The sequence below is a fragment of the Kitasatospora sp. NPDC043950 genome, assembly GCF_056435345.1.
This window is the reverse complement of record NZ_JBWKER010000003.1, coordinates 169,280-225,636: the sequence shown is the minus strand read 5'-3', so window position 1 is coordinate 225,636 and position 56,357 is coordinate 169,280. Positions and strand designations below refer to the sequence as shown.

General features: G+C 71.3%; 52 protein-coding genes and 4 pseudogenes (2 of these 56 running past the window's edge). 25 read left to right on the top strand and 31 right to left on the bottom strand.

Annotated features, from left to right (window positions below; translation table 11 throughout):
• Positions 1-397 (bottom strand): annotated as a pseudogene (locus AC07BF_RS03205) (alpha/beta hydrolase fold domain-containing protein); its annotated part reaches 50 nt to the left of the window's first position; the annotation flags it as partial.
• Between AC07BF_RS03205 and AC07BF_RS03200 the strand changes: the two are divergent.
• On the top strand, positions 308-1,396 hold the full coding sequence (locus tag AC07BF_RS03200; RefSeq protein WP_478332871.1) for a ribosome-inactivating family protein: 1,089 nt from the start codon (positions 308-310) through the stop codon (positions 1,394-1,396). The pseudogene AC07BF_RS03205 and the gene AC07BF_RS03200 overlap by 90 nt on opposite strands.
• Positions 1,397-1,428: 32 nt before the next feature.
• On the opposite strand, the gene AC07BF_RS03195 is transcribed toward AC07BF_RS03200, so the two are convergent.
• Positions 1,429-4,206: an AAA family ATPase gene (locus AC07BF_RS03195; RefSeq protein ID WP_478332870.1), complete on the bottom strand. Its 2,778-nt coding sequence runs from the start codon at positions 4,204-4,206 to the stop codon at positions 1,429-1,431.
• A 165-nt stretch (positions 4,207-4,371) separates the two neighbouring features.
• On the opposite strand from AC07BF_RS03195, the gene AC07BF_RS03190 reads away from it, so the two are divergent.
• From AC07BF_RS03190 to AC07BF_RS03175, 4 genes and pseudogenes are all read left to right on the top strand, one after another.
• Positions 4,372-5,352 carry an AraC-like ligand-binding domain-containing protein gene (locus AC07BF_RS03190; protein ID WP_363588221.1) on the top strand — a complete coding sequence of 327 codons (981 nt, stop codon included), beginning with the start codon at positions 4,372-4,374 and terminating at the stop codon, positions 5,350-5,352.
• A gap of 142 nt (positions 5,353-5,494) precedes the next feature.
• Positions 5,495-6,087, top strand: a pseudogene (locus AC07BF_RS03185) (Dps family protein).
• A gap of 143 nt (positions 6,088-6,230) precedes the next feature.
• Positions 6,231-7,004, top strand: coding sequence for an FAD-dependent oxidoreductase (locus AC07BF_RS03180; RefSeq protein WP_478332869.1), 774 nt, complete (start codon positions 6,231-6,233; stop codon positions 7,002-7,004).
• 127 nt (positions 7,005-7,131) lie between these two features.
• Complete coding sequence (locus AC07BF_RS03175; protein ID WP_478319315.1) at positions 7,132-7,902, top strand: pirin family protein; 771 nt, start codon at positions 7,132-7,134, stop codon at positions 7,900-7,902.
• 77 nt (positions 7,903-7,979) lie between these two features.
• Here AC07BF_RS03175 and AC07BF_RS03170 read toward each other — a convergent pair.
• The 4 genes and pseudogenes from AC07BF_RS03170 to AC07BF_RS03155 all read right to left on the bottom strand — a co-directional run.
• A pseudogene (locus AC07BF_RS03170) lies at positions 7,980-8,252 on the bottom strand (ubiquinone-dependent pyruvate dehydrogenase); the annotation flags it as partial.
• Positions 8,253-8,305: 53 nt separating this feature from the next.
• On the bottom strand, positions 8,306-8,803 hold the full coding sequence (locus AC07BF_RS03165; protein WP_363588227.1) for a (2Fe-2S)-binding protein: 498 nt from the start codon (positions 8,801-8,803) through the stop codon (positions 8,306-8,308).
• The gene (locus tag AC07BF_RS03160; protein WP_363633276.1) at positions 8,800-9,732 is read right to left on the bottom strand and encodes an FAD binding domain-containing protein; all 933 of its coding nucleotides are present in this window, start codon (positions 9,730-9,732) and stop codon (positions 8,800-8,802) included. The genes AC07BF_RS03165 and AC07BF_RS03160 overlap by 4 nt, the downstream gene beginning before the upstream one ends.
• Positions 9,729-12,005: a xanthine dehydrogenase family protein molybdopterin-binding subunit gene (locus AC07BF_RS03155; protein WP_400812275.1), complete on the bottom strand. Its 2,277-nt coding sequence runs from the start codon at positions 12,003-12,005 to the stop codon at positions 9,729-9,731. The genes AC07BF_RS03160 and AC07BF_RS03155 overlap by 4 nt, the downstream gene beginning before the upstream one ends.
• Positions 12,006-12,456: 451 nt before the next feature.
• Between AC07BF_RS03155 and AC07BF_RS03150 the strand changes: the two are divergent.
• Both AC07BF_RS03150 and AC07BF_RS03145 read left to right on the top strand, forming a co-directional pair.
• Positions 12,457-12,690, top strand: a pseudogene (locus AC07BF_RS03150) (response regulator transcription factor); the annotation flags it as partial.
• 74 nt (positions 12,691-12,764) lie between these two features.
• The gene (locus tag AC07BF_RS03145) at positions 12,765-13,820 is read left to right on the top strand and encodes an AraC-like ligand-binding domain-containing protein (RefSeq protein WP_363588233.1); all 1,056 of its coding nucleotides are present in this window, start codon (positions 12,765-12,767) and stop codon (positions 13,818-13,820) included.
• A gap of 31 nt (positions 13,821-13,851) precedes the next feature.
• On the opposite strand, the gene AC07BF_RS03140 is transcribed toward AC07BF_RS03145, so the two are convergent.
• The 4 genes from AC07BF_RS03140 to AC07BF_RS03125 form a co-directional block, all read right to left on the bottom strand.
• The gene (locus AC07BF_RS03140; protein WP_363589756.1) at positions 13,852-15,165 is read right to left on the bottom strand and encodes an IS630 family transposase; all 1,314 of its coding nucleotides are present in this window, start codon (positions 15,163-15,165) and stop codon (positions 13,852-13,854) included.
• Positions 15,166-15,234: 69 nt separating this feature from the next.
• The gene (locus AC07BF_RS03135; RefSeq protein WP_478332868.1) at positions 15,235-15,594 is read right to left on the bottom strand and encodes a hypothetical protein; all 360 of its coding nucleotides are present in this window, start codon (positions 15,592-15,594) and stop codon (positions 15,235-15,237) included.
• Positions 15,591-16,337, bottom strand: a complete 747-nt coding sequence (locus AC07BF_RS03130; RefSeq protein ID WP_400989901.1) for an NUDIX domain-containing protein — start codon at positions 16,335-16,337, stop codon at positions 15,591-15,593. Before AC07BF_RS03130 ends, AC07BF_RS03135 begins: the two co-directional genes overlap by 4 nt.
• 94 nt (positions 16,338-16,431) lie before the next feature.
• Complete coding sequence (locus AC07BF_RS03125) at positions 16,432-16,767, bottom strand: hypothetical protein (protein ID WP_400989898.1); 336 nt, start codon at positions 16,765-16,767, stop codon at positions 16,432-16,434.
• Positions 16,768-17,307: 540 nt separating this feature from the next.
• Between AC07BF_RS03125 and AC07BF_RS03120 the strand changes: the two genes are divergently transcribed.
• On the top strand, positions 17,308-18,036 hold the full coding sequence (locus AC07BF_RS03120; protein WP_478332867.1) for a GntR family transcriptional regulator: 729 nt from the start codon (positions 17,308-17,310) through the stop codon (positions 18,034-18,036).
• 187 nt (positions 18,037-18,223) lie between these two features.
• On the opposite strand, the gene AC07BF_RS03115 is transcribed toward AC07BF_RS03120, so the two are convergent.
• A complete protein-coding gene (locus AC07BF_RS03115; RefSeq protein ID WP_363633774.1) occupies positions 18,224-19,159 on the bottom strand; it encodes a major capsid protein in 936 nt (311 codons plus the stop codon).
• 676 nt (positions 19,160-19,835) lie between these two features.
• Here AC07BF_RS03115 and AC07BF_RS03110 point away from each other — a divergent pair.
• Entirely contained in the window at positions 19,836-20,492 is a 657-nt protein-coding gene (locus tag AC07BF_RS03110; RefSeq protein ID WP_400987405.1) for an EF-hand domain-containing protein, read from the top strand.
• A gap of 74 nt (positions 20,493-20,566) precedes the next feature.
• Here AC07BF_RS03110 and AC07BF_RS03105 read toward each other — a convergent pair whose 3' ends face one another.
• Positions 20,567-21,076, bottom strand: a complete 510-nt coding sequence (locus tag AC07BF_RS03105) for a transposase (RefSeq protein WP_478332866.1) — start codon at positions 21,074-21,076, stop codon at positions 20,567-20,569.
• Positions 21,073-21,411: a hypothetical protein gene (locus AC07BF_RS03100; protein ID WP_478332865.1), complete on the bottom strand. Its 339-nt coding sequence runs from the start codon at positions 21,409-21,411 to the stop codon at positions 21,073-21,075. The genes AC07BF_RS03105 and AC07BF_RS03100 overlap by 4 nt, the downstream gene beginning before the upstream one ends.
• Before the next feature lie 96 nt (positions 21,412-21,507).
• On the opposite strand from AC07BF_RS03100, the gene AC07BF_RS03095 reads away from it, so the two are divergent.
• Positions 21,508-21,882 (top strand): hypothetical protein, encoded by a 375-nt coding sequence (locus AC07BF_RS03095; protein WP_478332864.1) that lies wholly within the window; start codon positions 21,508-21,510, stop codon positions 21,880-21,882.
• A gap of 78 nt (positions 21,883-21,960) precedes the next feature.
• Here AC07BF_RS03095 and AC07BF_RS03090 read toward each other — a convergent pair whose 3' ends face one another.
• Both AC07BF_RS03090 and AC07BF_RS03085 read right to left on the bottom strand, forming a co-directional pair.
• Positions 21,961-22,539 (bottom strand): hypothetical protein, encoded by a 579-nt coding sequence (locus AC07BF_RS03090; RefSeq protein ID WP_363586223.1) that lies wholly within the window; start codon positions 22,537-22,539, stop codon positions 21,961-21,963.
• Between the two features lie 282 nt (positions 22,540-22,821).
• Entirely contained in the window at positions 22,822-23,685 is an 864-nt protein-coding gene (locus AC07BF_RS03085; protein WP_478332863.1) for a helix-turn-helix transcriptional regulator, read from the bottom strand.
• 175 nt (positions 23,686-23,860) lie between these two features.
• On the opposite strand from AC07BF_RS03085, the gene AC07BF_RS03080 reads away from it, so the two are divergent.
• Entirely contained in the window at positions 23,861-24,862 is a 1,002-nt protein-coding gene (locus AC07BF_RS03080) for an alpha/beta hydrolase (protein ID WP_478319460.1), read from the top strand.
• A 73-nt stretch (positions 24,863-24,935) separates the two neighbouring features.
• On the opposite strand, the gene AC07BF_RS03075 is transcribed toward AC07BF_RS03080, so the two are convergent.
• Together AC07BF_RS03075 and AC07BF_RS03070 are read right to left on the bottom strand one after the other, a co-directional pair.
• A complete protein-coding gene (locus tag AC07BF_RS03075) occupies positions 24,936-25,181 on the bottom strand; it encodes a hypothetical protein (protein ID WP_363631817.1) in 246 nt (81 codons plus the stop codon).
• Positions 25,178-26,338 (bottom strand): inorganic phosphate transporter, encoded by a 1,161-nt coding sequence (locus AC07BF_RS03070; RefSeq protein ID WP_400987397.1) that lies wholly within the window; start codon positions 26,336-26,338, stop codon positions 25,178-25,180. Before AC07BF_RS03070 ends, AC07BF_RS03075 begins: the two co-directional genes overlap by 4 nt.
• Before the next feature lie 253 nt (positions 26,339-26,591).
• Here AC07BF_RS03070 and mdlC point away from each other — a divergent pair, with 253 nt between their 5' ends.
• The 4 genes from mdlC (at position 26,592) to AC07BF_RS03050 (ending at position 30,580) form a co-directional block, all read left to right on the top strand.
• Positions 26,592-28,202 (top strand): benzoylformate decarboxylase, encoded by a 1,611-nt coding sequence (mdlC, locus tag AC07BF_RS03065; protein WP_478332862.1) that lies wholly within the window; start codon positions 26,592-26,594, stop codon positions 28,200-28,202.
• A 798-nt stretch (positions 28,203-29,000) separates the two neighbouring features.
• Positions 29,001-29,558, top strand: coding sequence for a hypothetical protein (locus AC07BF_RS03060; protein ID WP_363586218.1), 558 nt, complete (start codon positions 29,001-29,003; stop codon positions 29,556-29,558).
• Positions 29,559-29,638: 80 nt separating this feature from the next.
• Complete coding sequence (locus tag AC07BF_RS03055; protein WP_478332861.1) at positions 29,639-30,199, top strand: hypothetical protein; 561 nt, start codon at positions 29,639-29,641, stop codon at positions 30,197-30,199.
• Positions 30,200-30,316: 117 nt separating this feature from the next.
• Entirely contained in the window at positions 30,317-30,580 is a 264-nt protein-coding gene (locus AC07BF_RS03050) for a hypothetical protein (protein WP_478332885.1), read from the top strand.
• 97 nt (positions 30,581-30,677) lie between these two features.
• Here AC07BF_RS03050 and AC07BF_RS03045 read toward each other — a convergent pair whose 3' ends face one another.
• Together AC07BF_RS03045 and AC07BF_RS03040 are read right to left on the bottom strand one after the other, a co-directional pair.
• On the bottom strand, positions 30,678-31,043 hold the full coding sequence (locus AC07BF_RS03045) for a darcynin family protein (protein WP_363631821.1): 366 nt from the start codon (positions 31,041-31,043) through the stop codon (positions 30,678-30,680).
• Positions 31,044-31,124: 81 nt separating this feature from the next.
• On the bottom strand, positions 31,125-32,018 hold the full coding sequence (locus tag AC07BF_RS03040; protein WP_478332860.1) for an NAD(P)H-binding protein: 894 nt from the start codon (positions 32,016-32,018) through the stop codon (positions 31,125-31,127).
• Positions 32,019-32,122: 104 nt separating this feature from the next.
• Here AC07BF_RS03040 and AC07BF_RS03035 point away from each other — a divergent pair, with 104 nt between their 5' ends.
• Entirely contained in the window at positions 32,123-33,106 is a 984-nt protein-coding gene (locus tag AC07BF_RS03035; RefSeq protein WP_400808170.1) for a LysR family transcriptional regulator, read from the top strand.
• Positions 33,107-33,277: 171 nt separating this feature from the next.
• Positions 33,278-33,730 (top strand): hypothetical protein, encoded by a 453-nt coding sequence (locus AC07BF_RS03030; protein ID WP_478332859.1) that lies wholly within the window; start codon positions 33,278-33,280, stop codon positions 33,728-33,730.
• A gap of 7 nt (positions 33,731-33,737) precedes the next feature.
• On the opposite strand, the gene AC07BF_RS03025 is transcribed toward AC07BF_RS03030, so the two are convergent.
• Positions 33,738-33,938, bottom strand: coding sequence for a hypothetical protein (locus AC07BF_RS03025; protein ID WP_363586212.1), 201 nt, complete (start codon positions 33,936-33,938; stop codon positions 33,738-33,740).
• Here AC07BF_RS03025 and AC07BF_RS03020 point away from each other — a divergent pair.
• The gene (locus tag AC07BF_RS03020) at positions 33,928-34,293 is read left to right on the top strand and encodes a hypothetical protein (protein ID WP_363586211.1); all 366 of its coding nucleotides are present in this window, start codon (positions 33,928-33,930) and stop codon (positions 34,291-34,293) included. The two genes, AC07BF_RS03025 and AC07BF_RS03020, sit on opposite strands and share 11 nt — an antisense overlap.
• Before the next feature lie 165 nt (positions 34,294-34,458).
• Here the strand turns inward: AC07BF_RS03020 and AC07BF_RS03015 are convergent, their stop codons facing one another.
• Positions 34,459-34,662, bottom strand: coding sequence for a hypothetical protein (locus tag AC07BF_RS03015; RefSeq protein WP_478319464.1), 204 nt, complete (start codon positions 34,660-34,662; stop codon positions 34,459-34,461).
• Between the two features lie 7 nt (positions 34,663-34,669).
• Positions 34,670-35,164 carry a discoidin domain-containing protein gene (locus AC07BF_RS03010; RefSeq protein ID WP_478332858.1) on the bottom strand — a complete coding sequence of 165 codons (495 nt, stop codon included), beginning with the start codon at positions 35,162-35,164 and terminating at the stop codon, positions 34,670-34,672.
• Between the two features lie 417 nt (positions 35,165-35,581).
• Here AC07BF_RS03010 and AC07BF_RS03005 point away from each other — a divergent pair, with 417 nt between their 5' ends.
• Entirely contained in the window at positions 35,582-36,106 is a 525-nt protein-coding gene (locus tag AC07BF_RS03005; RefSeq protein ID WP_478332857.1) for a universal stress protein, read from the top strand.
• Positions 36,107-36,286: 180 nt separating this feature from the next.
• Here AC07BF_RS03005 and AC07BF_RS03000 read toward each other — a convergent pair whose 3' ends face one another.
• From AC07BF_RS03000 to AC07BF_RS02985, 4 genes are all read right to left on the bottom strand, one after another.
• Positions 36,287-37,483: a cytochrome P450 gene (locus tag AC07BF_RS03000; protein ID WP_478332856.1), complete on the bottom strand. Its 1,197-nt coding sequence runs from the start codon at positions 37,481-37,483 to the stop codon at positions 36,287-36,289.
• A 31-nt stretch (positions 37,484-37,514) separates the two neighbouring features.
• Complete coding sequence (locus AC07BF_RS02995; protein ID WP_363586206.1) at positions 37,515-38,888, bottom strand: NAD(P)/FAD-dependent oxidoreductase; 1,374 nt, start codon at positions 38,886-38,888, stop codon at positions 37,515-37,517.
• The gene (locus AC07BF_RS02990; RefSeq protein WP_363586205.1) at positions 38,878-39,087 is read right to left on the bottom strand and encodes a ferredoxin; all 210 of its coding nucleotides are present in this window, start codon (positions 39,085-39,087) and stop codon (positions 38,878-38,880) included. The genes AC07BF_RS02995 and AC07BF_RS02990 overlap by 11 nt, the downstream gene beginning before the upstream one ends.
• A gap of 234 nt (positions 39,088-39,321) precedes the next feature.
• The gene (locus AC07BF_RS02985) at positions 39,322-39,846 is read right to left on the bottom strand and encodes a MarR family winged helix-turn-helix transcriptional regulator (protein WP_363586204.1); all 525 of its coding nucleotides are present in this window, start codon (positions 39,844-39,846) and stop codon (positions 39,322-39,324) included.
• A 98-nt stretch (positions 39,847-39,944) separates the two neighbouring features.
• On the opposite strand from AC07BF_RS02985, the gene AC07BF_RS02980 reads away from it, so the two are divergent.
• The gene (locus tag AC07BF_RS02980) at positions 39,945-41,450 is read left to right on the top strand and encodes an MFS transporter (protein ID WP_363586203.1); all 1,506 of its coding nucleotides are present in this window, start codon (positions 39,945-39,947) and stop codon (positions 41,448-41,450) included.
• A 71-nt stretch (positions 41,451-41,521) separates the two neighbouring features.
• On the opposite strand, the gene AC07BF_RS02975 is transcribed toward AC07BF_RS02980, so the two are convergent.
• A complete protein-coding gene (locus AC07BF_RS02975) occupies positions 41,522-42,289 on the bottom strand; it encodes a GntR family transcriptional regulator (protein WP_063352162.1) in 768 nt (255 codons plus the stop codon).
• 202 nt (positions 42,290-42,491) lie between these two features.
• Between AC07BF_RS02975 and AC07BF_RS02970 the strand changes: the two genes are divergently transcribed.
• Positions 42,492-44,024 (top strand): alkaline phosphatase family protein, encoded by a 1,533-nt coding sequence (locus AC07BF_RS02970; RefSeq protein ID WP_400808183.1) that lies wholly within the window; start codon positions 42,492-42,494, stop codon positions 44,022-44,024.
• Between the two features lie 94 nt (positions 44,025-44,118).
• Here AC07BF_RS02970 and AC07BF_RS02965 read toward each other — a convergent pair whose 3' ends face one another.
• Entirely contained in the window at positions 44,119-44,556 is a 438-nt protein-coding gene (locus AC07BF_RS02965; RefSeq protein ID WP_363586200.1) for a VOC family protein, read from the bottom strand.
• Between the two features lie 144 nt (positions 44,557-44,700).
• On the opposite strand from AC07BF_RS02965, the gene AC07BF_RS02960 reads away from it, so the two are divergent.
• From AC07BF_RS02960 to AC07BF_RS02950, 3 genes are all read left to right on the top strand, one after another.
• The gene (locus AC07BF_RS02960; RefSeq protein ID WP_363586199.1) at positions 44,701-45,231 is read left to right on the top strand and encodes an AAA family ATPase; all 531 of its coding nucleotides are present in this window, start codon (positions 44,701-44,703) and stop codon (positions 45,229-45,231) included.
• 300 nt (positions 45,232-45,531) lie between these two features.
• Positions 45,532-51,750 (top strand): DNRLRE domain-containing protein, encoded by a 6,219-nt coding sequence (locus AC07BF_RS02955; protein WP_478332855.1) that lies wholly within the window; start codon positions 45,532-45,534, stop codon positions 51,748-51,750.
• The gene (locus AC07BF_RS02950; protein ID WP_363586197.1) at positions 51,747-52,004 is read left to right on the top strand and encodes a hypothetical protein; all 258 of its coding nucleotides are present in this window, start codon (positions 51,747-51,749) and stop codon (positions 52,002-52,004) included. Before AC07BF_RS02955 ends, AC07BF_RS02950 begins: the two co-directional genes overlap by 4 nt.
• A 196-nt stretch (positions 52,005-52,200) precedes the next feature.
• Here AC07BF_RS02950 and AC07BF_RS02945 read toward each other — a convergent pair whose 3' ends face one another.
• From AC07BF_RS02945 to AC07BF_RS02935, 3 genes are all read right to left on the bottom strand, one after another.
• Positions 52,201-53,118 (bottom strand): phosphatase PAP2 family protein, encoded by a 918-nt coding sequence (locus tag AC07BF_RS02945; protein WP_400808193.1) that lies wholly within the window; start codon positions 53,116-53,118, stop codon positions 52,201-52,203.
• 203 nt (positions 53,119-53,321) lie between these two features.
• Complete coding sequence (locus AC07BF_RS02940) at positions 53,322-53,984, bottom strand: response regulator transcription factor (RefSeq protein WP_363586194.1); 663 nt, start codon at positions 53,982-53,984, stop codon at positions 53,322-53,324.
• Positions 53,981-55,102, bottom strand: a complete 1,122-nt coding sequence (locus AC07BF_RS02935) for a sensor histidine kinase (RefSeq protein WP_478317255.1) — start codon at positions 55,100-55,102, stop codon at positions 53,981-53,983. The genes AC07BF_RS02940 and AC07BF_RS02935 overlap by 4 nt, the downstream gene beginning before the upstream one ends.
• A 516-nt stretch (positions 55,103-55,618) precedes the next feature.
• Between AC07BF_RS02935 and AC07BF_RS02930 the strand changes: the two genes are divergently transcribed.
• Positions 55,619-56,357, top strand: partial view of an alpha/beta hydrolase family protein gene (locus AC07BF_RS02930; protein WP_478317257.1) — the start only. The gene runs 761 nt beyond the window's last position; the window shows 739 of its 1,500 coding nt (coding positions 1-739); the start codon lies at positions 55,619-55,621; its stop codon lies beyond the right edge, outside the window.

The following is a 56,357-nucleotide window of genomic DNA, read 5'->3' as shown; positions in this document are numbered from 1 at the left end:
CGGCCTGGGCCGCGTGCGTCTCGCGCAGGGCGTTGAGCATCACGAAGTCGTGGATGATGCCCTGGTAGCGCACGGCGGTGACCGGGACGCCGGCCGCCCGGAGCTTGTTCGCGTATGCCTCGCCCTCGTCGCGCAGCACGTCGGCCTCGCCGGTGATCACCAGCGCGGCGGGCAGACCGGTCAGCTGCTCGGTGGTGGCGCGCAGCGGGGAGGCGGTGATCTCGGCGCGCTGGGCAGGGTCGGTCGTGTACTGGTCCCAGAACCACTCCATGCCGTCGCGGCGCAGGAAGTAGCCGGTCGCGAACTGGTGGTACGAGTTGGTGTCGAAGGCGGCGTCGGTCACCGGGTAGAAGAGCACCTGGTGCCGGAGCGGCACGTCGCCGCGGTCCTTGGCCATATTTCCGTCTCCTCATGGTGCGGGGTGGTCCGCCCGGCAGGTGCCGGCCGCGGCGTCGCCCGGCCGGCGCCCGAGTCCCGAGGCGTGGCCGCTACCGTAGAACCGCCCGGCCAGGCCGCGTTGTCCGACGGCGCCCGACCTCTGGTCTCTGCGCGCAGTCCCCAGCCGACCCGGGTGCCACTGCCGGCCGGCCCGTCAGGCAGGCAGGCAGGCAGGCAGTTGGGCAGTTGGGCACGCAATCAGGCAGCGCTTGTACGCCCTGGGGCAAGGCCGGGACACAGCTCGTCAACTCGTCCGATCTACTGTCAACCATGGCTGCGAACAGCGCAGTTGACGTTGACAAAGCACGACGAGGGCGTCGTCAGGGTCTCGCTGACGGCCGACGACGACGGCGGCACCGGCCGGGGGGTGGACCTCTGGATCAATCCCGACAATCTCTACGTGGTGGGGTTCTCCCCCCAGGCCGCCCCGGGCGTCTCGTACGTCTTCAACGACATCTTCGCCAGTGCCCCGATTCCGGGAGTCCGCAGGCTCCCGTTCGGCGGCAACTACGTCTCCCTCGCCCGCACCGCCCAGCGGGACCGGTCCACCACGCCGGTCTCCTTCGACAGCGTGCGGCGAGCCGTCGTCGACCTGGCCAACCAGCGCTCCGCCGATCAGGATCCGCGCACGACCGCCCGCGCGCTGATGCTGCTCCTCCAGTTCACCTCCGAGGCCGTCCGGTTCAACGACGTCGAGGGCGTCTTCCGTAATGTCCTGAACGACAGGGGAAGCTCGGGCAGCGGCATTCCCTCCTGGGTGCAGCAGCTGGAGAACAACTGGGACGCACTGTCCAACTTCTACTGGAACGAGATGGGGGTCGGCCCCAATCCGCGCCCCGCGCCCCTGCGCATCGGTGGCACCACCGTCAACAACGCCCATGACGTCCTGCGCTACGCGCGCACCCTGCTGCCGCCGGTCGTGGGTACCTCGTTCAAGCCCGGCCACGACGAGCTGTAGCGGCCGGCCGGCGTCGCCATGCGGACCGGCGGTCAGCCCGCACGCTGCGCGTCCCCCAGCGCGTCGTGCAGTTGGGTCCGGGTGGTGATGCCGAGCTTGGGAAATATCTTGTGCAGGTGGAAGCCGACGGTGCGCGGGGAGAGCAGGAGCTTGGCGCCGATCTCCCGGTTGGTCAGACCGGCGGCGGCCGCGCGGGCGATCTCCAGCTGTTGCGGAGTCAGGTCGGCCGTGCGGCCGGCGGTCTCCGTACGGGTGGTCGGCACACCGGCGGCCCGCAGCTCCGAGGCGGCCCGCTCGGTCCAGGGACGGGCGTCGAGCCGTTCGAAGACGCCGAGGGCGGCGCTCAGCTCGGTGCGCGCCTCGGTGACCCGGCGGTGGCGACGCAGCCACTCCCCGAACTCCAGCCGCACCAGCGCCCGTTCGAAGGGCCACAGGTCACCGGCCGGGTCCGCGAGGGCGGCGCGGAAGTGCTGCTCCGCCTGGTCCAGCCCGCTCAGCAGCGCGCAGGCCCGGTTCACCACCACCTCCAGGCGCGCGGAGCGCAGCCAGCCGAGCGAGCGCACGGCAACCTCCAGCACGGCCCGCGCGTCGTCCTCGTGACCGGCGCGGACAGCCGCGGCGGCGAGGTCGCCGAGGTAGTAGTACGACGCGTGGTAGTGCACCGGGGCGGGGTGGAAGTCGCGGGAGAAGACGGCTCGCAGCTGCCGGTACGCCGCGAGGTGGTCACCCTCGGCGAGGGCTGCCAGAGCGAGCGCGTGGCAGGACCGTACGAACAGGCTGGGCGAGCAGGACAGGTCCACCCCGGCGACGGCCGTCCCGATGAGCTCGCGCGCCCCGCTCGCGTCGCCGTGCAGCGCGAGCAGGGTGCCCTGGAGGATGGGCGATCCCACCGCGGCGTTGTCCGAGCCGACCTCGACGGCCACCCGGTACGCCTCCTGCGCGGTGGACCGCGCCGCGGACCAGGCGCCGCTGTCGAAGAGTGCGAGCGCGAGCGCCTGCGCGACGACCGCGTTGCCGCCGGCCGTCGGAGCCCGGTGCAGATGGTCCATCGCCTGGCCGAGCAGCCGAACGGCCAGCTGCGTCTCGTCGAGAATCCAGGCGGCGGCGCCGAGTTCGGCCAGATGCGCGAGTGAGTCCTCGGGCGCCTCGGCCACGCAGCGGCGGAGCTCGGGCAGCGCCCACTCGCGGTCCGTGAAGGGTTCGGTGCCGGCCCGCAGCCAGATCCGGTCCACCTCGTCCGGCTGTTCCGGCACCAGCTCGGCGATCCGGCGCAGCTCCGCGCGGTAGAAGAGGGAGCCCGCGTTGTACGCCGGGGTGGCTGCCGTGCCCAACGCGCCCAGGGCGAGCTGGGGTGCCCGCTCGACCATGGACTGCGCGACGGGCACCAGAAATCCCAGCGATTCCTCGTGCCGGGTGGTCACCGCCAGGGACCAGCCGGCGCGCATGGACGCCTCGGCGAGCAGTTCCGGGTCCTCCGCGATCGCACAGACCCTGACCGCCAGCTCGCCCACCCACTGGGGGCAGCCGCCGAGCATCGCCATGGTGGCGGCTTCGAGCAGCCGCCTCGCCCGCAGGTTCGCGTCCGGGGTCAGTGCGGCCGCACGTTCGAGGGTGGCCGCGGCGGCGGCGTATCCGCCGCGTCGGCGTGCCCGCTCCGCGCCGGCGGCCAGTGCCCCGGCCACCTCCTCGTCCGGTCCGAGCGTGGCTGCGGCAAGGTGCCACGCGTGCCGGTCGGGGTCGTCCACCAGTGCCTCGGCCAGCGCCTGGTGGGCGGCGCGCCGCTCCTCGAAGGAGGCCGCCTGATAGACGGCGGAGCGCACCAGCGGATGGCGCAGCCGGGCCTGCCCGGACTCCAGTCGCACCAGGCCCGCCCGCTCGGCGGGTAGCCACACCTGCGGGTCCCCCGCGTCCGGGGTGGCCCGCAGCACCTCGGAGAACTGCGCGGGGCCGGCCGCGGCGGCCAGCAGCAGCACCTGCCGGGTCCGCTGCGGGAGGCCGGCGAGATCCGCCGCGAAGATGCGTTCCAGACGGGCGGTGAGCGGAAGCGATTCGGCGGCGTCCGCCCCCTTCGCTCCGCCGGGCTCCCGGGCGACGGCTCGGGCCAGCTCGGTCAGCGCCAGCGGGTTGCCGCTAGCCTGCTCGAAGATCCGCAGCCGGGCCCGGCCGCGCGGCGGCTGCGGCTGGCGGTCGAGAAGCAGGCCCGCGGCCGCGCGGTCCAGCGGTGTGACGGCCAGGACGGCGAACTCCCGGTCGAATTGCCCGGGAAGGCCTTCCTCCCGCGCGGCCAGCAGGACGCCTATCGCCTCGCCGTCCAGCCGACGGGCGAGGAAGGCGAGCACCTCCACGCTGCCCTGGTCCAGCCACTGGGCGTCGTCGACGAGCAGGAGCAGTCGCCGGCCGGTGGCCGCGTCGGACAGCAGACTCAGGACCGCGTAACGGATCAGCAGCGGATCGGGCTGCCGGTCGCCGACAGCCGCCTGCTGACCGAAGGCGACCAGCAGCGCTTCCCGCTGCGGAGCGGACAACCGGTCGGCCTCCCCCAGCAGCGGCCGCAGCAGCTGGTGCAACCCGGCGAATCCGAAACCTTCCTCACCCTCACCGGCGCGAGCCCGCAGCACCTGGAAGCCGCGGCCCGCCGCCCGGGCCGCGGCCCAGTCGACCAGCGTGCTCTTGCCCGCGCCGGGTTCGGCGGTCAGCACGAGCACCTGGGCGCGGACGCCGGCACGGCTGTCCACCGCGTCGAGCACCCCCGCGATCCGCGCCAGCTCACGCTCCCTGCCGACGATCTCCGAGCCGCCGAAGCTCTCCATGCCCACCCCTGCTGTTGGTCCTTGCCCGCGGCTGCTCCATGCGTTCCACCGCCGAGACCGGTCATCTGGCAGAAGCGCCGCCCTGTGCGACGCCTGCAAGATAGTGCCAGGTCAGCGGTGGTGACTCCATGCCCAACGCCCACGGCTGACGACGAGGGGAGCCCTGTGCCAACCACCGTATCCACCGAATCCCTGTCCCCCGGCGAGCGTGCCGAGTTCTGGCACGAGGCCGTCGCGCGGGCGTTCATTCCGCTGGAGCTCCGGCTCCTCGAACGGGAGCCCTCCCCCGGGACCCTCAGCAGTGACCGGCTGGGAGTCGTGCAGATCTCCGGAGTGGCAGCCGGACCGCAGGTGGTCACCCGCAGCCGCCGAACGATCGAGGCCGGCGGCGAGGGCTGGGTCGCGTTCACGATTCAACACCAGGGCCACGCGAGGATCTCCCAGGACGGCCGGGAAATCATCTGCGGCCCGGGCGGGTTGGCGCTCTGCGACTCCAGTCGCCCGTTCGCCAAGGAGTTCCCGGGCGCCTTCGGGTTCACCGCGTTCCGGCTGCCTCGGCACGTCCTGCACGTGTCCGACCGAGACCTCGGGGCGGCCACCGCCGCGCCGTTCGCATCCGCGTCCGGATCCGTCGGGCTGGTCACCACGTACCTGCGGAAGCTGGCCTCCGAGGCGGCGAAGCTCGACCCCTGCGCAGGGATCCGGCTCGCCGACACGGCCGTCGATCTGCTGGCCCTGCTCATCCAGGAGCACAGCGGCCATCTGGACCCGACGGCACCGGAGATGGCGCCGGCCATGCTCGCGCGGATCAAGGACTACATGATGTGCCGTCTCGGCGACCCGTCACTCTCGCCCGAGCGGATCGCCACCGCACACCACGTCTCGGTCCGCTACCTCCACAAGCTCTTCCAGGGCGAGGAGACCACGGTGACCCGCTGGATCCAACGCCGCCGGCTCGACATGTGCGCACACGACCTGTCCCGGCGCGCCTTCGCCACACCGACCGTCTCAGCCGTGGCCCGGCGCTGGGGATTCGTCAGCCCGACCCATTTCAGCCGCGTCTTCCGCGCCGCCTACGGCGTCACGCCCCGCGAATGGCGCGCCCGGGCAGGGGGCGACGATCACCCGCTCACCCCGGCTCGGTGACGGCGTGCGCCCGAGCCGGGCGCGCAGGGGCAATGATCGGTGCGCTTCGGAACAATCCCGCACTTCGCGCGCCCATAGCTTTGCCCGAGTCACTGGACCGCGACCGGGGGGTCACCGGACCGCGACGGCCGAGGGAGTTCCCATGAGCAGTTCCGACCACCCCACCATCGGCGGCAGCAGCCAGCCACTGCTGCACCAGAAGGGCCAGGAGATCCAGGAGTTCGGAACCGTCACCCAGGTTCCGCTCGGCCTCTCCCACGATGCGCGCCTGTACGCCTGTACGCCTGCCAGCGGCTCAACCGGGTACTCGCGGACACCCGGATCCTCTACACGCTCCACAAGAAGCACCACTGGCTGATGCGGGGGGCGACCTTCTACCAGTTGCACCTGCTGCTGGACAAGCACGCGGACGAGCAACTGGCGCTGGTGGACGTGCTCGCCGAGCGGGTCCAGTCCCTCGGCGGAGTGGCGGTCGGCGACCCGCGGCACGTCGCGGAGATCACCTCGATCCCGCGTCCGCCGGACGGCGTCGAGGAGGTGCCGGCGATGCTGTCGCGGCTGCTGGCGGCGCACGAGGCGATCCTCGTCGACGCCCGTGATGCCGCTGGCCGGGTCGCGGCGCTCGGCGACGACGGCACCAACGACCTGCTGGTCTCCCAGGTCGCGCGGACCGGCGAGGCGCAGGTGTGGTTCCTGGCCGAGCACCTGGTGGACACCCCACTGGTGCGGCTGTGACCCACCCGCTCCACCCGCACCCCGCCTCGCAGCGCTGACAGGAGTCACCATGGCGTCGTCCGCGACGGTGGAACTGTCCCGCCGGCAGTTCGCCATGGTGCGCGGCGAGGGGGCTGCTGCCCGCCTGGGGGCCGTTCGCCGCGGTGCGGGTCGCCGACGGGCTGCGCGGCGAGGGCGTCGGGATACGCACCGGGGCCGAGGTCGAGCGCCTGACCCGGGACGGCTCGACCGGCGTGGTCACGCCGTACCTGGCCGACGGCTCCACGGTGGAGTCCGAGGAGTTCCTGGTGGCCACCGGCCGCAGTCCGCGTACCGCCGGGCTCGGCCTGGAGACGGTCGGCCTGGCGCCCGGCGGCCGGCTGCTCGTGGACGGCAGCTGCCGGGTCACGGAGGTCGCCGCCGGCTGGCTCTACGCGGCCGGCGACATCAACCAACGCTCGCCGCTCACCCACATGGGCAAGTACCAGGCCCGGGCCTGCGCGGCGGCGATCGCGGCACGCGCCGCCGGACGCCACGCGAACCCCACCCCCTGGGCCGCCTGGGCGGCCACCGCCGACCACCACGCCGTACCGCAGGTGGTCTTCACCAGGCCGGAGGCCGCCGCCGTCGGCCTGACCGAGGAGCAGGCCCGCCGGGCCGGGCTCCCGGTCCGGGCGGTGGAGTACCCGATCGGCGACGTCGCCGGAGCCTCGCTGCTCGCCGACGGCTACCGCGGGCACGCCAAGCTGGTCGCGGACGAGCAGCGATCCGTCGTGGTCGGCTGCACCCTGGTCGGCCCCGGTGTCGGCGAACTGATCCACGCGGCGACCGTCGCCATCGTCGGCGAGGTCCCGCTGGAGCGTCTGTGGCACGCCGTCCCGGCGTTCCCCGCCATGAGTGAGATCTGGCTGCGCCTGCTGGAGCAGTACGGGCCCTGACACCGCCCCCGCGAGGCGCCCCCGGACGGAATAGTTGAACAATGAACTATGTTCTCTTGTGCAGGGTGCCACAAAGGCGCCACCGGGCCCTCGCGAGAGCTCCCGGACCGCCCGAAAGGAGAACACGGTGAACACCACCGCGAACCACCCCCGCGTCGACGTCCGCCGCGCCGGCGAGCGCCTCGCCACGAAGATCGACTGGCTGGACTCCAAGCACTCCTTCTCCTTCGGCGGACACTACGACGCCGCCAACACCCACCACGGGCTGCTGCTCGTCAACAACGACGACACCGTCCGCCCGGGAAGCGGCTTCGAGACCCACCCGCACCGCGACATGGAGATCGTCACCTGGGTCCTACAGGGCTCGCTGGTCCACCAGGACTCCACCGGCCACTCCGGCGTGATCTACCCCGGACTCGCCCAGCGCATGAGCGCCGGCACCGGCATCCTGCACTCGGAGAAGAACGACTCCTGGCGCCTCAGCGGCGCCAACGCCCACACCGATCCCGTCCACTTCGTGCAGATGTGGGTCGTCCCCGACGAGGGTGGCATCACACCCGGCTATGAGCAGCTCGAAATCGACGACGCGCTGCTGTCCGGCGGCCTGATCCCGGTCGCCTCCGGGATGGACAAGCACGACGGCGCCGCCGCCATCCGCATCAGGAACCGCTACGCGGCGCTGCACGTGGCCCGGCTGCAACCCGGCCAGAGCGCCGAACTGCCCGACGCCCCCTTCGTGCACCTCTTCGTCCCGCGCGGCAATGTCGCCCTGGAAGGCATCGGCCCACTGGCCGCCGGCGACGCCGTACGCTTCACCGCGATCGGCGGGCAGAGGGTCACCGCGGTCGAACCCGCGGAGATCCTGGCCTGGGAGATGCACGCCACCATCGCCAACTGACCCGCCAAGACAGCGCACAGGTAAGGCGGCGGGCGGCAGACCCCATCCGCCGTCCGCCGCCCTTGCATGACGCTGCATCAAATTCCGGGAATGTTGCGCAGGTTGGCGCGGGCCGGCTGCACCATGCGTCCGACGCCGCCGTTCACGACGGTGCGGCCGGCGGACAGGGCGAACCCGATGAGCTGCTCGGAGGTGATCCTGGGCGGGATGGAGAGCGCGTTGGGGTCGGTGACGACGTCGACGAGGGCCGGGCCCGGGTGCCGGAGGGCCTCGCGCACCTCCGCCGGCTGCTCCACCCGGATGCCCCGCGCACCCGCGGCCCTGGCGATCGCCGCGTGGTCGGTGTGCGAGCAGGTCGCGTGGCAGCCAGTGCGCGTGGCCGTCGATGATCCCCGCGGGGATGTCACCGGTTACCGGCGTCCCGCTCTCCTCCGGTCTGCTCGCGCGCGGCCCGCAGGATCGCGCGGCGGATGGGTTCGTAGCCGGTGCACCGGCAGATGTTGGAACCGACCAGGCCGTCGACGCGCTCCGGGGAGTCGCCGATGGCGGGATCGGCCTCCAGCGCCCCGGCGGCCACCATCAGGAATCCCGGGGTGCAGAAGCCGCACTGCAGGGCGTGTTCGGCGGAGAACGCACGCTGGAGCGGGTGGGGCTCACCCTCGGGCCCGGCGAGCCCTTCCACGGTGCGCACCGAACTGCCGTCGCACTGCACCGCGAACATCAGGCACGACCGGACGGCCTCGCCGTCCACCAGCACCGTGCACGCCCCGCAGATCCCGTGCTCGCAGCCCAGGTGAGTGCCGGTGAGCCGGCAGTCCTCCCGCAGCACGTCGGCGAGGATGCGGCGCGGCTCCACGTCGAGCGGATACGCCTCCCCGTTCACCGTAAGAGTGATCTTCACGTGTGGTCTCCCTTGGGCTGGGCGAGGCGCGACCGCTGGTCGTTCGCCGCCTGGCACAGTGTCCTGCCGACCAGGACCGCGATGGCGTGCCGCTTGTACTCGACATCGGCGAACGGCTCGGGCAGGGGTGCGGCGTCCTGGGTCGCCGCGATCCGGCCCGCGTGGGTGAACGGATGGCCGTCGGGCAGCCGGTAGCCGTCCACGGGCGCGCCGACCTCGGTGCCGATCAGCGACTGCTCGGCTGCGTGGGCCCGCAGCGGCCGGTCGGCGCAGTTGACCAGGCCGATCCGCGCCTCGCTGATCACCCCGTCGCACACGGTCAGCGCGGCGGCGACGGCCACCTGGGCGAAGCAGAAGTGCGTGCGCCGGTGCTCGACGAAGCCGACCCCTGTGTCGTCGCCGAGCAGCGGGAACCGCACGGCGGTGATGAGTTCCTGCGGTCGGCGCGCGGTCCGGTGCGGACCGTGGAACCAGTCGCGGGCCGCGACCGTGCGTCTGCCCTCCAGGCCGCGCACCTCGATGTCGGCGCCCAGGGCGGTGCCGATGGCGCACCACTCCGAGGCGGGGTGCGCCCAGGCGAAGCTGCCCACCATCGTGCCGCGGGAGCGGATCGGCGGATGCGCGATGTTCACCGCGGCATGCGCGAACAGCGCGCCGAGCGGGCCCGGCACGGCCTGCGCCGACTCGAAGGCGCCGTGGCGGACCAGGGCGCCCACCCGCAGCGTGTCGCCGTCCACGCTCAACCGGTCGAGCCCGGCGATGCGGTTGATGTCGACCACCAGCTCGGGGCGGATGCGCTGCAGGTGCATGTCGAGAATCAGGCTCTGCCCGCCGGCGAGCACCTGGGCCTTCCGCCCGAGGTCACCGAGTGCCTCCACGGCTTCGGGTACCGTGCGCGGCACGACGTAGTCGAAAGCGGCGGGCTTCACCGGACCTCCTCCTCGTGTTTCGGGGCGCGGGCCGCTCGCCAGACCACGTCCGGGGTGAGCGGCATCTGCAACAGGTCCGGGTCGGCGATCCGCAGCGCGTCGGCCACCGCGTTGACGATCGCGGCCGGAGTACCGATGCACCCCGACTCGCCCGCGCCCTTCGCGCCCAGCGGCGTCGCCGGGCTCGGGGTGCAGGTGTCCTTGACCTCGATCGGCGGGACCTCGGTGAACGTCGGCAGCAGATAGTCCAGCAGACCCGAGGCCAGCACCGGCACGCCGTCGTCGTCGTAGGTCATTCCCTCGTACAGCGCCTGGCCGATGCCCTGGACGGCCGACCCGAAGGCCTGCCCGCGCACGATCATGGGATCGAGCACCACTCCGCAGTCGTCCACGGTCACCACCCGCAGCAGCCGGACGGTGCCCAGCTCCGGATCGACCTCGGCCACCACCGCGTGGGAGCCGAACGGAAAGGCCATCCCCGACTCGAACCGGTCGTCCACCCGCAACGGCCCGGTGACCTTCACCAGGTCCGCCACGCCGATGGCCGCCGGGCCGTCCTTAGCGGCATGCACGATGCCGTTGGACCACTCCACCTCGTCAACCGGCAGATCCCACAACCGCGCTGCCCGCTCCCTGGCCTTCTCGATCAGCGACCGCGAGACATGCTGAAGCAACGCGCCCACCACCTGCGCGGAACGGCTGGCGAACGAGCCCAGGCCCTCGGGCTGCTCGTCGGTGTCCCCCTCGACCAACCGGACCCGCTCCTCGGCCACCCCCAGCGTCCCGGCGACCAGCGCGGCGAAGACCGTCTCGTGTCCCTGACCGCTGGGCGCCGCACCGCACCGAGCGGTGACCGTGCCGTCCTCGCCGACCTCGACACTGCCGAACTCGTGCAGCCCGCCCGCCTCGCCACCGGAACGCTCCACGTAACAGGACAGGCCGATGCCCAGCGGCAGGGCGCCCGGATCCGTGCGGCGCCGGGCCTGCTCGGCCCGCCACTCGTCGTACCCCAGGGTTCCCAGCGCCAGGTCCAGCGCGGCGGCGTAGTTCCCGCTGTCATAGCACCGCCCGGTGGGCGTCAGGTACGGGAAGCTCCCGGGCGGGACGAAGTTGCGCCGCCGCAGCTCCGCCGGATCCAGACCCAGCCGACGCGCCATCACGTCCATCGCCCGCTCCAGCGCGATCGTCGCCTCCGGCCGGCCGGCACCGCGGTAGGGATACGTCAGCATCGTGTTCGTCAGCACCGAGCGAACACTCGCATGCACCTGGGGAGTGGTGTACGGGCCCGTCGCCAGCCAGGCGGTCTGCATCGGCAGCCCCACCCCGAGGTGCGGATAGGCGCCCACGTCGGCCTCGATCTCCAACTCGTAGCCGAGCAACCGCCCATCGGCGTCAGCCGCGAGCCGCACCCGCTGGTCCTGCCCCCGACCCCGGGTCGCGACCAGCATGGACTCCAGCCGGTCCTCGATCCACCGCACGGGCCGACCCAGCCTCACCGCCAGGAAGGCGACCACGACGAACTCCGGGAACGCCGCGCTCTTCGACCCGAACGCCCCACCGGTATCCGGCACCACCACCCGCACCCGGTCCACCGACCACCCCAGCAACGCCGCCAGTTCACGACGCAGCCGATGCGGCATCTGGTGCCCCGACCACACCGTCAGCCGGTCCCCCTCGGGCACGGCGAGGATCGTGCGGCACTCCATCGGCGTGGGCATCAGCAGTTGCTGGCGGTACCGGCCCTCCACCACGGCCGCCGCCTCCCGCCACACCGACTCCTCGACCGGCTTCCCGGCCTCGCCTCGGAACGCGATGTTGCTCAGCCCGTCGAAGAGCCGCACCGAATCGTCCGCCGCGGCGGACGGCGTCACCATCGCGGGCAGCGGATCGACCCGGCAGGAGACCTCCGCCGCCCCGTCCTCGGCCCGGTAACGGTCCTCCCCCAGGACCACCGCGACCGCCTCGCCCGCGTACCGCACCCGGTCCTTCACCAGCGCCGGCCACTCCCGACCGGCCACCGACTCCTCGTGGGACAGCCCGGCCAGCACCGTGTACGGCACCGCGGGCAACTCCGACAGCTCCGCGGCAGACCAGGCACCCACCACACCGGGCACCGCACGGGCGGCGGCACAGTCCACCTCGCGCAAAGTGCCGTGGCCCACCCTGCTTCTGACGAAGACCGCGTCCAGACAACCCGGCACCGCGATATCGGCGACGTAGCGGCCTTGGCCGGTGAGCAGCCGCCCGTCCTCGCGCCTGGTCCATCGCTCCACGAATACACACCTCTGCGCCTCGTCATTGTTGCGGGGAGTGACCGTTCACGAGCGTAGGCGTCGCCCGTGACAGGCAACCCGCGACATCCCGGCCCGTGCGCCCTGGGACAGGCTCTGTGCACTGCGCGGCAGGCGGCTGCTTCCTCGTCAGGGCGCCGCCAGGGCTCTGTGTTCCGACTACGGCCCGGCTTCCGTCCAGTTGTTGCAGCCCGTCAGTCGGTCGGCTCGGTGGCCTGTCAGTCGGCGCGGTGGCAGCGGATTCTGCGGGGAGATGCCCTTCAGGGCGCCCGCTGCTCGGCTTCGCCGTCCTGCGGGCGGTCGGCGTCGAAGCGGAGACGGAGTTCGCCTTCGGCGCCCTGCACCAGGCCACCTGGCCGCTGCTGCAGCCTCGGCCACCTCGGCCACCTCGGCCACCCCGGCCGCCCCGGCCGCCCCGGCCGCCCCGGCAGCGGAGCTGACCGGCCAGGAGCTGCGCGTCGCCCGGCTCGCCGCGACCGGCCTGAGCAACAAGGAGATCGGCCACGCGCTCCGCCTGTCGCCCCGGACCGTCGCGGCGCACCTCTACAAGATCTTTCCCAAGCTCGGCATCACCTCTCGGGCCGCTTCCTGTTCTGCCCGTGCACTGCGCCTGTGCCGAGAGCGCACGATCGCCCCCGCCCCGCGAACCGGCAGTCAAATGACTTAGCGCCGCCGCCGACCCGCGGACCAGGCTGACTGCGCAGGGCGTCGGCCGAGAGGGGCAGTCAGGTGAATGTGACGGTGACCACCGCCTCCATCCAGGAGGACAAGAAGGCGGAGTTCTGGGGAGAGGCGGTGTCGCGGACACTGGTGCCGGTGGAGGTGGTGCCGCTGGCCGACCGGCCGTTCGAGGGCCGCCTGGTGTCGCACCGGCTGGGATACCTGCGGGTGTCCACGATGGAGGCGGACGCGACGCGGGTGTCGCGCACGGCCGGCCTGATCGCCCGGTCCCCGCAGGCGGAGCCGCAGGTGGGGGTGGGTGTACAGGCGTCCGGCCGCGCCGTGTTGCGGCAGGACGGGCGTCGGGCGGAGGTGGCGGAGGGCGGCCTCGTGCTGTACGACACCGCGCGGCCGTACTCCTTCGACTACCCGGAGCGCTTCCGCTCCCACGTCTTCCAGGTGCCGCGCAGGCTGCTTGGGCTACCGGAGTGCGACATCCGGCAGGCGGCGGGGACGGCCATCACCTCCACCGAGGGGTTCGGGGCCGTCCTGCTCCCCTTCCTGGACACACTGGCGGCCTCCGCGCACTCCTACCCCGCCTCCGTGGGCGACCGGTTGGCCGGCAGTGTCGCCGATCTGCTCATCATGCTCGTCGGCCAGCTCACCGAACCGGCGGCCACCGACTCCCGCACCTGGAGCGGCCATCTCGTCCAGCGGGTGCGGGAGCACATCAACCGCCACCTGGGCGATCCGGAGCTGTCGCCGGAGAGCATCGCCCAGGCGCACCACATCTCGGTGCGCTACCTGCACCGGGTCTTCGAAGGCGAAGGGGTCACGGTGGGCCGGCTCGTCCAGCGGTGCCGACTGGAGGCGTGCGCCCGGGAGTTGGCCCGGCGCGGCGGTACCGTGCCGACGGTCTCGGCGGTCGCCCAGCGGTGGGGGTTCGTCAACCCGGCACACTTCAGCCGGGCCTTCCGCGCCGCCTACGGGGTGTCCCCGCGCGAGTGGCGCGCGTCCCGTACCTCCGGAGCGACCGACAGCGCGCCGAGCCGTGTGGTGCCTGCGGAACAACAACAGTACGCGGTGGAGCAAGTCTCGATGCCTCCTCGGCAACACGGCCGACCGATCGGTGACTAGTGTGATGCGCCACAAATCATGGGGGTAGTAATTACCGTGATGCCTGGACGACTGGGTTGATCTTGGCGAGGTAGTCGGCGAGGGACTTGAGGATCTCGTCGGCGGTCTTGGTCCAGGTGAACGGTCTCGGGTCCTGGTTCCAGGTGTCGATCCAGACCTTGATGTCGTCTTCGAGGGCTTTGACGGAGGTGTGGACGCCGCGACGGATGAGCTTGTCGGTCAGCAGTCCGAACCAGCGCTCGACCTGGTTGATCCAGGACGAGCCGGTCGGGGTGAAGTGGACGTGGAAGCGCGGATGCCGGCCGAGCCAGGTCCGGATCTCGGCGGTGTTGTGCGTGGCGTAGTTATCGCACACCAGGTGCACGTCGAGTTCAGCGGGGACCGCTTTGTCTATCGTGACCAGGAACTTCTTGAACTCCAGGGCCCGGTGGCGCCGGTGCAGTTCGCTGATGACGGTGCCGTCGGCGATGTTGAAGGCGGCGAACAGGCTGGTGATGCCGTGCCGCAGGTAGTCATGGGTGCGCCGTTCGGGCATGCCCGGCATCATCGGCAGGACCGGCTGGGACCGGTCCAGCGCCTGAATCTGGCTCTTCTCGTCGACGCAGAGCACGACGGCCTTCTCGGGCGGGTCGTGGTAGAGCCCGACGACGTCCACGACCTTGTCCACGAACTGCGGGTCGGTGGACAGCTTGAAGCTGTCCTGCAGGTGCGGCTTGAGGTCGAACTTCCTCCAGATCCGCCCGACGGTCGACTTCGACAGGCCCGACCGGGCGGCCATCGAGGACCGCGACCAGTGCGTGTCCCGCCCGGGAGTGGACTCCAGGGTCGCCACCAGCACGTCCTCGACCTGGTCGAGCAGGATCGAGGGCGGCCTGCCCGGACGCGGCTCGTCCTGCAGGCCGTCCAGCCGCTTGTCGATGAACCGCGCCCGCCAGCGCTCCACGGTCGACTCGTCGACGCCCAGATCCATCGCGGCCTGCCGGTTCGTCCCGCCCTCAGCGCACCGCAGCACGATCCTGGCCCGCAGCGCGAGAAACTGCGCGGTCTTCGCCCGCCTCGCCCAACGCGTCAACTGGTCCCACTCGGCCTCACTGAGGACCAGGTCGGCCTTCGGCCTGCCGATGCGGCCCGCATCCTGCAGGCCGGCCAGCCCCTCGGCCGCGAACTTGCCGCGCCACTTGCGCACCGTCTTGTCTTGAACGCCAACGAGCTTTGCAGCAGCGGAATTCGACATACCGTCAGCACACGCCAGAATGATCCGGGCCCGTTCAGCGGCTCTTCGGTCCCAGGACCCCGCCCGACGCAGCAACTCGGCACGCTCGTCCTCAGACAGCGAGATCACCACGGCAGAAGGCCCAGGATGCGACACCATAAAAGGGTATCAACTTACCCTCATGATTTGTGGCGCATCACACTAGGCCGGTTCAATCCGGCCAACCGGCGCGTACGTCACGGTGACGTCCGCCCACTCCTGCCGACCGTTGGGCTCGTACGTCCACCTGCCGTGCGCTTCGGCAACCTGCTTCGCGTGGCGGAGCAGGATCTCGCCGAAGTCCGCCATGGCGGGCGGGACATCCAGCGTCCACCACCGTCGAGCGGCTTCTGAAATCAGGTGCGCGGCAAGCCGTTCGAAACAGTGCACGGCAGCGAACCCGTGGACGTCTAAGCCGCCGGAGGTGACTCCGGGGACACCGGGCTGACCCCGAAACCAGTACTCCGCCTGCCATGCCTTGCCTTCGGGGTTGAAGCCGCCCCCGGACGTCTCCCCCATCATGCGTCACGACGTTCGGCCGCCGGCTGCCCGATGAACAAGAGGGGCTGACGAAGTCCACTTTCGAGGATGCCGACGGATACCCGGATTCGCGTCAACATGTAGGGGGCGACGAGTTCATGCAGCTCTTCGAGCCCCGCCCACCGGTGCCCACTGAACGCCCGGAAGGTTCCTACCGGGACACCCCGTTCGGCCAACAGCTTCATCTCCAGACGGGAGGCCTCCCCGCCGTCGCAGACCACGGTGAACCCTTCGACGGCCCCCGTGCTGGGGTTGGCCGGGATCTGGTCAACCCCCAGGTGATGCGTGATGACCCGGCGCATGCCGGTCTGCTCGACAAGCTCACGCGCAGCGCCGTCCGCCACTTGCTCGCCCGGACGAACGTAGCCCCCCGGCAGCCGCAGACCCGGCCGATCCGTGGGCTCCATCAGCAGGATCCGCTGATCCGCGTTCATGATCAGAATCTCGGCACTGAGCCGACGCTCAGGCCGTCGAATGTCCGTGTCATTCAAGGGGGTTACCGTCCAAGGGTGGGCATAGTGGGCCCGCCCCGGGGGAGAACGGAGAGAGATTTCCCGGGGCGGGAGTCGATGGGGCCGGTCCCCCGGTTGTATGTCAGAACGCCCAGGGGGACCGGCGTGCAACCCGGGGAGCAACCCCGGGCGTTCAGGGGTGGCCCCGCCCGCCCACGACGGGGGACGCGCGGACAGGCGGGACCGTTTTCCCGTACCGGTGTCTCCGCCCACTTACCGACTTCCCCGGTGCGGGGTACGGGAGTTGGAACCCATCCCCAGCAGGCGTCTGCCATGACAGCGCGCTCGGGACGGGGGTCTGAAGGGGTTACCTGGAGGGCGGCTGCTCGACACGGCGGAGTTCCCCGTCGGGGTCCGTGATGACGAGTACGAGCGGCACGTCGTCGGGGATGAACAGTTCCGCGCGGACACACTCCGCAACGACGGCATCATGGTGCTTGTCGACGTCTTCCGACGAGACGAACGGGATGGACAGTGCCCCCTCGATCTCCAGCTCGTAGCCGTCGGCGGGCACGATCTCCACGTTCACTTCACGCGGCGTCGGGGTCACCATCTGCGTTCGTTCCTCAGGGGTCTTCGTAGTGGTCGGGAGTCGACGGCAGTCCCAGCCGGCGCCGGTCAAGCTCCGCTCGAAGCTCCACATGCCAGGGCTTCAGCGGCTGTGCGCGTTCGTCGCGGATGATCTGTCGTCGCCTCGGGCTGAACATCGTTACGGGCCAAGCGAATTGAAGGCTCAAGCCCCAGAGTATCTGAGCCGTGACCACCGGATGTATGGCCCGGTGGAGCCACAGTCGCCCCTGGGAACGAGTCTTCATACGGCGACCGTCGGAACGGGCGTGGTCCGCTGAAACCGCTTCCGGCCGCAGACCTGAACACGCGCGTCGTCCGGGTGCGTCGCCACGTAGTCCGGCGGCAGCAGGTAGCCAAACCTGCGGCAGACACACGCCCAGGTGGTGAAGCCCTCCGGATCCGGCGGCTCAGGGGCGAATCAGCTCACCGCACGGGCACCTCTCCTCCGCGTCTTGCATGTGTGCTCCCTCGGAACAGGGCTGGTCACCGATCAACCGACGGCCAGTCAGCGAACTAGTCCAGCATGAAGAGTGGCCTAGTTCAGCCGCTACGGTTCCGAGTGAACTAGTCTGCTCAAGCGGGGGGATCGTCCGCCGAGTGGAAGCGAGCGAACGTGCCGAGCAAGACACCGAAGACGTGGTCTGTGATCGCGGATCACTACCGCCAGCGAATCCTCTCGGGAGAGCTGGAACCGGGCGCAAAACTGCCCAGCAACAAAGAGATCGCTGGCCGCTGGAACGTTGCCGTGGCCACGGTCAGCCGTGCACTCCAGCACCTCCAAGTAGAGGGCTATCTGCGCACGTCACCACGTGGAACGTTCGTCGCGGACGACCCACGCGTGAGTGCCAGCAGCCGGGATCGTCTTGCCCGGGTGCAGAGGGTGAAGTCCAGTCTCATGGACGGCGAAACCAGCCGTGTGACGGCTGCCGAACTCGTCATCCCGCCGCTCTACGTAGCAGATCTCTTCGACCTGGAACACGGCGCACAACTTGTACGTCGCGAGTACATCGCTGGACGCGGCAAGTCACGCACCCTCTTTGCGGTGTCCTGGTATCCCGCGCACTTCGCTGCACTAGTGCCAGACCTGCTCAACACGGCGCCGGGGCGCAACGATGGGATCACGGCGCGGGTCCTCGAAGCCACGGGCCGAACCATCACGGCGGCACGCGACGACATGCACGCGCGAACGGCTGACCAGCGCGAAGCCGCCGCCCTGGCGGTGTCGGTCGGCAGTGCCATCCTGGCGCTCGTCCACCGTTGGTCGGATGACGAAGGGTTGATCGAGTACACGGAGGCTTGCCTGCCCGCCCAGTTCACCATCGGCTACGAGTACACGCCGTAGATCGACTCAGAAGACAGAAGGGTTCCCACGGCCCGGAGTTGGAGTTCAGCCCTGCCGGGTGGGCGGGCTTCGTCGCCGGGGTCTGCTCCGGTGCGTTCGGCACGACCTGACCCGCCAACGCAAAAGAGGCCCCCGTCCCCACAACCCGATAGGGAAGTAGGGCGGGGGCCTTCACCATTCCAGCGGATCAGCCAGCGAGAACGTTCATCAGACGCGCTGAGGCCTTACCGCCGAAAAGTGCGATACCGCAATAGAACTCGATGCGAGTTCGATAAACCGGCTTGTCGTGCGCTTCGCCCAAGTCGGTCACCTGGATTCCACCATTGGTCAGACCCGTGACACCGGCGTCCGCCTCGGTGGAGCCGAACCGAACCGCGTAAATGTCGCCAGTCTCCTTACCGCCGGTACCGGCCGTGAGCGGGAGAATGTCCGTACCATCGAGCTTCTGGCCGGGGTCGAGCATCGGAATGCCGTTCCACATGGTGGCCTTCTTGCCGTTGATCTCGGACGTCAGTAGCTCCGCGCCACCGAGCCGGCGGAACCCGGAACGGATCTTCGCCAGGATCGCCGCATTCATGTACAGCGCGCCGTTCTGCCCGCTGATACCGCGAACCTGCCCGGTCAGCGCGTCAAGTGCATCGAAGAAGTCGTATCCGTTGGCAACCGGGCCGGCTCCCTTTGCATCGAGCACCTGTCGGCCGATCAGCCGCTTCCGAAGACCGTCAAGCCCCTTCGGATTCACAGCGGTGTCACCATTGAAGAACTGATCCGAAAAATGCAGCGAAGCGGCCTTGATCTTCAGCGTCTCCTGAATTGCCCGCTGATCGTTGATATTGCCGCGCGTCTGCACGAGAAACTTGTCCACATCGGAGTCGCCGCCGAGAATGGCAAGGGTTTCGATGCGTGAACTCACCGCACCCACACTCTCGGGGTACGCCTCGTTCACGGCACGGAAGGAAACTCCGGGAAGCTCGAATTCCTCGTTGTACCGGTACGCCGTACCCTCGGTCGAGATGAGAGGGAGGCGGTCCAGAATGGGCGACTCCTGGACGAACGTTTCGATCACGCCACGCTGAAGGTCTTCCGTGGAGAGCTTCGCGGATTCGGCGAGGGTAAGGGCCATAATTAAAATCTCCTAGTTTTGCAGGAATTGCTGTTACTTGATTCTGGGAAGGTCATTCCCAGATGTCCGAGTCACCCTCGGACTCCGGCGCCGCGATATTCGGTCACTAAAAGCAGCCCACTCGGGCATATTCTCGCCCCGCCAAAAACGATCAAATTAGCCATCAGAGAAAGACACCTCCCTGCCGGTCAGGGTGGGAACGGGAGGGGGTCACCCCCCTGGGTAAACCCGCAGGTCAGAGCCCTGTCACCGGCTTGACCCGCTCGGCAGCCCATCCGCCCGGTTGGTGGGCGGCCGTCTCCCGGCCGTGACACTGCGTGCACAACGGCCGAAGCCTGTGCCACACGTCCGGGTCTGCGACGCCGCGGGCAACCAGCGAGCGACGCGACTCGGGGAAGTGGTCGACCACCACAGCGGCGCGAGCGCAAAGCACGCACCAGGGATGCGCGTACAGGTAGGCCCGTCGGATCCAGGCCCAGCGCCGGGAGTCGTAGCCGCGCTCTGCCGCACTACCTCTCTGCTGTTCCGCCTCGCGCTGGTGCTGCGGACAACGACCACCACGGTCGGTCAGCTCGGGGCACCCGGGAACGCTGCACGGGGGGCGGGGTCTGCGGGGCATGGGATACCTCGGATCTACTCGACCAGCAGGAGGGGTAGTTCTAGTTCACTCGTTCGAGTGATTGAGGTGTTCCGGACGATCACGGTGGGCAGTGCTCCGGGCGACAAGAAGCCGCAGAGAGATGAGATAACCATGGATGTAAGTACTGTCACGCTGAAGCAGTTCGAACGGTGGCTTCTCATGGCCGACTCGCCCGAGGACGGCCTCCCGTTCGCGGACGGCAGGGTCAGCAAGGAGGAGTGGCTCGCCTACGCCCGGAGTGACCAGGGCAGGTTCCGCGACGGACTGTGGAACGAGCAGGAAGCCGCCAAGCTCTTCGATGACCTCGACTCGGACAACTCCGGCTTCCTCGACCGGGAGGACGCCATGGCCGTGGCGGAGCGCGAGTGGGCCGCACGGGAGGCTTCCACCCTCAGGGTCAACAAGCTCAAGGAGCCCTATCCCACCGGAGAGGTGCGGATCATCAACACCAAGCTGGAACAGTCCACTGGCGGTCAGTATCAAGACGGAGTCATCAAGAAGGTTTGGCGGGGTGATGGTGGCGATGACGACTACGGGGTCACGCTGTACCGGCCGACATACGGCAGCGAGGTAACCGTCTACCCCAGGGGCTCAGATCTGGTCGTCGAGGCTACGCGGAACGCCGGCTACGCCAGCGAGGCCAAGGACAACCAGCGTGAAAAGGAACGCAACTCCTGGACAAGCGGGCAGTAGCCTCCCGATCTGACGCATTCCACCAGGGCCCTACCGCCCCGGCACGGACCTCTCAGAGGGTGTTCGATACCGATTTAGGCTGCCGCGAGAGGTTTCGGGCGGAGGTATTGCCCGATTTTGTCGGGGCTGGCGGTCAGGCGGTTGGTCATGGAGTTGACCATGGCCCAGTGGATCATCGAGCGTGACCGGTCCGGCAGTTCCTCGTAGTCGCGGTGGAGCCGCCGGTACCGGGACATGATCCCGAATGCCTGCTCGACCCGCCAGCGGATCGGCTGGACGACGAAGCCCTTCTGCTCCTTGTCGCGGGCGACCACCTCGACGTCGATGGACAGGTCGGCACCGTGCCTGACGACGGCGTTGTTGTAGCCGGCGTCCACCCACACTTTGGTCACGGTGGGCCACTGGGCGGCGAGGGCGTCCAGGACCTGCTTACCGCCCGCGGAGTCCTGTACGCCCGCGGCGGTGACGATCAGGACCAGGATCAGGCCAAGGGTGTCGGTGGCGATGTGGCGCTTGCGGCCCTTGACCCGTTTCCCGCCGTCGTAGCCCTGGCTGTCGGCCGGGGCGTTCGGTGAGGCCTTCACGGACTGGGAGTCGATGACCGCGGCGCTCGGCAGGATCCGCCGGCCAGCTCGGTCAGGCCGTGCACCGCAGCGTCCATCCTGTCGGGGCTGTCCATCCCGGCGACCCAGGTCACCATCTGTCCTTCCAGCTCCGGGTAGTGCCCGACGTGGTGGACCCGGCCCGGCTCGTACAGCTGCGTCACCGGCTCCGCGTGCAGCCGCTTGCCGACCTTGGCGTTGACCTCGACGATCAGCGGCATCAGCTGGCCGTGTGTCTCCCCTTCGCGGGCGAGTTGGTCCCACGCCTGGGTGAGGATCTGCCGGGCCATGTTGCCGCCGTAGTTCGCCTCGACCACGATCGCGTCCGCGCGCAGCTGCAGCGCGAGCCGGCAGGCGGTGAGGCCCCAGTCGTTGGCGCCGAGGGTGTCGGACTCGTCGGCGACGACGTACAGGTGGTCCTGGTAGTCGAGGCCGAGGCCGACGACGCCGGTCTCGTCGTTGAGGGAGCTGTCGCCGCCGGACGGGTCGACGCCCGGCTGCGTGGCGTCCTGCGCGGCTACACCACCGAGCGGACCACCGCCGACGAGGTCCGGGCGAGTGGTATGGGCCCCTACCTCACCGAGCAGTACCGCACCGTGTCCGCACGGCTGGAGTACCCGCGTACCGCGAACGTCGGCATCATCCGGCTCCTCGCCTCGGGCACCCTCGACCTCGCCCCCGAACGGGTCCGATCCTTCGGCATCAGTGCCGTCAACGACGCCGTCACGTACGCCACCTCACACGGTGGCCCGTTCGACCGCGCAGTCCTCACCCCACCGGCTCGCTGACAAGGGCCGACTGATCTCCACAACCCGGCGCCACGGCCCACCGCCCGTCAGGAGAGCCGAGCCGACGCGTTCAGGTGGCTACTGGGCCAGCACCACGGTGAAGGCGAAGAGGACGACGGCGAGGACGACGGTACACAGCACCGCGGTTCTCACGGGCGTCAGCCGGTCCCGGAACTTCTTCTCCGGCAGGACGCGCAGGCTCGGACTGGTGCTGTGCTTCCACCAGTCGACGACCCGCCGGAAGTCGGCGTCGAAGTCCTCCGACGGGTGGAGGTCGCTGGCCATCACGGTGGACATCCAGTGGCGCCGACCGTCGGTGGTGTGGATCCGGGCCACGCGTGTGGGCGCGCCGCGGCCTTGGATCTCCGACACGTCGATCCAGGAGATCTGTTGCCAGGAGTAGGTGCGGCCACGGCCGAACCCCCAGCAGATGGTGACTCCGTCGGTACCGACCCTGCTCCAGTACCGCATGGAGAGGAGGCGGCTCGCGGCGGCCAGCACCACGGTCCCGCCGACGAGGAGGACCATGGGGCCGAGGCCGAGGTGGAACTTCAGGTGGCCGGCGACGAGTTCGACCGTGACGACGATGAGCACCGGCCCGAGATCGGACCAGTCCGGGCGGAATCTGTCTTTCCCCCGGAAGATCAGTTCTTTCACACCGCGCACACTACGCCTCCCTCGGCCCGGCCTCGCAGGGGGATGGGTGGACGGCCGTGCGGCTCCCGTCAGAGCAGGTCGAATACCGACAAGTCGGCCGGTACCGCACCTGGTTGTGCCGGCTCGCACTGAACCTCGCGCTGAACGAGGACGCTGCTCGGCTTCCCGGCCTCTCCGAGAATCCGCCCCAGGCCCGATCCGCCGCCGCGGGCGGGCGCGGGTGCAGCTGTAGGACTGCACCCGCGCCCAACGACGGTTCCGCGCGGGCTCCGCGCGCGAGCGTCATCCGCGCGGAGCAGGTGCCCACTGGAGGAGGAATCGCAGCCCCTCGTGGGCCGGGGAGCCGGGAGGGGCGGTGTAGGCGATGAGTTGCTGGTCGGGCCGGGTGTCGACGGTGAACTGCTGGACGTCGAGGGTCAGGGGGCCAGCCAGCGGGTGGACGTAGGTCTTGGTGAGCTGCCGGGGGCCGCGCACCCGGTGGTCGGCCCACCAGGCCCGGAAGTTCGCGTCTCGGGCAGTCAACTCCGCGATCAGGGAGGCAAGTTCACGGTCCTCCGGATGGCGCCCGGCTTCCATGCGCAGCGTGGCGACGCAGTCGCGCGCGGCGCGGGGCCAGTCCGCGTACAGCGCGCGGTAGGCGTCGTCGAGGAAGGTGAGGCGGATCAGGTTGCGCTCCCCGGGGGCGAGTGCGCCGAAGTCGGTGAGCAGGGCAGTGGCCGCGTGGTTCCAGGCCAGGACGTCCAGGCGCCGGTTGAGGACCATGGCGGGGACGTCGTGCATGGTCGCCAGGAGCTGCCGCAGTTGCGGGTCCACGGGTGGGCGGCCGGACGGTGGGGCAGCGGGTGCCGGGGCCGCGTCGGCCAGCGCGAACAGGTAGGCGCGTTCGTCCGGCGCCAGGCGCAGCGCGTCGGCGAGCGCGTCGAGGACCGACCGGGAGACCGTTCGGGTGCGTCCCTGCTCCAGGCGGACGACGTAGTCGACGCTCACGTGGGCGAGCTGCGCCAGTTCCTCGCGGCGCAGGCCCGGCACCCGCCGCAGCCGTCCGTCGTCGGGGAATCCGGCCCCGTGGGGGTCGAGGGCGGCGCGGCGGGCACGCAGGAAGTCCCCCAGCTCGTTGTCGCGGGAGGGCCGGTCGCGGACGGTCATGGTTCCAGTGTCCGGCACGGGAGCGGCCTCGTGCCTGGTACCGGCGTGCATAGGCAGCTTCCTCCCTGGCACCCCCGCACGCTCCGGCGCCACGGTGGAGGAACGGCCACCGAAGAGAGCCGCCGGAGTCGGCCCCGCGCCGACCCGCCCGTCGCACGACGACCGGAGCAGCACCGTGATCACCGATGTGACCTTCCCCAGCGCCGGCCTGAACCTCGCCGGCCACCTGTACACCCCCGACGACGGCGGCACGGGCGGCCCCCGCCCGGCGATCGTCGTCGGCCACCCCGGCGGCGGGGTGAAGGAGCAGGCCGCCGGCCTGTACGCCCGGCGCCTGGCCGAGCGCGGCTTCGTCACCCTCGCCTTCGACTCCGCATTCCAAGGCGCGAGCGAGGGCGAGCCGCGCGGCCTGGAGGACCCGGCGCACCGGATCGAGGACCTCAAGGCCGCCGTCTCGTTCCTCACCACCCGCGCCGAGGCCGACCCGGGCCGGACCGGGGCGCTGGGCATCTGCGCCTCCGGCGGCTACGCCCTGGCCGCCGGCTCGACCGACCACCGGATCAGGGCCGTCGCCACCGTCAGCGCCACCGACATGGCCCGTCAGTTCCGCGACGGCGCCGACGGCACCCAGGACCCGGCCGTCTTCCGGGCCATGCTCGAAGGCGCCGCCGCGGCCCGCACCGCCGAGGGCCGGGGCGAGGGCGTCCGGACCTTCCCGATCTTCCCCGCGACCGAGGAGGAGGCCCGCCGCGGCGGCCCGCACGTCCACGACGGCTGGGAGTACTACTGCACGCCCCGCGCCGAACACCCCCGGGCGGCCAAGGCCCTGACCTGGTCCAGCATCGACCGCATCGCGACCTCCGACGCCTTCGCCTCCCTGCCCCTGCTCGCCCCGCGCCCGCTGCTCATGGTCGTCGGGCGCGAGGCGGTGACCGCCTGGATGAGCGTGCGGGCCTTCCAGCGCTCGACCGGGCCGAAGGAACTGCACTGGATCGACGGCGCCGCGCACGTCGACCTCTACGACAAGGACGAGTACGTCACCCCCGCCGTCGCGAGGCTGACCGACTTCTTCGGCACCCACCTCGCCGCGACCACTGACACCCGCTCAGGACCGGATACGGCACCCGAGGCCTTGCACGGCCGGGGCGGAGCCGACGCCGTGGGCGATCGGTCATGAAGGCTCGGGTTCTCGGGTTCTCGGGTGCTCGGGTGCTCGGGTGCCGGGTTCTCGGGTGCCGGGCGCCGGGCGGTCAGTGGTGGCTGACGATGACGGAGATGCCCCAGCCGATCGCCGCGAGCACCACCGCGAAGATCAGTCCCGCCAGGGTGGAGCCGACCGGCCCGGCGGCGGGCCGGAGCGCGGCCGGCTCGCCGGCCGCGCCGGACGGGTTGAGCAGGCGCAGGCCGAGGGCGAACAGCGCGGGCAGTCCGGCGCCGGTGAGCAGGCCCACCACGACGATCTTCCACACCGCGTCCAGGTTGATCCAGGAGTTCACGGGCTCACCTCGTCCTTGGCCTTGGCGGGCTCCGGGGCCGCCGAACCGGTCCACGCGGCGTTGACGTTCTCCGGCGTCACGGCCGGATGGCGGGAGGCGGCGAAGAAGGCGACCGACGCCGCCACCAGCGCGCCGACGATCACCACCACACCGGCCGTCCCGCCGATCCCGTTCGCGGCCCAGTAGGCCAGCGCGCCGGCCAGGGCGGAAGCCGGCAGGGTGAGCAGCCAGGCCGTCACCATCCGGCGGGCGAGCTGCCAGCGCACCACGGCGCCGCTCCTACCGATCCCCGAGCCCAGGATCGACCCGGTGGCCACGTGCGTGGTGGAGAGCGAGTAGCCGAAGTCGGTGGAGCAGAGGATCACGGCGGCCGAGGCCGACTCGGCGGCCATCCCCTGCGCCGGTTCGATCTCCACCAGCCCCTTGCCCAGGGCCCGGATCACCCGCCAGCCGCCGATGTAGGTGCCCAGGGCGATCGCCAGCGCGCAGGAGAGGATCACCCAGGCCGGTGCCTTCGCCCCGGCGGGCAGGGTGCCGTTGGCGATCAGGGCGAGGGTGATGGCGCCCATGGTCTTCTGCGCGTCGTTGGTGCCGTGGGCGAGCGAGACCATGGAGGCCGAGCCGATCTGGCCGAGCCGGAAGCCGCGCCCGCGCGGGCCTTCGGGCACGTCGCGGGTGAGGCGGTAGACCAGGAGGGTGCCCACCACGGCCACCCCACCGGCGATGAACGGCGACAGCGCCGCGGGCACGATCACCTTGGAGACCAGCCCCTGCCACTTGACGGCCGAGGCCCCGGCGGCTGCCACCGTCGCCCCGACCACCCCGCCGATCAGCGCGTGCGAGGAACTGGAGGGGATCCCGAGGAACCAGGTGGCCAGGTTCCACAGGATGCTGCCGACCAGACCGGCGCAGACGACCGTCAAGGTCACCTCTCCCGTGGCGACCAGGCCGTTGGCGATGGTCGCCGCCACGGCGGTCGACAGGAACGCGCCCACCAGGTTCAGCACCGCCGACACCGCGACCGCGACGCGCGGCGGCAGGGCGCCGGTGACGATCGAGGTCGCCATCGCGTTGCCGGTGTCGTGGAAGCCGTTGGTGAAGTCGAAGCCCAGCGCCGTGGCGACCATCAGCGCCAGGACCGCGTCGTTGCCGGTCACGGACCCGAACCTAGCCCGCGCACTGGCCGAGGCGGCGGCCGACCCGCCCTGCCCCAGGGCCCGGCACCCGTTCGTCCGGTTGCGGGGCCCTCGGTGCCGATGCTCTCCTGCAAGAGCCGGCCGGCGTGACGATCGGAACCGATGTGCCGTCCCCCGTCGCCGTCCCGCCCCAGGAGGCTTCTGGTCGGCTGGACCGAGACCCGTCCCTGCGAGCCCTGAGGCCCTGGTGCCCCGGGTGAAAGCGTTGGCACCCATGGCTGAGCACCCCACCGTCCGCACCGTGACGTACGACCTGCTGCGCACGCTCGGACTCACCACGGTCTTCGGGAATCCGGGCTCCACCGAGGAGCCGTTCCTCCAGGACTTCCCCGCGGACTTCAGCTATGTCCTGGCGCTCCAGGAGGCGTCCGCCCTCGCGATGGCCGACGCCTTCGCCCAGGTCACCGGCCGCCCCGCGCTGGTCAACCTGCACTCCTCGGCCGGCACCGGCAACGCGCTGGGCAACCTGGTGGCGGCCCACCACGGGAACACGCCCCTGATCGTCACCGCCGGCCAGCAGCACCGGGAGCTGGTGATCGGCGAGCCGTACCTCGGCAACCGCGAGGCCACCCAGCTGCCGAAACCCTGGGTGAAATGGTCCTACGAGCCGGCCTGCGCCGAGGACGTCCCCGAGGCCTTCATGCGTGCCTACGCGCAGGCGCTCCAGCCGCCCGCCGGCCCGGTCTACCTGTCGATCCCGATGGACGACTGGAAGCGGCCGCTGTCCGGCTTCACCCGGGTGCGGACGGTGAGCGAGCGGGTGGCCCCCGACCCCGGGCGGCTGCGCGCCTTCGCCGAGCGCATCACCGCCAGCCGCCGGCCCGCACTCGTCTTCGGGCCCGAGGTCGACCGCAGTGGCGGCTGGGACGCGGCCGTCGCCCTGGCGGAGAGACTGCGCGCCGCCGTCTACGGCGCCCCGCTGGGGGACCGCGTCTCCTTCCCCGAGGACCACCCGCTCTTCGCCGGCCCGCTGGGCATGTCGGTGAAGACCATCAGCGACCGGCTGGCCGGGCACGACCTGGTGGTGGTGATCGGCGCGGAGGTGTTCCGCTACTACCCGTACGTGCCCGGCGACTACCTCCCCCCGGGCACCGGGCTGCTCCAGATCACCGGCGACCCGGAGGCGGCCGCGGCCGCGAGGGTCGGCGACAGTCTGCTCGGCGATCCCCGGCGGGCGATCGAGCTGCTGCTGGACCTGGTCGAGGAGGGTTCGACGCGGACCGCTCCGGAGCCGATGCCGCGGCCCCGCGTGCTGCCGTCCGCCCCGGACCGGCCGCTCACCCCGCCCGAGGTGTACGCCGCCCTGAGCAGGGTCCGCCCGCCGGACGCGGTCTTCGTCAACGAGTCGACCTCGACCATGGCGCAGCAGCTCGAATGGCTGCCCACCACCCGAGCGGGCTCGTTCTTCGCCACGGCCAGCGGGGGCATCGGCTGGGCCGTCCCGGCCACGGTCGGCGTCGCGCTGGGCGACCGGGACCGGGGAGTGCTGCGCCCGGTGGTCGGCCTGATCGGCGACGGCTCCTTCCAGTACTCCGTGCAGGCCCTCTACACGGCGGCCCGGCACCGCCTCCCGATCGTCTACGTGGTGATGCGCAACCACGAGTACTCGATCCTCAAGTCGTTCGCCCTGCTGGAGGACACCCCCGGGGTGCCCGGGCTCGACCTGCCCGGGCTGGACATCGCCTCGGTGGCCCGCGGCTTCGGCTGCCGCGCCGTCGACGTGGAGACCACCGAGGACCTGGAGCGGGAGTTCACCGCGGCCCTGACCGCCGGCACCCCCACCGTCATCGTCGTTCCCACCCGGCCCCAGCGGGCCGCACTGTAGCCCGCGCGGCGGGGCCGGGCTGGGCGGCGGGGCCGGGCCGGGCCGGGCGGCGGGAACTCGACAACGCCGTCGCCGACGAGAGCTACCTCGGCGAGCACCTCGGCGACCAGCGGGGAAAGGTGTCCGACAGCCGGGCACCTTCCCCTTTCGGCACCACGGACCTCTTCGGCCCTCGCCGTCGACCACCCCCTGACCACCCCCGAACGATCGCCGCTGCGGGCGGCTGGCGCGCTCGCGGACCCGGGCCAGTGTGCTGTGGGCCAAGTCCGGCACCACCCCTGCGTCTGACGTCTCGTCAGGAGCCCGAACGGGGCGCGGCTGTGACCCCGGCCCGCCCGGAAGCCTCCGCCCGCCGCCCGCACCCGGGCGGCAGGTCGATCCCGTGACAGGAGGCCGTCGAGGTGCCTGCAATACCCGTCGGTGGGCTGGTCCCCCGCGCCGCCGAGGACGCCCTCGAGGACGCCGCCGACGTCGTCGTCCGCAACGCGAAGATCCACACCGGCGACGCCCGCCGCCCCACCAACCCCGGAACCCGCCCGTCCTCCGCCGCCCTTGCCCCCTCGGGTCCGCCCGGGTCACTCCACGGGCAGCCCCGTCAGCATCTCCGGGCACGCCGTCGATCGCCCCCTGGAGGAGCCCGCCCACCCGCGAGGTGTGTGCGAACCAGAAGCCGACGCTGCGTCTCGGGCACGTCCGCGTGGCACATCGTTCGACTTCTTCGGTTCGTCCGTGTTTTGGCTCCGGGCAGCAGGGCACGCGCCGTTCAGGGAGGTCTGGAGCTACAAGCGGAGGACCCAAATGTCAACAGGGACCCTCATCGCAGTCATCGCCATCGTCGTCGTCCTTCTGGTCGTGTGCGCGCTGGTGGCGACGTTCGTCATCCGCCGCCGCCATCTGCAGGAGCGGTTCGGCCCGGAGTACGACCGGACCGCGGAGGCGAAGGACGGCCGTTTCGCCGCCGACCGGGAGCTGCGCAAACGCGAGTCGCGCCACGACTCGCTGAACATCAAACCGCTGTCACCGGGTGCCCGTGACCGGTACGCCAAGGACTGGGCACGGGTGCAGGAACAGTTCGTCGACCGGCCCGACGACACGGTGCACGAGGCGGACCGGCTCGTCACCACGCTCATGAGCGAGCGCGGATACCCGACCGAGGGGTACGAGCAGCAGCTCAAGGACCTCTCCGTCGAACACGGGAGCGTGCTGACGCACTTCCGGTCCGCTCACGAGGTCAACGACCGCAGCAGCCGCCACCAGGCGACCACGGAAGAACTGCGGGGCGCCATGGTGCACTACCGCACCCTGTTCGAGGAACTGCTCCACAACGGTGACCGTCCGCAGGGCAGCCGTGCGTGAGCCCCGGACCGGCGAGTTGAGCTGACGGGACGCACCCGGCGACGGCCGCCGACCGGAACTGCCGAGAGGGAAGTGAAGAGATGCACAGCCGAGCAACATCCGAACCGCGCGAGGGCGGCCTGTCCACGGAGGATCTGGCCGGCGCCCGACAGGACACCGACGAACAGAGCGATACCTCCGGGGCGGATTCGCCACCGGCGTTCCCCGGGGAAGCCACCACCGAACAGCGGAGCGGTGAGCAGGAGTTCACGCTCGAAGGCCGCGACCGCGAGCAGGACTACGGGCAGGAACGCGGACAGGAAGAGGAGCAGGAAAGGGGCTACACCCAGGCATCCGAGCCATCCGAGCGCACCGAGGACCCGGAAGCCGCCGAGAACGAACCCCTGCTGGGCGGACAGCAGGAGGAGTTCCGCTCCCGGTGGCAGAAGATCCAGGGCGAATTCGTCGACGACCCGCGCAATGCCGTGTCCGCGGCCGATAATCTGGTCGCCGAAGCGATGCAGGCACTCGCCACCACCTTCTCCGCGCACAAGCAGGACCTCGAAGGCCAGTGGCACCGCGGCGACGAGGTGCCGACCGAAGAACTGCGCGTCGCGCTCCGGCGCTACCGCTCGTTCTTCAACCGCCTGCTCAACACCTGAAGCAACGGGGCCGAAGCCCCACGCCCCCGACCTGCGATGATCGAGTTCCATTCGGTCCTCGCCCAAGAAAACCGAACAGGTTCTTCGGGCCTCCTGCGAACTTCAGGAGGCCTGCTGGTGGACCGGACCGGGCTCGCCCCGGGCCCGTTCCCGTCCGAGGGCGGCTTCGAGCCCTTGCTCGCGCTCTCCGCGGCACGCCGCGGCACCCTGTTCTCCGCCCGTGCCGATGGTGGCCCGCGCCAGGGCGAGGGTGTCCGGGTCGCGGTGCGGCTCAAGGACGCCACCGGACTCGCGGTCGCCGCCGAACTCAACGGCCGCCCATGCAAAACGCTCGGCTGGGAAACCCCAGCCGAGCGCCTGCATAAACTCATCGCGGCCTGATCAAACCGACCACGTGTTGCAACGACCCCTAGAAACCGCCGACCGGTCAGGGGGCATCGGCGCTCGTGCGCAGGTGGGTGGGTGGGCGGGCGGTGTGTCAGGTGGCGATGGTGGCGACGGGTTCGAGGCCGTAGGTTCGGGCGTAGCCGTTCTCGGTGCCGACGAGGAGGTCGACGACCTCGAAGTAGCGGTCCCAGAAGGGGGTTTCGCGCAGTGCGTCGACGAGGAGCTGGTAGGCGTGGTGGTCGTCGGCCTCCCACACCCAGACGTCGGTGACACGAGCGGAGTAGAACTCCGTGTCGTAGAAGCGTGACCGGACGCCGGTGGTCTTGGCCTTGATGGCCGGCAGGACCTGGGTGGTGAAGGCGTCCACGCGTTCCTTGACGGTCAGCGCGAGCCACTCGGGTGTGGTCTTGACCAGCATGAACGCCGTGACCGGCGGTTCGGACATTTCAGCGGACATCGGGGTGCCTCCAAAAGCGGCAGGTGGGTAGTGGTCTTGGTTCGCCGGGCTCCGTGCTGCCCCGGCGCCGGGTGCTGGACTTCAGGAGAGGACCGCGGGCTTGAGGGTCCGGGCGCACCACTGCTCGAAGCCGGTGGAGGAGGCGGTGTCCGGGGTGCGGGCGACGCCGGCGTCGAGGCCCTCGTCCTTGGCCCGCTTCATGTCGACCACGCCCTGGGCGAACGCCTCGTTGAGGCCGTAGCCGACGAGGGTGGCGTACAGCTCGTCGAACGACTGGCGTTCGTAGCGGACGGGGCGGCCGAACTGCTCGGTCATGATGCGGGCCAGGTCGTTCGGGGACAGGTCCCGCGGCCCCAGGACCGGGACGCTGCCGGTGCCGGTCCACGAGCGGTCCAGCAACAGGCCGGCTGCGGCCGCCGCGATGTCGGCGACGGCCACGAACGGGGCCTTGCGGTCGGCGTCGACGGAGTCGGTGAAGACGCCTTTCTCGCGGATCGAGTCGGCTTCCTCCAGGAGGTTCTCGAAGAAGGACGGGTTGGCCAGGGCCCGGTAGGCGACGCCGGTGCCGGCGATGAGGTCGTCCATGGCGAGGGAGGCGGTGACGAGGCCCGCCTGGTCGGCGAGCGGGGTGCCGCGGCCGAGCGCGGAGACGCCGACGACGTGGCCGACGCCGTGGGCGACGAGCGCCTCGGTGGCGGGGCGGGTGAAACCGCTGTAGGCGTCGTACGGGGTCAGGGAGGCGTCCGGGGGGACGAGCCAGAAGACCGCGTCCGCGCCCTCGAAGGCCCGGTCGAGGACCTCGGCGTCCGCGTGCGAGCCGGTGACGACCTCGACGCGTCCGCGCGCCGCGTCCGGAAGCCGGGCGGGATCGCGCACGATCACGCGCAGTTCCTCGCCCGCGGCGGGGGCGGACTCCAGGAGCCGGGCGAGCAGGTGGCGGCCGATGTTCCCGGTGGAACCAGTGATGACGATCATGAAAACCTCGTAGCTGGTGCTGGTTTCGGTACGCCCTCATCCTGCTGAGGTCCGCCGTGCTGCCACAATGGGAACTTCAGCACGGAATCATTGACTGAAATGGAATGATGCTGGTGAGCAGCCCGGACCCGGTCATCGACGCCAATCTCGCCATCGCTCTGGATGCCTTGCTGGCCGAGCACAGCGTGACCCGCGCCGCCGCACGACTGCACACCTCGCCCGCCGCCATGAGCCGCACCCTGGCCCGGCTGCGCCGCATCCTCCAGGACCCCCTCCTGGTCCGGGCCGGACAGACCATGGTTCCCACCCCGCGCGCCCAGGCCCTGCGCGAGGAAGCCGCCACAGTGGTGCGCAGCCTCGGCGCGCTGCTCAGTCCCGGCACGAGCGTCGACCCCGCCGGCCTCCGCAACACCTTCACCCTCCAGGCCGCCGACCTGGTCGGCGCGGCGCTGGCGCCCGGGCTGCTGCGACTGGCCCAGCGGGAGGCGCCGGGGGTCTCGTTCCGGATCCGGGCCGAAGACCTGGAGGCCGGGCCCGCCCTGCGCGACGGCCGGATCGACCTGGAGGTCGGATCCATCGACCACGTGGACCCCGAAACCCAGGTCGAAGAACTGGTCAGCCTCCGCATGGTCGCGGCCGTCCGGCCCGGCCATCCGCTCACCGAAGGACCGCTGACCCCGGCCCGGCTCGCTGCCGCCCACCACGCCGCGGTCAGCCGCCGCGGCCGGTTCACCGGCCCCCTCGACGCCGCCCTGGCCGAGCAGGACCTCCACCGGCGGGTCAGCGTCGTCCTCCCCAGCCACCTGGCCGCGATGACCCTCGCCACCCGCAGCGACCTCGTCTGCCTCGTACCCGCCGCACTCCCCGGCGCCGCTCCCTCGCCCCTCACCCACGACGCCGGCGCCCTCGGACTGCACCTCCTCGACATCCCCCTGGCCCTGCCGCCCCTGACCATCGGCATGGCCTGGCACCCCCGGCACACGGCCGACGGGGCCCACCGCTGGCTCCGCGACACCGTCCGCCGGGTCCTCCGCACGCCGGCGGCAGCTTCTGAGCCCACCGCGGCGGACGCGATCGGCCCCGCATAGGACGACGCCGCCCCGGCCCGCGATGCTCCAAGGGGCGGACCCGAGCTGAGAGGCCATCAGCACATCCCCACCACATAGCACGCTTTCGGCGGTTCGTCCCAGCTCAGGGGCTTGATCGACCATCCGGGGTCAGCAAAACGTCAGCAGGACGCCCGGGGAGCGAGATCGATCATGGCAACCACCAGCCTCATCCGCGGCATGGGTTCCTTCTTCAAGGAGTGCGAGCACCCCGGGTCCCGGTGGCCCCGGTGCCCGCGCGAGTACAAGATCCGGTACCGCAACGCGGCCGGAAGGCAGGCGGAGGAGTCCGGGTTCACCACGCAGGACAAGGCCAAGGCCCGGCTCGCCGAGGTCTACCAGGCCCGGAAGAACGCTCCGCAAAGCCGGCGCAAGGCGGAACGGATCCAGAAGTACAGCCCGATGCAGGTCGGGGACCACGTCGAGGAGTGGAAGGCCCACCAGCGCGACCTCAGCCCCGCGTCGCTCCGGCACCTCGAATCTCTGCTTGAGCACCATCTCCACCCCGCCTTCCACAGCCGTCGGATGGACACGTTCGACCACAGGGTCGTCGAGGCCTTCACACTCCTCGCCAGTCTCACGGACCTCCTGCACCCGCAAGACTGACGCACCATCACGATCCCAGGCGGCCGAACACCAAGATCACCGACAGAGCCAAGCTCAGAATGCCGCAGCTGATTACCCAAAGAGTCTCACCCGGACCTTCCTGCCGGGATACGCTGAGGAAAGGTCGGGAGATCCCGAACTTCCTGCACGACAGCGCGAGGGGGAAGAGCATGGCGTCACCTGCCGCAATTTCCGAGATGGTGGTCATCAAGAGCGATGGGACTCAGACCAGTCCCATGCGCCAGCCGCAAGCCCAGTCCTACCTGGAAAACGTCCTCAATGAGGCAGGCATGGGGAACAGGCTCGCAAACCTGAAGCAGTCCCTGAACCAGGCATTTGACGGCCAGGGAAAGCCCACCGGATCGCACAAGTTCAACAATCAGCCGGTCCTGCACGCCAGTTCGGGTAACGGGCAGCAGAGTGTCACCCTTTTCTTCTATGCGAACGGCAGCAAGCTGATGCTGTTCGCCATGGGGGAGCACGTGTCGAGCACGCAGTACAGGATCAGTATTTACGGGCAGCAAGGCACGGATTTCGCGAAGGGCAAAGTCATCTCCGTCTGATCCTGCGACCTGTGGCCGAGCCCCGCGGTCGGCTCGGCCACAGGCAGCCAGGTCGGTACACCTTCCCCACGTGGCGGCCCGCTCGTCGCAGCGGGCGGACCTCAACGGTCGCACGCAGGGAAGGTTGCCAACGGAGGGCCAGCCGCTGACCTCGTGGGGCTGCGCCTACGGCTCGGCTCCCAGGTAGAACCTCCAGACAATCAAGTCCGCTGCTCCGTTCGGAGAGGTCTTCTGAGAAACCCATCCCTTCTTGAGGGGCACGGTCGCTACTTCCCAGGCGTCAAGGCCGATGTTGAACAGCTCATTTCCGCCGAACCAGGCGTTGATGAACTGCTTCTTGTTGGATTCTTTCCTGACCGTGGTGATCATGTCGGCGTCAACGGAGACCGAGCATGACGTTTGTGACCACCTGACTGGTGACGTCGTTCACCTTGAGCTTCCCGCCGTCCAGCACGGTGACGTTGCCGGTGACGACGAGGTCTCCAACGATTTCTACCTTGCCCGTGTGGAAGGTGGCGCCGTCGGGGGTGATGGTGGCGCCGCGGGATTTGGTGGTGATCTGGAAGGAGCAGATGGCGATTCGGGTGCTGCGTGAGATCAGAATTCTCAGGCGCATGTAGCGGGTGGTTCGGGCTGTGGTGCCGCGATACTCCGATTGATATGCCACGACGGGTGCGTAATGGGTCCAGTTGGTGCCGTCTGTTGACGATTCCAGGTTGCAGTCGGGCAGGGTGAAGCTGCCGTCGGGTTTGCCGAGATAGATGTCGATCTTGGTGATGTCGCGTTGGCTGCCGAGGTCGATCTGGATCCAGTCGTTGAACTCGGGGGTGCGTGCGCTCCAGTAGTACGTGTCCAGGTTCCCGTCGGTCATATCGGACGGGAGGCGTCGGGTGCCGTCCGGGTCGGTGGTGAAGCCCAGGTTGGTGGTCGCGGCGCAGTTCGTCGTCCGACAGCCAGCAGTCCTCGTGGACGAACATGACCGAGAAGTAGGTACTCTCCGCCGGTAACAGCGGGTGGCTGAAAGGACCGCCGCCGTTGTGGGTTGCGGCCCTTGCCGTGACTGGTCAGCGACCACGGCCCCTGCCGGAGATCGCCGTGACCACCGTGGCGTTCCTCGCGCACCGCGGCGGGGCGGCCATGGGACCCGACCGCGTACAGCTCACCCGTGCACTGGTGCCCACCGGCGGACAGGAGCAGGCTTGAGAGGCGGCTCGCGCAGGCCCCGCCACCGGGCACGTGGAGAGGGCCCCACGCGTCTGCGAGCCCGCCGACTCCTTGGAGGTCCCCCGTGACCGATCCTCCTGTCCCCCACCCGGCCGGCCCGATCGTGGTCGGCACGGACGGCTCGACCCCAGCCCGGCACGCTGTGACCTTCGCCCTGCGCGAGGCCCAGCTGCGCGGTACAGGCCTGCGGGCCGTCTGCGCGTACGAGTACACCCCGACCCAGCACTCCGGCTTCGAACGGACGGTCGACTCCGGCCCGATCCCCCAGCAGCGCGATCTCGTCACGCAGGCCGTGGCGGACTCGGTCGAGGAACTGCAGCAACAGCTCGGTGGGCCATCCGTGGAGGTGGAGATCGTCTGCGAACGCGGCCGCCCTGCGCAGGTCCTCCTCGAGGCGAGCAAGGACGCCAGCCTGCTCGTGGTCGGCTCCCGAGGGTCGGGTGCCTGGGGCCGACTCACCCTCGGGTCGACGAGCACCGAGGTCGTCCACCACGCCGACCTTCCCGTGGTCGTCGTGCCGGCGGAGCACGGCACCGCACGTTCGGAGCACGGCACCGCACGTTCGGAGCACGGCACCGCACGTTCGTGACCGTCGACTTCAGCCGCCCTCTGAGCCGGGTCAGGTGAGGACGGCAGGCTGGCGGTAGTCGCCGAGCAGGCGCACCGTCGCTCCGCGGTCGGCGGCGATCTGGACGAGGTTGTCCAGGTTGAGGGGTCCTGACCAACGGCATCCTCCACACCCGGCCCGCCGGCTCCAGGCCCGCTGGCTTCAGAGGTGGACGGGCAGGTGGCGGGGTCCGCGGAGCATGGCGTTCTGCCGGTAGGGGGGCGGGTCCTGGACCAGGCGTGCCGGGCCGAGGCGGGGGATCAGCGCACCGAGCGCGGCCTCGGCTTCGATGCGGGCGAGTGGTGCGCCGTAGCACAGGTGAATACCGCTGCCGAAGCCGAGGTGTTGGTTGTCCGGGCGGGTGGGGTCGAACCGGTCCGGCGCGTGGAACCGCTTGGGGTCGCGGTTGCCCGAGGCCAGCGCGAGCACGACGGTGGCGCCTTGGGGGACGGTGGTGCCGCCGACGTCGATGTCGGCGAGGGGGATGCGCTCGCGCATGTGGACCGGGGGTTCGTAGCGCAGCAGTTCCTCCACCGCTCGCGGCAGCAGTTCCGGTTCGCGACGCAGCTGGTCCAGCTGCTCGGGCTGACGCAGCAGGGTGAGCACCCCGTTGGCGATCAGGTTCACCGTGGTCTCGTGTCCGGCGATGAGCAGCAGCACGGCGGTTTCCGCGAGTTCCTCCTGGGTGAGCCGCAGGGCCGGGTCCGGTTCGTTGACGAAGGCGGAGAGCATGTCGTCGCTCGGATTGCCACGGCGCTTCTCGGCGAGGCCCGCCAGGTACCGGCCCATCTCGCCCCGCGCCTGTTCGCCCGCCTGGTCGCCCGTCTCGTCCCGCTCGGAGGAGTCCTCTTCGGGCCGGACGTCGGCGGACGCGACGATCGCGTCGGACCACGCCCTGAAGAGCGGCTCGTCCTCGCGCGGCACGCCGAGCAGGCGGCAGATCACCGTGACGGGCAGCGGGTAGGCGAGGTCGTCGACGATGTCGATCCGGCCGCCCGCCTGGAACGGCTCCATCAGTTCCCCGGTGAGCCGGACGATCTCGCCGCGCATGGCATCGACCCGGCACGGGCTGTGCGGGGGGCCGAAAGGCCGCATGGCCAAGGTGCGCAGTCTGTGGTGCTCCGGGTCGTCGAGCCGCAGGAACGGCGGCTTGTGCGTCGTCTCGCCACAGGTGCGGGGATCGACGCTCATCCGTGGATCGTGGAGCAGGGCGGCGACCTCGTGGTAGGTGCCGATCAGGTAGCTGCCGTCTGCCTGCCGCACGACGGGACCGGCCTCGCGGAGTTCCGCGTACAGCGGGTAGGGGTTGGGGCGGTTCGCGTAGTCGGTGATCCGTGCCAGCAAGGTGTCGGAGTCCATGGTGGCTCCTCGTCGTTGGGCGGGACGTGGGTCAGCCGCGGGGCTGCACCACGGTCAGTCGACGGTCGGGCAGGTATCCGGTGAGCGCCACGGTGGGGCCGTGGGACAGCCCCTTCGGATCCGGCACGTCGGACGGAATCGGGATGTCCGCCGCGAGCGCGCGGTCCGCCGCGCCGGGCGGGGGCGGGAACGGCGCAGCCGTCTCGATCAGGTGCCGGTAGTAGTCGAGCGACTTGGCCATGTCGACGGTGACCGCCGCGGTGACCCGCCCCTGGTAGCCGTAGACCATCGCCAGACGGCGCGCCTCCAGAGAACCCTGGGCGATGACCACGTGGTCGGAGAAGGTGGGCACGCCCACCGACTTGATGTTGAGCCCGAACTGGGTCGACCAGAACGTCGGCAGGGCGAGGTGCGGGCGCCGCAGGGGCCCTGGACTGACCATGTTGTGGGCCGCCACCCCGGCCTGTTCGACCGCGTTCCCCCAGTGTTCGAGGGAGAGCATCTGGTAACCGAACAGCGGGTGGGGGAAGCGGGAGACGTCGCCGGCGACGAAGACGTCGTCAGTGACGATTCCGTACATGTTGAAGGCGCGGCACCCGGCGTCGCAGGCGATTCCGCGCGGGCCCGCCGCCAGTCCGGAATCCGCCAACCACTCGACGTTGCGGACCGCCCCCAGCGCCACGACGCACACGTCCGCCTCGACGCGGCTGCCGTCGGACAGCTCCGCGCCGGTGAAGCGCCCGCCGTCGTCCCCGCGCAGGGCGGTGACCGTCACGCCGGTGCGCAGGTCCACACCGTGGTTGCGCTGCATGGCGGCCGCGAGTTTCGCCAGGGTGCCGCCGAGCGCGCCCACCAGAGGTGCGGGACCGCGTTCGGCGACGGTGACGTCCAGTCCGCGTTCCCGGCAGGCCGAGGCGATCTCCGAACCGGTGAAGCCGCCGCCGATCACCAGCACCCGCCGTGGCCCGGCAGCCAACCGCTCGGCCAAACCGCCGGCGTCCTCGCGGGTACGCAGGGTGAACACCCCGTCCAGGGCGGCCTCCTGCGGATCGGGCCAGGGACGCGCCCGGGTCCCGGTGGCGATCAGCAACCGGTCGTACGGCAGCGACTCGCCATCGGCCAGCATCACCCGCTTCCCCAGGGGGTCCAGGCCGGTGGCGCGTACGCCCAGCCGCCACTCGGCGTCCGGATCCCGGCGCATCGGCAGCCCGGTGGAGTCCGCCGCAGCGTGGCCCAGCAGCACCTGCTTGGACAGCGGCGGCCGGTCGTAGGGCGGATGAGGCTCGTCGCCGACCACGGTCAGTGAGCCGGTGAAGCCCTCCTCCCGCAGCGCCTCCGCGGCCCGCAACCCGGCCAGCGACGCGCCGACGACAACGATCCGGCCCTCGCTCTGGTCACCGGCCATCAGCGCTCACCTCCTCACCGAGGAGGATGGCCTGGACCGGGCACGCCGCCGCGGCCTGGCGCACGCGCTCGACCTGGTCGTCGGGGACAGCCGGGGCGTACAGCAGTCCCTCCTCGCCGTGCAGCTGGAACACTTTCGGCGCGAGGAACACGCACTGTGCGTAGCCCTGGCAACGCGTGAGGTCCACAACGGTCTGCATCCCCACCACTTCCTCTGCCGCCGTACCCCCTCTCTTCCAGCATGGGACGAGAACCGGACGCGCGCAGCACGGGCCGAGAACCGGGCGCGGGCGCGGCAACCGCTCGGGGATGCCGCAGGTGCGGAGCCCGCGTCGAGCTGTCCACCGGCATCGCTCCGACCAGCGGGCGTGCGGCACCGCGATCGAGCGGCGGGCGGCCCGGGCGCGGCGGGCGGCCTGGGCGCGGCGCGCCGCCTAGGGAGTGCGGTGATCCGGGGTTTCGGGAGAGCGGGGCGTGGTCGTGCTCGGCTCGGCGAGGTGGGTGTCCATGGTGGAGTTCAGGTCGGCCATGAACGATTCGAACTGTTCCAGGAGCTGCGGCGGGTAGTGCGACATCGCGGTGTCGAGGCGTCGGGCGAGGGGGCCGAAGAACTCGTCCGCCCGTTCCTGGATGTGGCGGCCGCTGCGCAGGGTGATGATGCGCCGGTCGGGGTGCTCGCGGACGCGGGTGATGTGCCCTGCGGCTTCGAGGCGGTTCAGGAGCGCAGTGGTGGCGCCCGTGGACAGGGGGATGCGCTCGCTGAGGCGCGCCGGCGACAGGGGGGTGTCGCGCTCCTCGGCGGCGGCGATCTCCAGGACCGCGGTCGCGTCGGTGGAGTGCAGGCCCAGCCAGGCGGCGAAGCGCCGGCTGAGCTCGGCGTAGTGGCCGCCGTAGGTCCTCAGCGACTCCATCAACCGCTCACGCTGCGCCGCCACGCCGTCGAGCATCGCTTCCTCCATGGCCTCGCGCCTTTTCGTGCTGCTGTGCGGTCCGCGTCGGCGGCCTGCTTTGACAACCTACCGCCACCAATTTACCTTTATCGTAAAACTACTTCACCATGGAGGTATCTGGCGTGCGCGGCTCTTCCCCCATCACCGACGAGACCGCGGGGCCCTACCGCCGGCGATGGCTGATCCTGGTGGTGATGCTCGTCGCGGAGATCATGGATCTCCTGGACGCCTCGATCGTCAACGTCGCCGGTCCGGATCTGGAGCAGTCCCTCGGCGCCGGCTCCGTCGGCCTGCAGTGGGTGATCGGGGGCTACGCCCTCACCCTGGGAGCCGGGCTCGTGCTCGGCGGCCGGCTCGGCGACCGGTACGGCCGGCGCCGGATGTTCCTGATCGGTCTGGCCGCCTTCACCACCGCATCGCTGCTGTGCGCGCTGGCGCCGGACACCGGGTCGCTGATCGCCTTCCGGCTGCTCCAGGGCGCCGCCGGGGCGATGCTCCTGCCCCAGGGCCTGGGCCTGCTGCGGGAGAACTTCCCCGGCCCCGAGCTCACCAAGGTCTTCGGGATCTTCGGCCCCGTCCTCGGCCTCGGCGGCATCATCGGCCCGGTCCTCGGAGGATTCCTCATCGAGGGCGACTTCTTCGGCCTGGGCTGGCGCTCGGTGTTCCTCGTCAACCTCCCCATCGGCCTCGCGGCCCTCGCCGTCGCCGCGAAGTACGTCCCGAAGAAGCCGGGGGATCGCACCGTGGACGTCGACAAAGCCGGCGCGGCGCTGGTCGCCGTGTCCTGCGCGCTCCTCGTCCTGCCGCTGAACCAGGGGCAGGAGGACGGCTGGCCGCTGTGGACGTGGCTGTGCATGGCCGCCTCCGCCGCCGGGTTCGCCCTGTTCGCGCTGCACCAGCGCCGCACCGTCGCGGCGGGCCGCGAGCCGCTGATCATCCCCGCCCTGCTGCGCAAGCCCGCCTTCACCATCGGACTCGGCGGCATCGCCCTGTTCTTCGCCGGGCTCGTCGGCACCCAACTCGTCCTGACCCTCTACCTCCAGATCGGCCGGCACTTCACCGCCGGCGACGCGGGATTGGGCAACCTGCCGCTCGCCGTGGGCACGGCCATCGGTGGCGCGGTCAGCGGCGCCTTCCTCGCCGACAGGATCGGCCGCAAGGTCCTCCAGATCGGCCCGCTCGTCCAACTCGCCGGCGCGACCCTCCTCTGGTTCGAACTCGACGGCCTCACACCGGCCTCGTTCTCGATCCGGGACATCGCCCCCGGCATCGCCGTCTCCGGCATCGGCGCGGGCATGGTCATCGCCGCCCTGTTCAGCTTCGTCCTCGCCGCCGTGGACGACGCCGAGATCGGCTCCGCCTCCGGGTTCCTGTCCGCCGTCCAGTCCATCGGCGGCTCCGTCGGCGTCGCCGTCTTCGGCTCCGTCTTCTTCGCCCAGGCCGGGACCGGCGACTTCACCGCCGGCTTCCACCACGCCCTGACCATCCAGGCCTGCCTGCTGGCCGCATTCCTCGCCATCACCTTCCTGCTGCCCGAGCAGGGGCGCCCCGAGGAAGAACACCACGGCATCACCACCGACACTCCCGCCGACACCCCACAAGCCGCCGCGTGACCCCCGGCCCGCCCCGTCCGGGCGCTACGGCGCCGATACGCGTACCTGTCGCGAGGAACGCAGGACTGGCTTCAGTCCCTGTCGGGGGCGTGCAGCGCGAGGGTGAAGCTGAAGCGGTCGCCGCGGTAGAGGGTGCGGACCTGTTCGAGGGGGTGGCCCTCGGCGTCGCGGCTGCGGCGGTGGAGCAGCAGCATGGGCAGGGCGGGCGGGGTGCCGATGAGCAGGGCTTCGCGGGGGGTGGCGAGGACCGTCTCGATGCGTTCGTCGGCGCCGCCGAGCCGCACGCCGCACTCGCGCAGGTACCCGTAGAAGGAGCCTTCGGGGTCGAACTCCCGCTCCAGGTGCGGGACTCGGGCAACGGGGACGTAGGTGGACTCCAGGCCGACGCGTTCCTCGTCGGCGCGCAGGACACGTTCCAGGTGCCAGAGCGGTTCACCTTCGGGGACGGCGAGGCGCTGGGCCATGGGCGGGTCGGCGGGGAGGCGGTCGAGGGTGATGAGGGTGCGGCCGGGGCGCAGGCCCTGGCGGGTGACGCCTTCGGTGTAGCTGGCGAGGGAGAGCGGCTGTTCGATCTTGGGGCCGGCGACGACGGTGCCGCGGCCCTGGCGGCGCAGGCGGCCTTCGAGGAGGAGGTCGCGCAGGGCCTGCCGGACGGTGGCGCGGGCGACGTGGTGGCGTTCGGCGAGGTCGGCTTCGGTGGGCAGGCGCCCGCCGGGACCCAATTCGGCGATGAGGTCTTCGAGTTGGGCCTTGACCAGGTAGTACTTGGGCACCCGGCCGTGGTCGGGGACGCCGGAGCGGGCGGGGGCGACGGGGGGCCGGGGGGTGCCGTGGTTCACCGCGTCACCTTATCGAGCGGCGGTCCGGCGCCATCGAGTGGTGGTTCGGCGCCCCCGAGGTCACGGAATGGTAACCGGTCTGGACTGAATTTCGGCGGTTGTTCATACAACCGTGGATCCGGGGAGGGCTCCTCCTCGTACGGGCGCCCCATCCTCGGTGCCGGTGCAACCGCACCGCGTCGCCCCCTAGTTGGGAGCCCTCGTGCGCATCCCCCGCTCCATCCGGACCGTCACCGCGGCCACCGCCGTAGCCGCCGTGCTGCTGCCGTCGGCGCCCGCCGGCGCCGCCCCCGCCGCTTCCGCCGTCGCAGCCGCCCCCGCCTACAAGGGCCTGCCGGACGGCACCAAGCAGGCCAAGACCCTGGTCATCGGCGTCGACGGCACCCGCTACGACAAGCTGGCGGCCGCCGACGCGCCCAACCTCAAGGCGCTGATGGCCGGCGGCATGACCGCCACCAGCAACCTGTACGCCAACCCGCTGGCGCCGACCCTGTCCGGGCCGGGCTGGTCGACCATCGCCACCGGCGTGTGGCCCGACAAGCACCAGGTCAAGGACAACGCGTTCACCGGCGCCCGGTTCGACCAGTACCCGGACTTCGCCAGCCGCCTGGAGGCCGCCGACCCGGCCGCCTCCACGCTGGTGATCGGCTCGTGGAACCCGATCACCGGCAACGTCTTCAACGGCAAGGCGGACCTGCGGATCGCCGAGAACGAGAACGACGCCAAGACCGCCTCCGACGCCGCCGACTACCTCGCCCACGGCAACCCGGACGCCGCCTTCCTGCACTTCGACGGGATCGACGAGGCCGGGCACGCCTCCGGCGGCGCCAGCGCCCAGTACGCGGCCGCCATCCACACCGTCGACGCGCTCGTCGGCCAGGTCGTGCAGTCCGTCAAGTCCCGCCCCACGTACGGCTCGGAGGACTGGCTGATCGTCGTCACCACCGACCACGGACACACCGACGCCGGCGGGCACGGCGGCAACAGCGCCAACGAGCGGCAGACCTTCGTGATCGCCGACGGCGCCGGCTACCCGGCCGGCTCCCGGCGCTACGACGTCAAGCCCGTGGACATCGCGCCCACCGTCCTCAAGCACGAGGGCGCGGCGATCGACCCCGCCTGGCGCCTGGACGGGCAGCCGATCGACGAGATCGCCCCGGACGCCTTCGACGCGCTGCGCCCCGCCCTACAGGGCCGGGCGGACGAGACGGGCATCCCGGCCGCGGTCCGGGGCTGGACGCACACGCCGCCCAGCGGCTGGAGCATCGACAACTCCCGGATGCCCAGCGGCGGGGTGACGGAGTGGCGCGGCTGGGCCTTCGCCACCGACGAGTTCTGGAGCGCCACCCAGCTCGGACAGGGCCGGGAGACCAACGTACGGGCCCGCAACGTCTTCGCGGTCGCCGACTCCGACGAGTGGGACGACAAGGCGCACGGCGCCGGCCAGTTCGACTCCACCCTGGTCAGCCCGGCCTACCCGGTCGCCGGCCTCAGCCGGGCCACGCTGTCCTTCGCGACGAACTACAAGGTCGACGGCCCGCAGACCGGCGACGTGTACGTGGTCTTCGACGACGGCGCCCCGCAGCTGGTGAAGTCCTACCGCGCCGACCTGAACACCGTCGAGCACCTGCCCGTCACCGTGCCGGCCGGCGCCACCACCGCGCGCCTGCAGTTCCGCTACACGGGCACCAACAGCGCCTTCTGGACGGTCGACCAGGTCTCCTTCGGCTCCTGACACCACCACCGGCCCCCGCCGCCCCGGCCCCCGGGGCGGCGGGAGGCGACGCCCACCATGCGGTACGGCGGCCTCCCGGAGCGGAGTTCGACTGTCAGACCAGGCAGAACTCGTTTCCTTCCGGGTCGGCCATCACCACATGATCGGGCCTGCCGTCCAACTCCTCCTCGCTGACCACGGTCGCGCCCGCAGCGGTCAACCGCTCCACCGCCTCGACCACGCGCGGCCATCGCACCTCCCACGGTGTCTCACGGCCGCCACCGACCTGGACGTCCACGTGCACCCGGTTCTTCACCGCCTTCGGCTCCGGCACCTTCAGGAAGGACATGGTGGGGCCCACCCCCTCGGGATCACAGAGGTACGCGCCGTCATCCCACTCGTCCTCCGGGATCCCGTAGTGGGAGAGCCATTCCTCCCAACTCCCGAATCCCACAGGTGCGGGCTTCTCCGCATAGCCCAGCGCCAGTGCCCAGAACTCAGCCAGCTTCGCCGGGTGCGCGCAGTCGATCGTCAAGCTCCACCTGGTCGCCATGCGGTCCTCCTCCGGTCGGATGCCGCGACGGTACCGCGCACCTCCGACACTCGCGGCCGGTGAGCCGTCCGGTGGCGGCCGACGCCGTCAGGGCCCTCGGCGCGCGCCGGGCAGGTGCCTCCCGGCGGCCGGTACGGTACCGGCGTGACGGGAACTCAGGACACCGTGCTGGTGGTGGTGCGCGGTCCGAGCGGGGCGGGCAAGTCGAGCGTCGCCGCGCGGCTGCGCGCCGCGTACGGACGGGGCGTGGCCGTCGTCGCCCAGGACGTGCTCCGGCGCACCGTCCTGCGCGAACGCGACCTCCCGGGCGGGGCGAACATCGGCCTCATCGACCTGGTCGCCCGGCACGCCCTCGACCACGGCTTCCACACCGTCGTCGAGGGCATCCTCGCCGCCGAGCGCTACGGCCCGATGCTCGCCCGGCTCGCCGCCGACCACCGCGGCCGCAGCCACCTGTACTACCTCGACGCCGACTTCGACGAGACCGTGCGCCGCCACGCCACCCGCCCCCAGGCCGCCGAGTTCTCCCCCGAGGACATGGCCGACTGGTACCAGCCCCACGACCTCCTGCCCGGCGGCCTCGAACGCGTCGTTCCGCAGCACAGCACCCTCGACGAGACCGTCGAGCGGATCCTCGCCGACACCCGTCTCACCCCGCCATTTCGCCACCGGTGAGCGACGCTACGACAGCTGAGCCCGTCCCCCGCAGGAGGCCGGGGGTACGGAACGGCCCCGCCCTACCGGCGGTGGCGGCCGGTAAGTGGTCGGCGCGGCCGGCGCCGCTGACGTAACGCGCGGGGCGCGGGCGCGGTTGCCTACGCCATGATCACGATCACGTGAATCTTGTCGAAACAAGATCATTATTTGATGATCCTTTGGCGTCATTTGACCCCATCTTTGATCTTGCCGCCCACTCCTATGCTCCGAGAGCGCCGTCGAGCGACGGTGTCTCAAGGAGTCGATATGAACAGACGGATGACCACACGACGCAGACCCGGCAGGCCCGTTGGCATGCGGGCGGTGAGCGGGTCGCTGGCCCTCGCCGTGGCGGTGTCGCTGCTGGCCGGGTCCGAGACGGCCCTCGCCGCGTCACCGAGCGCGGCGGCGAAGGCGGGCAAGGGAGCCGGGCAGTGGGCCACGTCCGCCGCCGACGTGCCGTCGGCGAGGGTCGCCGCCCGGCTGTCCGGGCAACGGGTGGAGGCGCTCTCCGAGCGTACGGAGACGTCGACGACGTGGGTGAACAAGGACGGTTCGCTCACCACCGAGCTGTTCGCGGGCCCGGTCCGCTTCCGGCGCGACGGCCAGTGGGTGGACGTCGACCTCGGCCTCCAGGCGGGCGCGGACGGGTCGGTGGCGCCGAAGGCCCACCCGAACGCGCTGCGGCTCGCCGGTGCCGGCGGCACCCGGGCGAAGTCGCTGCTCCACGCACAGGCGGCGGCCGCGGACGACGCCCGCACCCTGGTGACCCTCGGACAGGGCGACCAGCAGGTCGAGCTCCAGTGGCGCGGCGGCCTGCCCAAGCCCGCCCTGGACGGCACGAAGGCCACCTACCGGGACGCGATCGCGGACGGCGCGGCCGACCTGGTCGTGGAGGCCACCCGGACCGGCTTCGAGCAGTACACGGTGCTCAAGCAGCGCCCGAGCGCCGCCGGGTTCTCGTACACGATGCCGCTGAAGGCCGACGGCCTGAAGGCCGAGGTCCAGCCGGACGGCGGCGTGCTGTTCACCGACAAGCGCACCGGCGAGCGGCGGGCCGTGCTCCCGGCGCCGGTGATGTGGGACGCGACGGCCGCCGCCGAGGGCTCCGGCGAGCACGCCCGGCAGGCGAAGGTCGGTCTGAAGGTCGTTCAGCGCGGCGACGGCATCGACCTGGTGTTCACGCCGGACGCCGCGTTCCTCGCGGACCCGAGGACGCAGTACCCGGTGACGGTCGACCCCTCCACCACGGCCCTCGGCAACGTCTTCGACACCCGGGTGCAGCAGGGCGAGACGGTCGACTGGTCGGCCGACACCGAGATCTACTGGGGCAACTCCGGCACCAAGAACGCGGACGGCTCCTCCCGCCAGGCCCGGTCGTTCATCAACTGGAACACCGCGCCGATCGCGGACGCGCTGATCACCAACGCCAGCCTGTCGCTGTACAACTTCCACTCCGGCAACAGCGACTGCCAGCCCTACGCGTGGGACATCTGGGACACCGGCCTCGCCTCGACCGCCTCACGCTGGACGGCGCAGCCCTCCTGGAATGCCAAGAAGGCCACCGGCACCGAGACCAAGGGCCGGGACGCCTGCGGCGGCGACGGCTGGATCACCGCGGACGTCACCAACCTGGTGCAGACCTGGACGTCGGCGAAGAACACCACCTCGGGCATGGGGCTGCGCGCCCCGGACGAGACCAACACCAAGTACTGGAAGGAGGTGAACTCCGCCAACGCCGCGACCAACGTCCCGAAGCTGACGGTGACGTACAACTACCGCCCCCGGACCGGGACGGACCAGCAGGCCGGCTCCCCGTTCTACAAGGACGCCGCCGGCACCTGGTGGGTCAACTCCACCACCCCGACGCTGCGCGACACCTTCGTCGACCCGAACAACGACAAGGTCGACGGCACCTTCCAGATCTTCGACGCCGCCACCGACACCCAGGTGGGCAACGTCCTGGTCTCCCCGTACGTGCCGAGCGGGGCCCCGGCCTCCGTCAAGGTCCCGGCCGGTGTGCTGGCCAACGGCAGGACGTACAAGTTCCGCACCTCCCCGTACGACGGGCTGCACTACAACAACAACTGGTCGGCGTGGGCCACCTTCACGGTCGACACCTCCGCCCCCTCGGCGCCCGCCGCGCTCTCCTCCTCCGACTACCCGTCGGGCCAGTGGGTCAAGGGCCCCGGCCAGGCCGGTTCCTTCACCGCGACCCCGCCGGCCGGTGACCAGAACGCCCTGGAGTGGACGCTCGACGGCGCGACCTGGACCAAGGTCGCGACGAACGGCTCCACCGCGCCGGTGACCTTCACCGTGACCCCGGCCAAGGCCGGCACCAACACCCTTCAGGTGCGGGCGGTGGACCGGGCGGAGAACAAGTCCGAGGCCCGTACCCACACCTTCCAGGTCGGCGCGGGCGGTGTCACCTCGCCGAACGACGGCACGCGCACTGCGGCGCGCCTGCCGCTCACCGCCGAGGCCGACGCCGCCCGGTACGACCAGGTGGCCTTCTCCTGGCGGCGCTCCGACGCCGACGCCTGGACGCGGATCCCCGCCGGCGACATCACCAACGGCGGTGCCGCACTGGCGGCCTGGCCCGTGCCCCTCGCCGCGGGCAAGAGCCCGGCGCTCACCTGGAACGCCACCTCCACGGTGACCCCGGACGGCACCGTCCAGCTCCGCGCGGACTTCACCGGGCCCGGCGCCGCGGCCGTCTCCTCCGAGCCGGTGCGGGTCGTCGTCGACCGCAAGGCCGACGGCGCGGCGACGGAGAACGTCGGCCCGGGTGCGCTGAACCTGCTCACCGGCGACCTCAGGGTCCCGGCCACCGACGTGTCGCTGTTCGGCATGACGGTCGGCCGCACGCACTCCTCGCGTGACCCGCGGGCCGCCGCCGGCCAGGACGGCCAGGCCGCGGTCTTCGGCCCCAACTGGGTGTCCAGCGTGTCGTCGAGCCTGTCCGCCTCGGAGTACACGGAGATCCGCAGGACCTCCGGCACCTCGCTCAGCGTGATGGCCGCCGACGGCTCCGCCGTCTCCTTCACCTCGAACGCGGCCGGCAACGGCTGGGCGCCCGAACCGGGCAGCGAGGACCTCACCCTGAGCGGCTCCTTCGGCGCCGACTTCACGCTCTCCGGCACCGAGGGCACCGTCACCACCTTCGCCAAGGCCGATCCGGCCGCCGCCACCTGGACGGTGACCTCCACGCTCCAGGGCGGGCTGGCCAACACCACCACCAGCGTGGTGTCGGAGACGACCGTGGTCGGCGGCAAGACGCTGGCCCGGCCGAAGCTCGTCATCGCGCCGACCTCCGCGGCCACCCCGGCGGTGTGCGCGGCGAACGTCGCCGCCAAGGGCTGCCGCGTCCTGCAGTTCGTCTACGCCACCGCGACCACCGCCACCGGCGTCACCACCGGCACCGAGTTCGGTGACGTCGCCGGGCAGGTCAGCGCGATCAGGCTCTGGAGCACCGCGCCCGGGGCCGCCGCGGCCACCGCCACCGACGTCGCCGTCTACCGCTACGACTCGGCCGGGCGGCTGCGCCAGACCTGGGACCCGCGGCTCGGCCAGAGCAGCCAGAACCAGTACGCCTACTACACCCAGGGCGCCGACGACGGCCTGCTCTCCTCCGTCCAGCTCAGCGGCACCCTCGCCACCTCGCTGGCGTACGGCACCGTCACCGCCAACCCGGCCGCGGGCCCGGGCATGCTGACGAAGACCTGGCACGACACCCTCGCCCCCGGCACCACGGGCACCGTGAACGGCACCGCCACCACCACCGTCGTCTACGGCGTCCCGCTCTCCGGCGCGAAGGCACCGGAGGACCTCTCCGCGCCCGCCGCCTCCGCGTGGGGCCAGAGCGACCTGCCGACCGACGCCACCGCGGTGTTCCCGCCGGACCAGGCCCCCGCCTCCAACAACGGCACCGACCTCGGCGCCGGCGACTACACCAGGGCGAGCGTCACCTACCTGAACGCCTCCGGCCGCCAGGTCAACCAGGCCACCCCGGGCCACCACGTCACCACCACCGAGTACGACAACCAGGGCCGCCAGGTCCGCAGCCTGACCGCGGGCAACCGCGAGCTCGCCCTCGGGGCCACCCCCGCGGCCAAGGCCGAACTGGCCGACCTCGGCATCGACACCCTGCCCTCCGCCGAGCGCGCCCGGCTCCTGTCGAGCAGCAGCGCCTACAGCGCGGACGGCCAGCAGGAGACCGACGTCTACGACCCGCTCCACCGCATCACCCTCGCCGCCGACGCCACCTCCGGTGCGACGGTCCTGGCGAAGGCCGGCACCCAACTGCCCGCCCGCCAGCACACCGTGAAGACCTACGACGAGGGCCGGCCGACCGACGGCACCGCCAAGATCAAGAACCAGATCACCCTCACCACCACCGGCGCCCGGCTCCGCGCCTGGCCCGACCTGCTGGTCGACGCCCGCCAGGACCGGACCACGTACAACTGGGCGCTCGGCGTGCCCACCGCGCAGATCAAGGACAGCGGCGGCCTCGCCCTGACCACCACCACCGGCTACGACGGCCAGGGCCGGGTCGTCTCGACCCAGCAGCCGGCCTCCACCGGCTCCGACGCGGCGGCCGGCTGGACCACCTACTACACCGCCGGCGGCACCGGCACCTGTGGCAACCGCCCCGAGTGGGCCGACCTCGTCTGCCAGACCGGGCCCGCCGCGGCCATCACCGGCGGCGGCGCCAACCCGGCACAACTGCCCACCAGGACAACCCAGTACGGGCAGTTCGGCCAGGTCACCCGCACCACCGAGACGGCCAACGGCGTCACCCGCACCACCGTGACCGACACCGACACGGCGGGGCGCCCCACCACCGTCACCGTCACCGACGGCCTCGGTACCCCGGCCCCCGCCGCCACCACCACGTACCACCCGGGCACCGGCGCCGTCACCCGCCAGACCTCCGCCACCGGCGGCACCATCACCAAGGGCTACGACGAACTCGGCCGCCTGATCTCCTACACCGACGCCGACGGCGCCGTCACCACCACGGAGTACGACGCCCTCAACCGCCCCACCAAGGTCACCGACACCTCCCCCTCCACCACCACCTACACCTACGACACCGCCGTCGACCCGCGCGGCCTGGCGACCTCGGTGACGGACTCCGTCGCCGGCACCCTCACCGCCCGCTACGACGCCGACGGCACACCGCTCACCCAGGGCCTGCCCGGCGGCTACACCCGGACCGACGACAAGGACCCGGCCGGCACCACCACCGGCCGCACCTACACCCGCGACAGCGACGGCCTCGTGCTGGTCTCCGACGGCATCACCGAGACCATCCACGGCCAGCGGGCCACCCACACCGGCACCCCCGGCGTCACCGCGGCCCAGACCTACGCCTACGACCGGGCCGGCCGGCTCCTCCAGGTCCAGGACACCTCGACCGACGCCGTCTGCACCACCCGCACCTACACCTTCGACCGCAACACCAACCGCACCGCGCTGGCCACCGCCGACGCCGCCCGCGGCCAGACCTGCACCACCACCGGGGGCACCGGCCAGACCAGCACCTACGACACCGCCGACCGCCTGGTGAACCCCGGCTACACCTACGACGCGTTCGGCCGCACCACCGCACTGCCCGGCAGCACCGTCGCGTACTACAACACCGACCTGGTGCAGCAGCAGACCAGCGGCACCAACCGGCAGAGCTGGACCCTCGACTCGGCCCAGCGCTTCCGCGCCTGGACCACCGAGACCAACACCGCCGGCGCCTGGGCCCAGACCGGTCTGCGGACCAACCACTACGGCTCCGACACCGACAGCCCCCGCTGGATCACCGAGGACTCCGCGGGCACCCTGACCCGCAACGTCACCGGCCCCGCCGGCACCCTCGCCGCCACCACCGCGAAGACCGGCGGCACCGTCCTGCAACTCGCCAACCTGCACGGCGACATCACCCTGCGGCTGCCGCTGGACACCGCCGTCGCGCCCACCGTCCTCGACTACGACGAGTACGGCCAGCCGCGCACCGGCCAGCCCGGCACCCGCTACGCCTGGCTCGGCGACAAGCAGCGCTCCGACGAGACCCCGAGCGCCCTCACCCTCATGGGAGCGCGCCTCTACAACCCGGCCGCCGGCCGCTTCCTCTCCCCCGACCCGGTCCAGGGAGCGAGCGCCAACGCCTACGACTACTGCAACGCCGACCCGGTCAACTGCACCGACCTCAACGGCCGGATGCCCGGCTGGCTGAAGGCCGCGCTCAAGGCCGCCGTCGCCCGTGCCGTCCAACTGTCCGTCACCGCGGCCGTGGCCGCCTGGATCCCCTTCCTGGCACCCTGGGCGCTCCACATCGGCAACTGCGCCGGCGGCGCCTGCGCCGGTGTACTGTTCGGGAGCGGCGGCTGGAAGCAGCGCATCGTCTGGGCCGTCGCCGGCTGCCTCGCGGGTTTCGTCTTCGACCGCGGCGTCTCCCAGCGGATCGTCGACAAGGTGATCGGCGTGGTCAGGAGGTTCGTGTGACATCCACGGAGTCGGCGGAGTCGGCGGAGGAACCGGCAGCGCGCCGGGTGAGCCCGCTGCGCCTCGCCGCGACCAACGGGGCCTGGCTCGCGCCGTCCTTCCTCGCCGCCTACCTGCTCGCCGACCGCCTCACCGCCGACGCCACCACCCGCACCTGGTGCACCCTGCTCCTCGCACCGGTGATCGGCCTGGCCCTGCGTGCCGCGGCCACCCTCGTGGCCCGCCGCCGACGGGCGCGGACCAGCCGGCGATAGCCCGACGCACACTCCCGCAACAGGCCGACCCGCCGGCGCCACCGGCGGGTCGGCCTGTTCCGTGCTCGTTCCGTGCTCGTTCCGTGCCAGCGGGGCACACCGATGGTCACGAGGCAGACGGGGCGGCCGATGGCGAAGGCCGAGGCCAACGGCCTCGGCCTTTCGGCCGCCCGACGCCGAACGGCGCGCCGGGCGGTCAGCCCACCGCGGGCCGCGTACGACGCGCGGCGCGGGCAGGCACCTCCACCACGGTGAACCAGACCAGGACCGCGCACAGGAAGGCCGCCGCCGCGAAGACCAGCGGTCCCGTGACGGAGTCGTCCCGCGCGCCGGCGGCGAGCGCGGCGACCGCCGACAGGACGAGGGCGACGGCCGCCAGCGCACGAGGGCTGCGCGCGACGCCCGGTGCGGCGGAGGACGGCAGCAGCCAGAGCGCGAGACCGTAACAGGCGCAGCCCAGCAGCGCGGCCCCCAGCACGTCGCTGGGCCGGTGGTGGTAGAGCGCCTGCACGGCGCCGGCGGTGACGGTGAGCCACAGCATGCCGACCGCGGTGACGTAGGGGCGCAGGCGCGGGGAGGCGACGAGGGCGGCGCCGAGGACCAGCCCGATGGGGACGGCCGCGTGCCCGCTGGGGAAGCTCACCTCGGTGAGCATGTCGGGCGCGTTCACCAGGTCGGGGCGGGGCAGGAGCATCTTGCTGCACACCTCGGTGCCCCCGAACGTGCCCAGGACGACCCCGATCGCCGCGCAGCCCTGCCACCAGCACCGCCGCACCAGCGCGACGACCACGATCACGGCCATCCCCACGACCAGGGTGGGAAGGGCCGTGAACTCCAGCGGCGGCATGGCCGCCGAGTCGTAGACCGACCCCGACCAGTCGTAGATCCACGCCGGTTCGCCGCCGTTCCCGTTCATCAGGGAGTTCTCCCCCCGCTGCCCGAACGGGGTCCAGACGGCGAGCAGGTAGACCGCCACGAACCCCAGAGCGCACAGCAGAGCCGGCAGCCACGGCCGTATCGACCGCGAAGGGCCCCCTCCGGCCGGGGTTCCCGGGGCCCGGCCGGGAGCGTCCGGCCCGGGTGCGGACAGGGCCGGGTGATCTTGCTGAGTCATCACTGTCTTTCTGCTCGCAGCTCTGGGAACCGCGAGCCCTGGTCGTAGACGACTTGGTTTGAACGGGGACGCCGACGACGACGTCACGGTTCCCGTCCCGACCCGGACCCGACACCGGATCCGGACCTGGACCCGGACCCGACACCGAACCCGGACCCGGACCCGGACCCGGACTGAGGACATCGCCGTCGGCTCCTGCGGCGTCATGCCGGGTGGATGAGGCGGCTCTCGTAGGCGAAGACCACGGCTTGTATCCGGTCGCGGAGTTCGAGCTTGTGCAGGATTCGCCCCAGATGGGATTTCACGGTCGCCTCCGCGAGGAACAGGGCGGCCGCGATCTCGGTGTTGGACAGGCCGCAGCCCACCTGGACGAGCACCTCGCGTTCACGGGCGCTGAGCCGGCTCAGCCGATGGTCGGGGCCGGCGCTGCCGCCGTCGGGGATGTGCGGGCGCAGGTGCTCCAGCAGGAGGCGGGTGATCCGCGGGGACACCACCGCGTCGCCCGCGGCGACGCTGCGTATCGCGGTGAGCAGTTCCTCGGGCCTGGTGTTCTTCAGCAGGAAGCCCGAGGCTCCGGCGCTGAGTCCGGCGAAGGCGTATTCATCCAGGTCGAAGGTGGTGAGGATCAGCACTCTGCTGTGCGGGGAGGCCCGGATGACCTGCCGGGTCGCCTCGATCCCGTCGATCCCGGGCATCCGGACGTCCATGAGGACGACATCGGGGCGCAGTTCCCGGGCGAGGCGGATGGCCTGGGCGCCGTCCGCGGCTTCGCCGACCGGTGTCATGTCGGGCTGGCCCTCCAGGACCGTGCTGAAGGCCATCCGGAGCAGTGCTTCGTCGTCGGCGATCAGGATGCGGATCGTCATGCGGACGCCGCTCCGCCGCTGTCGAGGAGGAGACGGGTGTGGACTCCCCAGCCGCCACCCGGAAGCGGTCCGGCCCGCAACGTCCCCCCGTAGGCGGCCGCGCGCTCGCGCATGCCGGGGATGCCGTGGCCGGACGGTGTGGCGCCGGGAAGCGGCGGGCGGGGGCCGCTGTCGGTGACGTCCACGGTGACGGTCCCGGTCGAGCACCGTAGCCGGACCTTCGCGCGTGTGCCGGTGGGTGTGTGCTTGAGGGTGTTGGTCAAGGCTTCCTGTACCAGGCGGTAGACGGTCAGTTGTGCGGTGGCGGGTATGTGGGTGTGGCCGCCCTGGACCTCGATGCGGGTCGGCAGCCCGGCGGCGCACATCTGGTCGGCGAGGGCCTCCAGTTGGGCGATGCCGGGCAACGGGTGGCGTTCCGCGTCCGGTTCGTCGGTCCGCAGGATGCCCAACGAGCGCCGCATGTCGGTCAGGGCCTGCCGGCCCGTCTCGGAGATCTGGAGCATCGCGGTGGTCGCCTTGTCGGGCGACCGGTGCTGCGCGTAGACGGCGGCGTCGGTGAGCGCGACCATGACGGACAGGTTGTGGGTGACGATGTCGTGCATCTCCCGGGTGATACGTGTCCTCTCCTCGGCGACGGCCAGTCGCGCCTGCTGTTCCTGTTGCTGCTCCAGGCGTGCGGCCCGTTCCTCCAGGGCCGCGAGGTAGGCGCGCGTGGTCCGCACGTTCACACCCAGGACGGCGGCGGCGACGACCATCGCGGTGACCGCGACGAAGGGGGTCAGGAACGCGCCTTCCGTCGCCCAGCGCAGGCAGGCCAGCAGGGCCCCCGCCTCCACGACGGCACCGGTGACGAGCGTGCCGCGCCGGCCCGAGTTCGCGGCTGCCGTGTAGAGGGCCACCAACAGGCAGACGTCCGCCGGAAGTTGGACGTCCGTCAGCCACTGGACGAAGGCCGCGGCTGCCACGACGCCGAACACCGCGAGCGGGGCCCTGCGCCGCCACACCAGGGGCAGTGCGAGGGCGGCGGTGAGGGCGACGGCCACCGGCAGCTCGTGCGGTGCCCGGGTGGTGATGATGTTGAGCAGGAGAAGCGTCGGCAGCAGCGAGTCCCACGCCATGGGCGGCAGCCGGGAGGACCGGCGCCCGGCGGCTGTCACCAGTCGCGCCGCTCGTGCGGAGGCCAGGTCGGCGTACCTCGTCAGCCGTGAGGTCGTCCCCGCCCACCGCACCCGCGTCAGCACCCACACCCTGCCCCGGCCCCGGCCCCGGCCCCGGTGGGCATTGCCGGGTTCCGCGGCCGCCTCGGTCATCGCACGTCCCTGTCGATTCAGCGTCATGGTGGCCCCGGCCGGGGCTGCCACCGCGTGCAGCCGGATCCGAGTGGAGTACGGGAACGTACGCCTCGCGCTGCCCGGCACGTACCGCGGCCCTGTCACGGTAGGCGGCGGGCCCCATGGAGCACATGAGTCCACCGTCTGATGGCGCCGTGCCCGGGTACGACCGCAGGAGGAGTCCCGCTACCTCCCGTGGTCGTAGGGCGGCCGCCGATCCGGCGTGCCCGATTGCCACTCCGGTCGCACCGGGACCTGCCGCGGATTGCGACCCCGGTGGCACCCGACGGCGACCCGGGATCGATGTGGCAGCGCGTGCCCGGCGCCGAACATGGCCTGGTGACCGAGATCATCACGGGGCTGTACATGTCCCCCCTGGAAATCCTTGTCCTGCTGGGCGCCGTCGCACTGGTGGTGGCGCGCTGGCTTCCCCCCTCCGCCCGCCCACGCGTCACGATCGCGGCGGGGGCGGTTCTCGTGCTGTCCGCGATCCTGCTGAGCGTGGCGGGGATCCACTGGCAGATGCTGCCGGTACTGGCAGGCGCCGCCTTCGCGTCGCCGTTCGCCCTCTCCCCCCTGCTGCGACCGCTTCGACGCCGTCCCGGCCGGCCGGCGTGGCGGGCCCGATGGTGGCTGGCGTTGCCGGGATCGGTGGCCTGCGTCGGCCTGATCGCCACGGGCCCGGTGGCCGCCTGGGCCCTTCCCGTACCCGAGTTCCCCCAACCGTCGGGCGACTTCGCGGTCGGCACCCGCGTGGTCCAGTGGACCGACCCGCACCGCCCCGAGACCTTCACCGCCGATCCGGACGACCGGCGCACGGTCGTGGTCCAGCTCTGGTACCCCGCGCAGAAGAGCCCCACCGGCGCGCAGCGGGCCCAGTACCTCGGACGTACGGAGCACGAGGCGCGCACCGTCTCCGACGCCCTCGCCCGCCAGGTCGGCCTGCCGGGTTTCCTGGTCGACGGTGTTCCGCGTGCCCACACCCATGCGGTCTTCGACGCCCCGGTGGACGGCGGGCGGGGGCGGTTCCCCGTCGTCCTGT

Excerpts from the sequence above, each read along its gene's own strand:
- AC07BF_RS03195 (WP_478332870.1), bottom strand. The coding sequence starts at position 4,206 with ATGGAGAGCTTCGGCGGCTCGGAGATCGTCGGCAGGGAGCGTGAGCTG.
- AC07BF_RS03135 (WP_478332868.1), bottom strand. The coding sequence starts at position 15,594 with ATGATGGGGGAGACGTCCGGGGGCGGCTTCAACCCCGAAGGCAAGGCA.
- AC07BF_RS03125 (WP_400989898.1), bottom strand. The coding sequence starts at position 16,767 with ATGTGGAGCTTCGAGCGGAGCTTGACCGGCGCCGGCTGGGACTGCCGT.
- AC07BF_RS03115 (WP_363633774.1), bottom strand. The coding sequence starts at position 19,159 with ATGGCCCTTACCCTCGCCGAATCCGCGAAGCTCTCCACGGAAGACCTT.
- AC07BF_RS03085 (WP_478332863.1), bottom strand. The coding sequence starts at position 23,685 with ATGACCGTCCGCGACCGGCCCTCCCGCGACAACGAGCTGGGGGACTTC.
- mdlC (WP_478332862.1), top strand. The coding sequence starts at position 26,592 with ATGGCTGAGCACCCCACCGTCCGCACCGTGACGTACGACCTGCTGCGC.
- AC07BF_RS03060 (WP_363586218.1), top strand. The coding sequence starts at position 29,001 with ATGTCAACAGGGACCCTCATCGCAGTCATCGCCATCGTCGTCGTCCTT.
- AC07BF_RS03055 (WP_478332861.1), top strand. The coding sequence starts at position 29,639 with ATGCACAGCCGAGCAACATCCGAACCGCGCGAGGGCGGCCTGTCCACG.
- AC07BF_RS03045 (WP_363631821.1), bottom strand. The coding sequence starts at position 31,043 with ATGTCCGCTGAAATGTCCGAACCGCCGGTCACGGCGTTCATGCTGGTC.
- AC07BF_RS03040 (WP_478332860.1), bottom strand. The coding sequence starts at position 32,018 with ATGATCGTCATCACTGGTTCCACCGGGAACATCGGCCGCCACCTGCTC.
- AC07BF_RS03035 (WP_400808170.1), top strand. The coding sequence starts at position 32,123 with ATGATGCTGGTGAGCAGCCCGGACCCGGTCATCGACGCCAATCTCGCC.
- AC07BF_RS03030 (WP_478332859.1), top strand. The coding sequence starts at position 33,278 with ATGGCAACCACCAGCCTCATCCGCGGCATGGGTTCCTTCTTCAAGGAG.
- AC07BF_RS03020 (WP_363586211.1), top strand. The coding sequence starts at position 33,928 with ATGGTGGTCATCAAGAGCGATGGGACTCAGACCAGTCCCATGCGCCAG.
- AC07BF_RS03025 (WP_363586212.1), bottom strand. The coding sequence starts at position 33,938 with ATGACCACCATCTCGGAAATTGCGGCAGGTGACGCCATGCTCTTCCCC.
- AC07BF_RS03015 (WP_478319464.1), bottom strand. The coding sequence starts at position 34,662 with ATGATCACCACGGTCAGGAAAGAATCCAACAAGAAGCAGTTCATCAAC.
- AC07BF_RS03010 (WP_478332858.1), bottom strand. The coding sequence starts at position 35,164 with ATGACCGACGGGAACCTGGACACGTACTACTGGAGCGCACGCACCCCC.
- AC07BF_RS03000 (WP_478332856.1), bottom strand. The coding sequence starts at position 37,483 with ATGGACTCCGACACCTTGCTGGCACGGATCACCGACTACGCGAACCGC.
- AC07BF_RS02995 (WP_363586206.1), bottom strand. The coding sequence starts at position 38,888 with ATGGCCGGTGACCAGAGCGAGGGCCGGATCGTTGTCGTCGGCGCGTCG.
- AC07BF_RS02990 (WP_363586205.1), bottom strand. The coding sequence starts at position 39,087 with ATGCAGACCGTTGTGGACCTCACGCGTTGCCAGGGCTACGCACAGTGC.
- AC07BF_RS02985 (WP_363586204.1), bottom strand. The coding sequence starts at position 39,846 with ATGGAGGAAGCGATGCTCGACGGCGTGGCGGCGCAGCGTGAGCGGTTG.
- AC07BF_RS02980 (WP_363586203.1), top strand. The coding sequence starts at position 39,945 with ATGGAGGTATCTGGCGTGCGCGGCTCTTCCCCCATCACCGACGAGACC.
- AC07BF_RS02965 (WP_363586200.1), bottom strand. The coding sequence starts at position 44,556 with ATGGCGACCAGGTGGAGCTTGACGATCGACTGCGCGCACCCGGCGAAG.
- AC07BF_RS02955 (WP_478332855.1), top strand. The coding sequence starts at position 45,532 with ATGACCACACGACGCAGACCCGGCAGGCCCGTTGGCATGCGGGCGGTG.
- AC07BF_RS02945 (WP_400808193.1), bottom strand. The coding sequence starts at position 53,118 with ATGACTCAGCAAGATCACCCGGCCCTGTCCGCACCCGGGCCGGACGCT.
- AC07BF_RS02940 (WP_363586194.1), bottom strand. The coding sequence starts at position 53,984 with ATGACGATCCGCATCCTGATCGCCGACGACGAAGCACTGCTCCGGATG.
- AC07BF_RS02935 (WP_478317255.1), bottom strand. The coding sequence starts at position 55,102 with ATGGCGTGGGACTCGCTGCTGCCGACGCTTCTCCTGCTCAACATCATC.